The organism is Azospirillum isscasi, assembly GCF_030849505.1.
In the GTDB taxonomy this organism is placed as follows: domain Bacteria; phylum Pseudomonadota; class Alphaproteobacteria; order Azospirillales; family Azospirillaceae; genus Azospirillum; species Azospirillum isscasi.
Window position 1 is genome coordinate 1 of record NZ_JAUJFI010000016.1, and the last position, 53,208, is coordinate 53,208.

Annotated in this window: 39 protein-coding genes, 5 tRNA genes and 1 pseudogene; 29 read left to right on the forward strand and 16 right to left on the reverse strand. The window is 66.6% G+C overall.

What is annotated here, in order from left to right; translation table 11 throughout:
• The first annotated feature begins 339 nt into the window (after positions 1-339).
• The 7 genes from QSG27_RS05565 (at position 340) to QSG27_RS05595 (ending at position 3,803) form a co-directional block, all read left to right on the forward strand.
• Positions 340-414 (forward strand) — tRNA-Thr (locus QSG27_RS05565).
• 1 nt (position 415) lies between these two features.
• Positions 416-491 (forward strand) — tRNA-Ala (locus QSG27_RS05570).
• A gap of 100 nt (positions 492-591) precedes the next feature.
• A tRNA-Asp gene (locus QSG27_RS05575) sits at positions 592-668 on the forward strand.
• A gap of 31 nt (positions 669-699) precedes the next feature.
• A tRNA-Val gene (locus QSG27_RS05580) sits at positions 700-774 on the forward strand.
• Position 775: 1 nt separating this feature from the next.
• Positions 776-849 (forward strand) — tRNA-Gln (locus QSG27_RS05585).
• 121 nt (positions 850-970) lie between these two features.
• A complete protein-coding gene (locus QSG27_RS05590; RefSeq protein ID WP_306704144.1) occupies positions 971-3,331 on the forward strand; it encodes a site-specific integrase in 2,361 nt (786 codons plus the stop codon).
• 103 nt (positions 3,332-3,434) lie between these two features.
• Positions 3,435-3,803 carry a hypothetical protein gene (locus tag QSG27_RS05595; RefSeq protein WP_306704145.1) on the forward strand — a complete coding sequence of 123 codons (369 nt, stop codon included), beginning with the start codon at positions 3,435-3,437 and terminating at the stop codon, positions 3,801-3,803.
• A gap of 41 nt (positions 3,804-3,844) precedes the next feature.
• Here QSG27_RS05595 and QSG27_RS05600 read toward each other — a convergent pair whose 3' ends face one another.
• Positions 3,845-4,462, reverse strand: a complete 618-nt coding sequence (locus QSG27_RS05600) for a Wadjet anti-phage system protein JetD domain-containing protein (RefSeq protein WP_306704146.1) — start codon at positions 4,460-4,462, stop codon at positions 3,845-3,847.
• Positions 4,463-4,608: 146 nt separating this feature from the next.
• Entirely contained in the window at positions 4,609-5,061 is a 453-nt protein-coding gene (locus QSG27_RS05605) for a hypothetical protein (RefSeq protein WP_186464682.1), read from the reverse strand.
• 317 nt (positions 5,062-5,378) lie between these two features.
• On the opposite strand from QSG27_RS05605, the gene QSG27_RS05610 reads away from it, so the two are divergent.
• From QSG27_RS05610 to QSG27_RS05630, 5 genes are all read left to right on the forward strand, one after another.
• Entirely contained in the window at positions 5,379-7,550 is a 2,172-nt protein-coding gene (locus QSG27_RS05610; protein WP_306704147.1) for an McrB family protein, read from the forward strand.
• Between the two features lie 34 nt (positions 7,551-7,584).
• Positions 7,585-9,174, forward strand: coding sequence for a DUF2357 domain-containing protein (locus tag QSG27_RS05615; RefSeq protein WP_306704148.1), 1,590 nt, complete (start codon positions 7,585-7,587; stop codon positions 9,172-9,174).
• A 16-nt stretch (positions 9,175-9,190) separates the two neighbouring features.
• Positions 9,191-9,772, forward strand: coding sequence for a DUF4357 domain-containing protein (locus tag QSG27_RS05620; RefSeq protein WP_306704149.1), 582 nt, complete (start codon positions 9,191-9,193; stop codon positions 9,770-9,772).
• Between the two features lie 121 nt (positions 9,773-9,893).
• The gene (locus QSG27_RS05625; RefSeq protein ID WP_306704150.1) at positions 9,894-10,670 is read left to right on the forward strand and encodes a hypothetical protein; all 777 of its coding nucleotides are present in this window, start codon (positions 9,894-9,896) and stop codon (positions 10,668-10,670) included.
• 31 nt (positions 10,671-10,701) lie between these two features.
• Positions 10,702-11,355 carry a hypothetical protein gene (locus QSG27_RS05630; RefSeq protein ID WP_306704151.1) on the forward strand — a complete coding sequence of 218 codons (654 nt, stop codon included), beginning with the start codon at positions 10,702-10,704 and terminating at the stop codon, positions 11,353-11,355.
• Positions 11,356-11,563: 208 nt separating this feature from the next.
• On the opposite strand, the gene QSG27_RS05635 is transcribed toward QSG27_RS05630, so the two are convergent.
• Positions 11,564-11,863: a hypothetical protein gene (locus QSG27_RS05635; protein ID WP_145671697.1), complete on the reverse strand. Its 300-nt coding sequence runs from the start codon at positions 11,861-11,863 to the stop codon at positions 11,564-11,566.
• 562 nt (positions 11,864-12,425) lie between these two features.
• A complete protein-coding gene (locus QSG27_RS05640) occupies positions 12,426-12,851 on the reverse strand; it encodes a hypothetical protein (protein WP_306704152.1) in 426 nt (141 codons plus the stop codon).
• Positions 12,852-13,585: 734 nt separating this feature from the next.
• Here QSG27_RS05640 and QSG27_RS05645 point away from each other — a divergent pair.
• From QSG27_RS05645 to QSG27_RS05660, 4 genes are all read left to right on the forward strand, one after another.
• The gene (locus tag QSG27_RS05645; RefSeq protein WP_306704153.1) at positions 13,586-13,981 is read left to right on the forward strand and encodes a hypothetical protein; all 396 of its coding nucleotides are present in this window, start codon (positions 13,586-13,588) and stop codon (positions 13,979-13,981) included.
• 114 nt (positions 13,982-14,095) lie between these two features.
• Positions 14,096-14,386: a helix-turn-helix domain-containing protein gene (locus QSG27_RS05650; RefSeq protein WP_306704154.1), complete on the forward strand. Its 291-nt coding sequence runs from the start codon at positions 14,096-14,098 to the stop codon at positions 14,384-14,386.
• 217 nt (positions 14,387-14,603) lie between these two features.
• On the forward strand, positions 14,604-16,799 hold the full coding sequence (locus QSG27_RS05655) for a hypothetical protein (RefSeq protein WP_306704155.1): 2,196 nt from the start codon (positions 14,604-14,606) through the stop codon (positions 16,797-16,799).
• Positions 16,796-18,244 (forward strand): site-specific integrase, encoded by a 1,449-nt coding sequence (locus QSG27_RS05660; protein WP_306704156.1) that lies wholly within the window; start codon positions 16,796-16,798, stop codon positions 18,242-18,244. Before QSG27_RS05655 ends, QSG27_RS05660 begins: the two co-directional genes overlap by 4 nt.
• A 385-nt stretch (positions 18,245-18,629) precedes the next feature.
• Here the strand turns inward: QSG27_RS05660 and QSG27_RS05665 are convergent, their stop codons facing one another.
• The 3 genes and pseudogenes from QSG27_RS05665 to QSG27_RS05670 form a co-directional block, all read right to left on the reverse strand.
• On the reverse strand, positions 18,630-19,226 hold the full coding sequence (locus QSG27_RS05665; protein WP_306704157.1) for a hypothetical protein: 597 nt from the start codon (positions 19,224-19,226) through the stop codon (positions 18,630-18,632).
• A 150-nt stretch (positions 19,227-19,376) separates the two neighbouring features.
• The gene (locus QSG27_RS29235) at positions 19,377-19,856 is read right to left on the reverse strand and encodes a transposase (protein WP_407653179.1); all 480 of its coding nucleotides are present in this window, start codon (positions 19,854-19,856) and stop codon (positions 19,377-19,379) included.
• A pseudogene (locus QSG27_RS05670) lies at positions 19,780-20,916 on the reverse strand (IS3 family transposase). Before QSG27_RS05670 ends, QSG27_RS29235 begins: the two are co-directional and overlap by 77 nt.
• 102 nt (positions 20,917-21,018) lie before the next feature.
• Here QSG27_RS05670 and QSG27_RS05675 point away from each other — a divergent pair.
• The 7 genes from QSG27_RS05675 to QSG27_RS05705 all read left to right on the forward strand — a co-directional run bounded on the left by QSG27_RS05675 (position 21,019) and on the right by QSG27_RS05705 (position 27,466).
• Positions 21,019-21,981 carry a hypothetical protein gene (locus tag QSG27_RS05675; RefSeq protein ID WP_306704158.1) on the forward strand — a complete coding sequence of 321 codons (963 nt, stop codon included), beginning with the start codon at positions 21,019-21,021 and terminating at the stop codon, positions 21,979-21,981.
• The gene (dbpB, locus tag QSG27_RS05680; protein ID WP_306704159.1) at positions 21,978-23,099 is read left to right on the forward strand and encodes a DGQHR domain-containing protein DpdB; all 1,122 of its coding nucleotides are present in this window, start codon (positions 21,978-21,980) and stop codon (positions 23,097-23,099) included. Before QSG27_RS05675 ends, dbpB (QSG27_RS05680) begins: the two co-directional genes overlap by 4 nt.
• Entirely contained in the window at positions 23,096-24,427 is a 1,332-nt protein-coding gene (dpdA, locus tag QSG27_RS05685; RefSeq protein ID WP_306704160.1) for a tRNA-guanine transglycosylase DpdA, read from the forward strand. Before dbpB (QSG27_RS05680) ends, dpdA begins: the two co-directional genes overlap by 4 nt.
• A gap of 7 nt (positions 24,428-24,434) precedes the next feature.
• Positions 24,435-25,481, forward strand: coding sequence for a DGQHR domain-containing protein DpdB (gene dbpB / locus QSG27_RS05690; protein WP_306704161.1), 1,047 nt, complete (start codon positions 24,435-24,437; stop codon positions 25,479-25,481).
• Positions 25,482-25,485: 4 nt separating this feature from the next.
• Positions 25,486-26,118, forward strand: a complete 633-nt coding sequence (queE, locus tag QSG27_RS05695) for a 7-carboxy-7-deazaguanine synthase (protein WP_306704162.1) — start codon at positions 25,486-25,488, stop codon at positions 26,116-26,118.
• A gap of 100 nt (positions 26,119-26,218) precedes the next feature.
• On the forward strand, positions 26,219-26,926 hold the full coding sequence (gene queC / locus QSG27_RS05700) for a 7-cyano-7-deazaguanine synthase QueC (protein WP_306704163.1): 708 nt from the start codon (positions 26,219-26,221) through the stop codon (positions 26,924-26,926).
• Positions 26,927-27,466, forward strand: a complete 540-nt coding sequence (locus QSG27_RS05705) for a 6-pyruvoyl trahydropterin synthase family protein (protein WP_306704164.1) — start codon at positions 26,927-26,929, stop codon at positions 27,464-27,466.
• A 158-nt stretch (positions 27,467-27,624) separates the two neighbouring features.
• Here QSG27_RS05705 and dpdD read toward each other — a convergent pair whose 3' ends face one another.
• From dpdD to dpdE, 8 genes are read right to left on the reverse strand one after another with little or no spacing between them, the layout of a single operon-like run.
• On the reverse strand, positions 27,625-29,880 hold the full coding sequence (gene dpdD / locus QSG27_RS05710; protein WP_306704165.1) for a protein DpdD: 2,256 nt from the start codon (positions 29,878-29,880) through the stop codon (positions 27,625-27,627).
• Complete coding sequence (gene dpdK / locus QSG27_RS05715; RefSeq protein ID WP_306704166.1) at positions 29,877-30,416, reverse strand: phospholipase D-like domain-containing protein DpdK; 540 nt, start codon at positions 30,414-30,416, stop codon at positions 29,877-29,879. Before dpdK ends, dpdD begins: the two co-directional genes overlap by 4 nt.
• Complete coding sequence (gene dpdJ / locus QSG27_RS05720; protein ID WP_306704167.1) at positions 30,413-34,963, reverse strand: protein DpdJ; 4,551 nt, start codon at positions 34,961-34,963, stop codon at positions 30,413-30,415. Before dpdJ ends, dpdK begins: the two co-directional genes overlap by 4 nt.
• Entirely contained in the window at positions 34,960-35,688 is a 729-nt protein-coding gene (locus QSG27_RS05725; RefSeq protein ID WP_306704168.1) for a hypothetical protein, read from the reverse strand. Before QSG27_RS05725 ends, dpdJ begins: the two co-directional genes overlap by 4 nt.
• Positions 35,685-38,813 carry a protein DpdH gene (gene dpdH, locus QSG27_RS05730; protein ID WP_306704169.1) on the reverse strand — a complete coding sequence of 1,043 codons (3,129 nt, stop codon included), beginning with the start codon at positions 38,811-38,813 and terminating at the stop codon, positions 35,685-35,687. The genes QSG27_RS05725 and dpdH overlap by 4 nt, the downstream gene beginning before the upstream one ends.
• On the reverse strand, positions 38,810-39,712 hold the full coding sequence (gene dpdG / locus QSG27_RS05735; protein ID WP_306704170.1) for a protein DpdG: 903 nt from the start codon (positions 39,710-39,712) through the stop codon (positions 38,810-38,812). Before dpdG ends, dpdH begins: the two co-directional genes overlap by 4 nt.
• Positions 39,709-42,282 carry a protein DpdF gene (gene dpdF / locus QSG27_RS05740; protein WP_306704171.1) on the reverse strand — a complete coding sequence of 858 codons (2,574 nt, stop codon included), beginning with the start codon at positions 42,280-42,282 and terminating at the stop codon, positions 39,709-39,711. Before dpdF ends, dpdG begins: the two co-directional genes overlap by 4 nt.
• Positions 42,282-45,521, reverse strand: a complete 3,240-nt coding sequence (gene dpdE / locus QSG27_RS05745) for a protein DpdE (RefSeq protein WP_306704172.1) — start codon at positions 45,519-45,521, stop codon at positions 42,282-42,284. The genes dpdF and dpdE overlap by 1 nt, the downstream gene beginning before the upstream one ends.
• A 584-nt stretch (positions 45,522-46,105) precedes the next feature.
• Between dpdE and QSG27_RS05750 the strand changes: the two genes are divergently transcribed.
• From QSG27_RS05750 to QSG27_RS05770, 5 genes are all read left to right on the forward strand, one after another.
• Positions 46,106-46,618: a winged helix-turn-helix domain-containing protein gene (locus QSG27_RS05750; protein WP_306704173.1), complete on the forward strand. Its 513-nt coding sequence runs from the start codon at positions 46,106-46,108 to the stop codon at positions 46,616-46,618.
• A gap of 306 nt (positions 46,619-46,924) precedes the next feature.
• Positions 46,925-48,565, forward strand: a complete 1,641-nt coding sequence (locus tag QSG27_RS05755; RefSeq protein ID WP_306704174.1) for an ISL3 family transposase — start codon at positions 46,925-46,927, stop codon at positions 48,563-48,565.
• 40 nt (positions 48,566-48,605) lie between these two features.
• Complete coding sequence (locus tag QSG27_RS05760; RefSeq protein ID WP_306704175.1) at positions 48,606-48,809, forward strand: hypothetical protein; 204 nt, start codon at positions 48,606-48,608, stop codon at positions 48,807-48,809.
• Positions 48,810-49,532: 723 nt separating this feature from the next.
• Positions 49,533-51,605 (forward strand): NAD(+) synthase, encoded by a 2,073-nt coding sequence (locus QSG27_RS05765; RefSeq protein ID WP_456062062.1) that lies wholly within the window; start codon positions 49,533-49,535, stop codon positions 51,603-51,605.
• Positions 51,606-51,728: 123 nt separating this feature from the next.
• A complete protein-coding gene (locus QSG27_RS05770; RefSeq protein ID WP_306704176.1) occupies positions 51,729-51,962 on the forward strand; it encodes a hypothetical protein in 234 nt (77 codons plus the stop codon).
• A 10-nt stretch (positions 51,963-51,972) separates the two neighbouring features.
• Here the strand turns inward: QSG27_RS05770 and QSG27_RS05775 are convergent, their stop codons facing one another.
• The gene (locus tag QSG27_RS05775; RefSeq protein WP_306704177.1) at positions 51,973-52,731 is read right to left on the reverse strand and encodes a glycosyltransferase family 2 protein; all 759 of its coding nucleotides are present in this window, start codon (positions 52,729-52,731) and stop codon (positions 51,973-51,975) included.
• Positions 52,732-52,826: 95 nt separating this feature from the next.
• Between QSG27_RS05775 and QSG27_RS05780 the strand changes: the two genes are divergently transcribed.
• A partial coding sequence (locus tag QSG27_RS05780; protein WP_306704178.1) for a tetratricopeptide repeat protein occupies positions 52,827-53,208 on the forward strand: 382 nt, incomplete at its 3' end.

Consider the following 53,208-nt stretch of genomic DNA (forward strand, 5'->3'; position numbering starts at 1 on the left):
CGGCGGCGCCGGCGTCGCGCCGGCCCAGCGCGGCCATGCCGGTCAGCCGGTCGCGTTCCGCGGACCCTGCGGCCTTGGACGCCGTGTCCCGCAGCAGGCGAACCGCCTGCCGGTAATGCCGCGCCTCGATCAGGCGGCGCGCCTCGGTCAGAACCTCATCCACGGGGAAACCTGTCGGTCGGGCATGGTCACGATGGCGGACAGATGCCCCCCGGAGACGGCGGGATGCAAGCGCCGCCTGCGGCCTGTCCGGGGGTGAAAAGAAAGAAATGCCCCCTTCGATATTTTTCCCTTTGACAGGGGGCGGCCTGGATTGCTATTCACCCGCTCCCGCCGGACGCTGCCGTAGCTCAGTGGTAGAGCACTCCCTTGGTAAGGGAGAGGTCGAGAGTTCAATCCTCTCTGGCAGCACCATGGGGCCGTAGCTCAGATGGGAGAGCGCCTCGTTCGCAATGAGGAGGTCAGGGGTTCGATCCCCCTCGGCTCCACCAACTTCTTCGGCGGTTGGTTGGTTGACTTGAGTAAGTTGGTTGAGGTTGAATTTAGTGCTTGCTTCGGCGGTCTTTGTTCTTTAGAAGATCGCCTCACGACGCGGGTGTAGCTCAGTTGGTTAGAGCGCCGGCCTGTCACGCCGGAGGCCGCGGGTTCAAGTCCCGTCACTCGCGCCACTCTTCTTGTGGTTTAGGTATCTCGCGGTTTGGTCCTGTAGCTCAGCGGGAGAGCACTACGTTGACATCGTAGGGGTCACTGGTTCAATCCCAGTCGGGACCACCATTGGGGGATCGTCTAGCGGTAGGACAGCGGACTCTGACTCCGCCAGCCTAGGTTCGAATCCTAGTCCCCCAACCAACCTTTCCTAGAAATCCTTGCACATCAGGCACTTAGGGCGAAGCCAGCGGGCTGGTCCCCCAACTGTGCCATCGGCCTGTGCCAACGACGGTTCGGCGCCCTTTACGGGGGAGTGCCGGGGATGTCGCTTGGGGTCCATCTCTACCGCCGCGGATCCGTCTACTGGTGGCGCCGGATCCTGCCGGCATATGGTGGGGTTGCGGTCGGGGATGACGGCACCCCGGAAAATTCTTCGAAAAAAATCGCCGGTCGAGAGATACGCCTCTCCCTGCGGACAAATATGCCCGGCCTCGCACGGCAGCGAGGGCGGCGTCTCAGCGTCGTGGTCGATGCCGTGCTCGCACTCCTCGGCGAGGTCATGCAGGCCGGCACCATCGACACCAGCGCGCTCCGCGCCCTCCTCCAACCGATCCTGCTTGGCGAGCTGGAACGGGCGGAGGTGGCGCGTGCCCTGGGCGGAGAGCGGGGGCCGGAGGAAATCGCCCGACGGGTCCAGGCCGAACTCGAAGCCGTCGCCACCATAGAGGACGCTGTCCGGCACAACCGTCTCGACGCCGCCCGCGCGGTGCTGGAGCGCGCCGTCACCGTCGGCCTGCCGGTGCCGGCGGCGGAGACGGCCGAGCACAGCTACCTCGCGCGGCTGGTGCTGCGCGGGCTTCCCCGCGTCCACCTCATCAACGCCGAACGGGAGCAGAACCACTACGACGACGATCTCACTGACGTTCTGCCGCCCTTGCCGGCCAGCAGCATGGCGGTCGGCATGCCGGCTGGCGCGCCGTCGGGCAATGCAGTTTCCGGAGCCGAGGGGCGGCCCACCACCGTCGTGGCGCCGCCGCCCGCGCCGGCGCTGATGCCGTCCGTCATGCCCGTGCAGCAGGCGGTGCGGTCCTCCTCGGTCGCGGTCCCTGGGGCATCAATCGACACCGTTGAACCCAGCGCTCGCCCGGTGCCCGTCCAGACGGAGGTGGAAGCCCACCCGCACTCCGAGGCCACTCAGCCCGCTGTCGCTGCGGCGGCGTCCGTGCTCGTCACGACGTCCTCTGCCGCGGCTTCAGCGGGCCCGACCAGCCCCGCTGTCAGTGTTGTCGACCGGACGCCCGAAGCGACGGAGGCGGAAGCACGCCTCCAGCCGCAGAAGTCCAGCCCGGTAAAGGACTGGACGATCCAACAGGCCATGGCCGAATGGGTCCGCCGCCGTCAGCGGGATACGAACCCCTTCAAGACAGCGGCTCTGTGCAAGGAGGAGGAGAGGAACTACCGCGTTGCCGCAGAGCTCTTCACCAGCCTCATCGGCGACCGCCGTGCCGTCGAGGTGACGGAAGAAGACCTGTTGCGGTTCCGGGGGGAACTGCACCGGGTTCCGAACCTGTTCGGCCGCGGCGCCTATCGCAACATGACCGGCGCCGAGGCCGTCGCCAGGGCCGACGCGGTGACGGCGTCCCAGCAGGCTGCGGTGATGGCGCGTGCGGAGGACGGACAGCTCGACCGCGACAATCTGGCCCACGAGATGCGCGACGCGGAGGTGCCGCGCCTGTCGATGAAGACCGTCAACAAGCACCTCGACAAGATCAAGGGGCTGCTCCGCTGGCTCCGGACCACGATGAAGGTGGCGATCGACCGGGACCTGCTTGATCTCAAGATCCGCTACGATCAGAAGGATATCGGACGCGCGGCCAACGCCGATCGGGAAGCCTTCTTGAGCGCGGACCTCCGCAAGCTGTTCGCCAGCCCGTGCTGGACCGGCTGCGCCGGGATCGATTACCGGCATCGTCCAGGCTCCAGCACGGTCAAGGACGCCAAGTTCTGGATTCCGCTGCTGGCTGCCCTCGAGGGGGTGCGGCTCGGCGAAGCGGCGCAGTTGCTGACCACCGACATCCAACTGCGCTGCTTCGATCAGGAGGACTTCACCGACTGGGATGTGGATCTCGATAATCCGTCGGGTCCGTGGCCTCGCCTGCGGCGGTTCTCGCCCAAGGATGAGGATGGTGTTCCGACCGTCGGCATCTGGTGCATCGACGTCATTCCGGAGGACGGCAAGAGCGTGAAGACCCCCTCTTCGAAGCGGATCATTCCGATCCACCCGCTGCTGCTCGAACTCGGCTTCCTCGACTACGTCGACGCGCAGAAACGCGCCGGCAAACGGGACCTGTTCCCCGGCCTCCGGCCGGAAAAGGCGACGCGCGCCGGCGAAAACCTTGGGGAATGGTTCAGCCGCTACCTCGAGTACATTGGGATGAAGCGGGAACGGCTTTCGTTTCATTCGTTTCGCCACAGCTTCGACACGCACCTGTTCAACCGCGAGGTTCCGGATGTCCGAGTGAGCGAGCTGATGGGGCACGCGCAGCACGGGCAGACCCGGAATCGCTACTACAAGGGCGCGCGGCTGGCGAAGCTGACCGAGGCGATCGCGTCGATCAACTACCGCCTCCACACGGCCATGGTCGACGGCCAGCTGTGCCTGGTGCTGCCGCCGGGCGCGTGAGTGAGGAAGATTCCGCAGATTTGGGGGCCGTCCTCAACGAGCGAACCGATCTTCCCTTCCCGGCACCGCACGAACGTGGTGCCCTCGGTAAGGAACGGAAGGCATGACCGACACGATCGACACGGAGTGCATGATCCTCGTCGCCACGCTGAAGCGTGACGTGGAATCGCTGAAGAAGGTGGGTGAAGCCGTCGCTGATGCCATGCTGGCTGTCTATCGGACGGCGGTGCCGCTGGCAAAACAGGAAGAGTCGCTCGAAGCAATGCTCGAGGGGTTGAATCAGGCGATGGGCAAATCGCTCGAGTTGACCAAGGCGCTCCTCAGGCTGGCCCGTCGCGTGGAGAAGGATGAGATCAGCGGGCACGAGTTGGCGGAAATCCTCGCCCGCAAACACTATCTCGATCGCCGGGGCTACGCATCCTGGACTTTCGCTCTGCCGGTGGCGAAAAGCGATCCGGCGACGGACGAATAGCGATACTGGTCACCCTTCGCCTTCGTGGACGAATCCGGACGCTACCCGCCGCTCTGATGGGGGGCGCTCCCGGAAGCGTCGCCAACGGGCACTGGATCCACGGCCTCCTGCTCGAGCAAGAGGCCACTCTCCAGGATCGTCCGCGCGATGGTCCCGGCCGCTCCGGGGCGTCGGCTGAGCGCCGTCATGTCGGCCGTGCGGCCGGCGCGCCCGAAGCGGCGCACGGTCGATGCGTCCATCAGGTGCGGAACGACCGCGGTCCCGAGGCTGTCCTCCAGATGGCCGGCGATGCGCGCGCCGCCGGCGTCGACGTCGCCCCAATGGAACAGGCAGGGTGAAGTCGGGGCCGCGCGGAGCAGATGGCGCAACGCCCGGATCACGGTGAGGTTCGGGAATCCCCCGGTGTAGACCACGCACATGTCCGCCTGCCGCGCCTCGCGCACTTGGCGGTGGAAGGACGTGAGGTTCTCGACCGTCAGAATCAAAAGGGGCTTCCGCCATCCCAGGGTCGGACGACCGCTCGACGAGCGTGTCATGTCCCGGTAGCCCGGCGCCTCCTGGCGTGCGAAGCGGTACGCCAGACCGTGGAACGCGCGCTTGCGCAACTGCCGGTTAAGTTCCCCGAGTAGCCCGCCCATCACGTCGAACGCTCCGCGCATCTTGCTGACGAAATCCTCCTTGAAGGTCTGGGTCGCCTTCAGCGATCAGCACAGCCCTGCGCTCGGCCGCCTGCGACGCGACCATCACGCGATCAGCGTAGGCGAGCGACTCTTCCACTTTGTCCCTAAGGTCCGCGATGCTTCGCTCAACCGCGCCGATGCTCGCGCACGCCCTGCAGGGCGCCCTCGATGCGTCCTTTCTCCGCCGTGGCCTCGCGGATGGTCTCCTCGGTCGCGGGAAGATCCGCCCTGGCGGCGCGGATCACCTCGATCGGCGCTCGGTCTTGCGCGATCCGATCGAACTCCGCCAAGCTGGCCGCGAGGCCGGGCGCCGTGAGGCGCTCCAGTTCAGCCACCGCGTCCCGCAGGTCGCGCTCGGCGCCGCGCAGGCGCTCCAACGCGGTCTGCTGTTCGGTCAGGCTCACCTCCGCGTCCCGACGGCTCTCCTCCACCGAGTCCAGCATGCCCTGCGTGTCGACCTTGCCGAGCAGGAACGGGACCGGCGCCCGCAGCTTGCGCACCGTGCGGCCGCCCGCGGACATCAGGTCCTGGGTGATGGCGGCGTCCTCGCGGCGAAGCTCGGCCTCCGTATCGACCATCAGGATGAGGGGCTTCTTCGCCGATCCGCACGCGCCGTGGCAACGGGCGACCAACGGGAACACTGCTGGCGTCCGCTCGTCACTTTGCCGAGGCTGGCGATCCAGAGGGCTTGGCGTCGGGCGCGCACCGCAGCCCGCAAGTCGGCCGAACTCGATGCTGATCCGGGCGCTTCCGGTCCCTGTGCCCCACGGAACCGAGCCGGGCCGTAAGGCTGTCGATCAACTCCCTTGCGCGCCTGCCCGTCTCCCGCCATGATCGTTCAGGTTGATTCCTCCCATTTACTCACAATTGGGGCTGCAAGCGCCCCCGAGACGCCATGCAGGTCGACGCAGCCGAGTTGGAGAATCTGAAGCGCGAGTTTCTGCGGCAGATGCCGGGCTTCCGGTCGTTTGCTGAGGCCGGAGCCGCGTACGTGGAGACCGAGCGCCGTTCCAAGGACGAGCTCGTGGCGCTCGTGCGCGCGGCCCTGCTCCCCCGGTTGACGGCCCCTGCGGCGACCCCGGCGCAGGCGCGTGAGGTGTGCGCCGCGCTGTATCAGGTGATGCAAAGGGAGGCGCTGCCGTCGAGCGGGCGTCCGCAGAACCTCGTCGGCTGGCGCTCCTGGGAGCACCTGGCCAAGCTGACCGACGAGCAGTGCCTCGTCGCGGCCGGTGCCCTGCGGGACTTGCTGCTCGGCGAGGGCGACGCGGCGGAACGGCTCGAGCGCTTCGCGAACGCCTACCAAGCCGTGCTCCCGACGGGCGGCGGCAGGCCCGCGGTGCTTCGCAACGTCGGCACGCTGCTGCTGATGCTGGTCGATCCCGAGCGGGACATCTTCGTGCGCACCGACCTGTTCGACAAGGCCGGCGCGCGGCTGAGCGGGCGCAAGCTGGGCGGCTGGGGACGCCCGCCGAGCGCCGCCGACTACCGCGATGCGCGCACGTTTGCGGCCACCATCCGCCAGAAGCTGGCCGAGGAGGGCTGGGCGCCGCGCGACATGATCGACGTCCAGAGCTTCCTGTGGGTGGCCATGGTCGGCGACGACGCGCCGGCGGCGCTGGACGCCGGGCCGCCCGTGCCGGTGGGCGGCGGGCTCGCCGCCATCCTGGCCGCAACCGACGCCGCCTCCCGACGCTTGGTGGTGCGCGTCCGCCCGCCGGCCGAGGGGATCGGCGGCTGGCTGGCCGGCTCCGACCTCCGCCTCGACGTGGCCCCCGCCACGGACTTGGCGGCGTTCGCCAGCCAAAGGGACCTCGCCGCCGCCTTGGCCGACGCCAACCCGGACGAGGACGTTGCGCAGAGCACCGCCGCCGGCTTGTGGCTGGTGCGCGCGCTCCAGCCCGGCGACGTCGTCGTGGCGGGAGAGGCCTCCGGCGAGGTGCTTGCGGCCGGCGTCGTGACCGAGCCCTACCGGCGGCTGGCTGCCCCGGAGGGCGCTCACCGCGTCGGCGTCGCTTGGCACACCGACGGCTTTCCCCGCCGGGTCGAGCAACGCTCCTGGCGCTACAACGACGTCCACGAGGTGCCCCGCGAGCTGCTGGTCCAGCTCGTGATGGAGCAGCAGCGCCACCAAACGCTGCCGGAGCCGCCGTTTGCGGAGATCGTCGCCCGCGTCCAGGCTTCCGGCCTGCGGCTGTCCGAGCGCACCCTGCGCCGCTACCACGTCGCGCTGAAAGCCCGCGGTTTCGTCATCCTGGCCGGCGTGAGCGGCACGGGCAAGACGTGGCTGACGGACGTCTATGCAACGGCGGTCGGCGCGCGGTATCTGGTGGTTCCGGTAGCGCCGAATTGGACCACCAACGAGGATCTGCTCGGCTACTTCAACCCGCTTGACCGCACCTTCCACGCCACCGCGTTCACCCGCTTCCTCCAGGAGGCAGGCCAGGAGTACGCCGCCGCGCAGGCCGCCCGGCGCCCGGCGCGGCCGTTCCATCTCGTGCTCGACGAGATGAACTTGGCCCGCGTCGAGTACTACTTCGCCACCTTCCTGTCGGCCATGGAGCTGCGGGCCCGCAGCGGGCAGGCCGAGGTCGAGCTTGCCGGCGGGCGGCGGGTCGCGCTGCCGCCCAACCTGGCGTTCATCGGCACGGTCAACGTCGACGAGACCACGCACGCTTTCGCCGACAAGATCTATGACCGCGCGCAGATGCTCGAGCTGGACAGCCCGCGCGAGCTGCTGGCCGCGCAACTCGACGGCAAGCCCTTTGCCGCCGCGGTGCTGGACGTCTGGGACGTGGTCGCCGAGGTCGCCCCCTTCGCGTTCCGCGTCCTGTCGGAGATCGACCAGTACGTCGCGCACTCCCAGGTGTTGGGCGTCGCGTGGCCGGACGCGCTGGACGAGCAGGTCCTGCAGAAGGTGCTGCCGAAGATCAAGGGCAACGATGCCCGGGTCGGCGACGCGTTGCAGCGCCTCGTCGACCTGTGTGCCCCCACGATGCCGCTCAGCGCCGCCCGCGCCCGCCAGATGCACCACCGCTTCCTCGCACATGGCTTCACCTCTTTCTTCTGATCCCGCGCCGCCGGCCGGCGCCACGCCCTCCCTCGTGTTCCACGACGCCCGCGGGGTGCCGGTCGCCGTCCCGCGCGAGTGGGAGCCGGGAACCCTGATTCTGGCGGACGTTCCCGTGGAGCGGTGGGCCGACGTGCAGGTCACGCTGAACGGCCGGCCCCTCGCGGTCCAGGTGGAGCGGATCGCGGGCGTGCCGCGCGTTACCGTTCCCTGGGACCGGGCCGGTGCCGGGCGCTGGCGCTTGGCGGTCCGCGACGGCGCCGCGCTCGCCGAGGCGATGATCCACATCCGTTCGGCGAAATTCTCGGACGAGGCACTGGCGGCCATGGTCGAGGACCTCGAGACACGCCTGCCGGCTTCGGTGGCCATCGGGCTCGACCGGCTCGGCGCGTTCGCAGGCCTGTCCTTCCGTCCGCCCGGGCCGGCGACGCTGGCGCAAGAGTTCGAGGAAGTCCGCCAGGCGCTCGCGGGGGCAGCCGGGCGGCCCGGCCTGATCGAGACCTTGAACCGGCTCGGCCGCGACCCGCACGTCGTGCTGGCCGACCGGGAGATCTGGACGCCGGCCGAGCGCGTCCGCCGTCCGGTTCCGGGACGGCTCGCGGCGGCGCTGGGGCAGGCGGGCAATCTCACGGCCGAGAGGTTGCCGCTGCGGCTGGTCGATGTGCGCAACGAACCGACCTACGACACCTACGAAAACCGGCTCGTGCGTGAGTTCCGTGACCAGGTCGACGGGCGGCTGCGCCGCCTCGAAGCCTGCGCCGGTCTGTCGGCCGGCTTCGCGGCCGCGGCCGGCGACACCCTGGGTGGCCTGCGCGCCCGCTTTCGCGCGGCGTGCCGGGCCGCGGCGTTTCTCGACGGTGTCGGGCGACTGCGCTCCGCCCCGGACCGCCTGACGATGGTCCTGCTGCGCCGGCCGGCGTACCGCGCCGCCCTGGAAGGCTTCCTCGCGCTTCGGCGTTCCGCCCGCGCCCGCCTGCGGGATCCGGCGCTCGAGGCCCCGATGGAGAACGTGCCGGCGCTGTACGAGACCTGGGGCACGCTCACCCTGATCGACGCCCTTCTCGCCGTTGCGGCCGACCTGGGGTTCACCGTCGCCAGCCAGCGTCTGGTCACGCCCGGGCTGATGGGGGCGCTGTTGGACGTCCTTCCAGATGGTCGGCCCGCCGTCGTGCTCAGCCGCACCGACGGCTGCACGGTGACTCTGACGCCGCAGCGCGACTTTGCGCCTCCGCCCTTTGCCGACCTGGGCAGCGTCAGCTTCCGCCAAATTCCGGACGTGACCGTGGAGGTTCGCACGCCGCTGCGCCGCGAACTGCTGATCCTCGATCCGAAGTACAAGCTGTTCGGTGACGCTGACGGGGACGGCGGCACCATCGGACCGAAAAAAGAGGACATCGACAAGATGCACGCGTACCGCGACGCCATACGGGACGCGAACGGCAACGCCGTGGTGAGGATGGCGGCCATCCTCTATCCAGGACCGGAGCGGTGGTTCGGCGACGGCGTCGCGGCGCTGACCGCCATGCCCGGCACGGACGCGTTGCGGACGACGGCCGCCCGCCTGTTCGGCGCGGCCGTGCAGCCGGCGGTGCCGTTCGCCAGCACGCCGGTTGCGGCCGGCTAGGCGGTGTGAGGAAGACGTGAGCGACGATCAGCCGACCATTGCGCTGGGTGTCCTCGACGGCCAGCACGTGGCGTTTGCCATGCTCGACGGGGAGATCCTGTTCCAGTGCACGGGGGCGAGCGAAGAGGCCGCGAGAGCCGCCGTGCTTGCCCGCCTTCACCCCGCCGGGGTGGTGGACGTCCACAGCGAATCGCTGGCGCCGGCCACCGGTGCCAGCGGCGCGGCGGCGGACGGTGCCGATGCTCCGGTGTTCGAGCTGCGCGGCGGCGCCGCGGCGGCGCGCGGACGACCGGACGGGGATGGATTCGTCGTGCTCGCCGGTTCGACCGCCCGCGCCTACGGCACCGACGTCAGCCGCGACCGCCCGCTGCGCGACCAGCTCCTGGCGCGCGGCGTGTTGCGGCCAGCCGCCGATCCCAAGCTGCTGGTCTTTTCCCAAGCGTGGCGGTTCTCCAGCGCGAGTCAAGCCGGTGGCGTCGTGCTCGACCGCAACTGCAGCGGTCCGAACGCCTGGAGGATTCCCGGCACCGACCAGACGTTGCGCGATTGGCAGAAGACCAGCCCCGGCGCGCCGCCACGGCACGAGGAGCCGCGCTGATTCCGCCGTTGTGCCCATAGCTCCAGGACGAAGCTGGAGCCCTGGGTGGGCGCGTGGCCGGTGCAGGGGCTTGAGCGGGTGATCGACATGGATGTGGAGGAGGCGCATGACGGCACACAGGATGACCATCGAACTGGATGAGGTCACGATCAGCGCTGGGCTGGTCGACGGCAGTCCCATTGCCGTGGTCCTGTCGGGTGGGGAAACGCTGTTTCAGACGACGGGCGAGGATGTCGGCGATGCCGTCGACAAAGCGCGCGCACGGCTGGCCAATCGCCATGCCCCGCGAGCCTCGGCCACTGCCGTGCCGGCCCCGGCAGCCATGGTGGCCGACGGGCCGGGGCGGGTCGCGTCGGGACGCATCCAGGTCCAGCCGCGGACCCGGCGGATTCCCCTGCCGGCCGTCTTTTGTCTGGAGGCCGGCCGGGAACTCCGTCCCAGGCTCTCCGGCAACGCCGACGACGGCATTTCCCAGGGCTTCCACCAAGTCGACCCAACCCGCAAGAGCCCGATGACGCCGGTCATGCCCAACATCGCCCGGGCGCGGGCGTCCGGGAACGCCTATCCGGCCCGGCCCGACGAAACCGTCGTGAGCTCGGCTGCCTACCGCGATCTCGTCATGGTCAGCCACGCCGTTTACGCGCTGCTGAAGGAACGCGGAGCCGTGTGCGCCCAGGACATCGAAGGCGAGGTTGCCGAGCGGGTGTCGAGCCGCTTCGCCGGCACCGACGTGGCGAATAAGGTCAGGCCCTGCGTGCTCGACACGCTGCGCGACCTACGCCTCTTCGGGCTCGCCACGGCTCCGGTCCAGGGCGGGTTCCGGCGCACGACGCCGTTCCACTTCGTGGACCCGCACACGGTGCCGTTGGCCGACGCGACGGAGACGACGAAGGCATGATGTCAGAAAGCCGAACAGGGAGGATCGCGCCATGGGCGGGATGATCATCGTGGAAGAGGGTGCGTTGCGGATCGTCGGCGGGCTGGTCGACGGCCGCCCCGTCGCCATCGTCCAGGAGGCCGACGACGTGCTGTTTCGCGTGTCCGGCAACAGCATCGAGGACGCCGTTGCCGTGGCACGGGCGCGGTTGGGGGCTGGCGGCGGTGTTCCGAGCCAGCGCGCGCCGGTGGACGTGCCTGTCGATGCGGCGGCGCCCACGCCGTCCGTGCCGCCGCGCGACCTGCGCGCGTTGCTCCGCGCCGCCGTTGCCGCGTTCGACCCGCTTCGCAGCGAGGGCGTGACCGAAGGTCCCGGCAAGGACCGCTACCGCAAGATCTATGTGGCGGGCTGGCCGGCCTTGGTGCATTACGAGTTCCTGCCGTCCCACGCCCGCCGCCACATGGGTGTCGAGTTGCACGTCGAGACGGAGAAGGCCGCCGCGGTTACGGGCATCCTTCCCGCCCTTTGCGCCGTGGTGCGCGATGCCATGCCCGGGCAGGCGGTGGTGCACGATCCCAATTGGGTCGGCGGCTGCGGACGCCTGCAGGTCGTTTTTCCAGACACGGCGACCGCGGACACACTGGCGCGTGCCATGCAGCAGTTGATCGTACTCACCCGGCCGCGGGTCGAGGCTGCGCTTCACTAGCGCGTTTGCCACGAAGGCGGAGCCGCCCCGTCGCCGAGTGTGGCGAAGCGGGAGCGGCTCCTTGCCGACGCCCGGCCGCCGCCAGGTCCGGGTGGGCGCCGGGGACGGGCAGCCCACGGCAACGCTTCGAAACCGTTGTCGCGTCATCAACGCTGAAATCGTTGCGGCCACGTCGACGCCTCGTCATCAGGCGTGTTCCGTCATCGGCTTACCGGAGGTGCTCCCCTCTTGCTAGCCGCGCCAGATCATGCGCCGTCACCACGCCAAGCGCCAACAACGCCGCGAGGGCGTCGTTCATGGCCGGTTCGGCCGCCACGCAAGCCTGATCAACGGCCAAACCGTCCACCACCTCCCATCCCGCCTCTTCTGTCCGCTGCGCCAGGACCGACCAGACCCACTCGGTACGACCGTCGCCATTCCGAGGCAGCGGATCCACGTGAAGCCTGAGGCCCGGCCCGACATCCAGCCGCCAGCCCTGGCCAATCATTCGCCAGCCCAGTTCCGTCATGGGACGACGGACCGCGCCAGGGCGGCACGCTCATGGCCGCTCAGGCGTGCGAGTAGTGCCGCTTCCGCGTCGGCCATGGCGGCCGTCGCCGTTGCCGCGTCCCCGCTGAACGGCCGGTCCGGGCTAGGCGGCTTCGCGCCCCAGTTCCATGATGTGGCGGTCGGATGCGAATTAGGAGATGCCCAAAGAAACCAGCCGCGCCAGGCCGCCGCCATGTGGCCGAGTTCCGGCGGGTCGCAGGCCAACGGCCGCCAGTGCAGCAGAAGTTGCCCGTCCGACATCAGCCGCCTCCACCCGAAGGAGTTTCCTATTCCAACCCTCCGCAACGGGGCCAGCCGCCATGGCGGTGTGCGGCACGATCTCCGTCCAGGTCTGCGCCGTGAGGGACGGTCGCGATGTTCCTGGCCCCAAACTATGCGAGGTGGGTCCATCATACCGAACAGCCTGTCACCTGACATGCCGCCGCTGTCATGCACTCTTTCGCTTTGGGACGCCGGCGGTATCAGCGGGTATCCCGGTGTGCCGTTGTCCAGCGTCCGCCGGATGGTGAACGTCCTTTCGGTCAGACGTTCTGGCGACGACGCGCCGGTACCCTGATCCGCCCGCGCAGGCCGGCGGTCGCGGCGGCACTGACCAACTCGGTCAGGATCGCACCCAGGCCGTACAACGTCGCCGCCTTGATCACAACCGGGCGATCGCCAGGATCGGCCAGCGCCGCGCGGATCCTGTGGCCCTGCACCACCAGGGCGGCGACGCTCTCGAAAATGCGTCTCTCGCGCAGATCATGGCTGCGGGCGGCGAAGAAGGCCTCGGCGTTGCGCCGCTCGGTCGTCGTCAGTTCGGCGGCGACGCGTGACGGCAGGCCGTCGGCATCCAGGGGCAGCGTGGCGACGACCCGTTGCCGATTCCGGCCGATCGCGGGGTCGTAGCGGACGCTGATCACCTGAAGGCATCCAGATCCACGCTTGCCCCTGCGCTCGCGGATCATCGCAGTCCTCCGGTCGCCGGGCGTGAGGCGGGCGGTTCCCGTCCGCCGGCGGACGGGGCTGGACAGCCGGCGGACCGGCGTTGTCCGCCTTTTCCGGAAAGCGTCACCGCCGTGCTCCAGTCCGCCGCACTCGCCGCCATCGCCATCCTCCTCATCCGCTCATCGGTGCGCCGCGAATATGGGTTCGGCCCGCTTCCGGCATCCCTCGCCGTCTCTCCATTTCCTCACCCTAGAGCGGGCGGCGGGGATCGCGATGGCCCTCGCCGAGGGGCGTCGCCTTTCCTCCCTTGTTCTTCCAATTCGACGGATTCATTGATTCAGAGAGCGAAAAGCCACGTCCGATCAATCGATTGCCAACGCCATTCCGGCGTCTGTTCGGGGGATTCCCGGCATTCGTTCGGAGGGATCCCGGCATCTGTTCGGAAGGGTTCCGGCATTCGTTCGGGGCCATCCCGGCATCCATTCGGGGGCATCCCCGAGCGGGGCCGCCATCGGCGGACGAAATCCGGCAAAGGCGGACGAAAGCGGTCCGCAACCCCTTGATCCGGCTAAGACAGAGCAATCATCGAAGAGTCATCGATGATTCCGGCAAACGCGGTCAGCGGGAGTGGCGTCACTTTTTCGGAGACGCTGCGCCGGAACGGCCCCATATGGTCGGCGGCGACGCGACGCATTCCGCCAGCCAGTCCTCCTTGACCCGCCGTACCGCACGGCGGCCATCGTGGAGGAGCAACATGACGACCGCCCAATCGCTCGAAGCCCTCGCCCGGCTCATCACCCGCAGCGCCGTCCTGGGGCGCGCGATCCATCCGCTGCTCGACGGCCCGGCGCCGTCCGAGGCGCTCCGATGCCGGATCATGGAACTGGCAGGCCTCTGCGACCGGGTGCAGGACCGGAACGTCGACGACGAGGACGACGACCCTGACGATCGCTACGAAGCGGCCTTCGACGCCGCCCTGCGTCGACAGGCCGAGCAGCGCGCCGTCGAGGCCCAGGTTCTCGACCTTCTTCAGGCGATGACCGAGGACGCCGTCGTCAGTGGCCGCCTCGCCGCCCCCCACCAGCACCTCGAGATCACCATCACGGTGCATGACCGCCCGCGCACGGGACGGGTGGCGGTCCTTCGCTGACGCCGGACGTCCCCGTCGCGGCGCGACCGCAGGACGCCGAAGAAATCGGCGTCCTGCACCCGCCTCCTCTGTCCACGGCCCCATATGGCCGGCGCAACAGAGGAGGAGGACCCGATGTCTCTTGATCAGCTCTGGTACAGCCTCGACGAGGCTGCCGACCGGTATGGCGTGACGCGGCGGGCTGTCGAACGCTGGGCGCGGGACGGACGCATCGTCGTCACCACGCTGGCCGGCACCACCCGCCGCATCAGCGCTGCGTCGCTCCTGGCGTTCGAACAGGCGAACCGGGCGGTGACGCTGCCGCCCGCGCTCACACCCGACGATGCCGGCCCCTCCGGGAACACCGGCGGGGATACGAAAGGCAAGCGCGTCCGTCCCTCGACCAAGCCGCGCCGGCCGCGCTGACGCGCCGACGCGGATGGTCGTCGATTGTCGTGGATTGTCGCTGATTTTCCAATCACTTGGGCCGGCTCGGGACAAGGGGTGAAAAACAATGGGGCCTTTTCCCCCATCCCCTGTCCCGAATGTGCGTAGATGTCGCGGATTGTCGTGGATCGTCGCGCATTGTCGGCCCCCTTGCCGTCCCGAAGCCTTTCGCGTCGGGAGAAACCAGGAGGACCGTATGACGGAACCGCTCACGTTGCCCCGCCGCGATGCGCCGGGCGCCCTGTCGCCGGATTGGCGTCGCCTGTGCGACGCCCGCGCGGCGCTCGGCACGATTCCGGGACCGCTGTCCACCACCGCGCGCTGGTGCAGCGCCAATGGCGTCGAGCCCTCCTCCGTCGACGAGGGCGTGCTGAACGCGGTGGCCGACCATCTGACGACCGCCGGAACCTGGACCGACCGCAAGGAAGCCTACCGGCAGGTGCGGACCTATTGGAACGCTGCCGCGAAGAAGGTCCCCGGCTGGCCGCAGGCGATCGTGCAGGCCCCGCCGCAGCCGCCCAGGCCCCAGACCTCCGCTGTGGTTCGCCCGACGGCTCGGACGCTCGAGGATCTCCGGCAGGTCGTCGCCTCGTCCCCTCTGGTGGCTGACAGCGACCGGCCCGCGCTGGTCAGCGCGATCACCAGCGCCGCGCGCTGGCTGGGGCGTCCGCCCGGCGAGTTGCCGGCCAGCCTGCGGTCGCTCGATCCGCAGCTCAAGGCGCTCGCCAGTCAGCATGCCGCGCTCGGGGTGTCCCGAAAGACGGTGAAGAACGTCAAGTCGCTGCTGCGCAAGGCTCTGGACCTCGTCGCTCCGCGACCGGCCCTGCTTCCGGTGAGCGACCCGAGCGCCCTGACGCCGGAATGGCGGGCGCTGTGGACGGCGTGGCGGGCGACGGTGCCCCGCGCCTATGGCCCGCTGTCCTTCCTGATGCGCCACTGCTCCGACGTGGGGATCGCCCCGGACGCCGTCGACGACGCCGCCGCCGCCGCGGTGGCCGACCGCATGATGGCCTGCGGCTGCCGCAAGGATCTGACCGTGGCGATCCGCCACGTCCGGGGGTACTGGAACCAGGCGGTGGAGACCGTCCCCGGCTGGCCGAGCCGACGCCTGACGCTCGGGCTCGCCGACAAGGGGCCGGTCAGCCTGCCGCTGACCGCGTTCCCGCCGGCCTTCCAGCGCAGCATCTCGGATTTGCTCGTCGTGGCACGCACCGGGTACCAGCCCGGCGTGACGGGGCTGCGCGCAAAAGCCGAGGCGCTAAAACACCTCGTCAACAAGGTCGATGGCCGCCGTAAATCTGACGGCGGCGGACTTAAGCAGCTTCGCGATGCTTCTATCGAAGAACTGGGTGATTTCGTACGACGCTTCGCATCCTGGGCTGTCCACCACGGCCATAGGAAGCTGGAAGACCTGCGTGCCATCAGCGACGTCATCAACGGCGATGTGTTCTCGGCGTGGTACGATGCCTACTGCGACGAGCATGTCCCCGCTGGTGAGGTGAGATTGCCGCGCAAGGCGGCCAAGACGCTGCACAACGCCTGTGGTTTCGTCGCTATGGCCGCCATACGTCTGCCGCCGGAGGCCAACCCGGTGGTAGTCGACCTTCTTCCTCTGATCAAGTGCGCCCGCGCGCAACATAGAATTTCCTGCGACCTGACTCCGGAGAACCAGCGGAAGCTCGTCCAGTTCTCCACCCCTGAGAATCTGCGCGCGCTGCATGAGATGCCGATCCGTGTAATGGAGCGCCTGGAAAGCGAGCGGCGGTCCCAAACCGCTGCGGGGGAAACGCCGATCACGCCGCGCATGGCGCTGACCGCGGCGGTGGCGATGGGGGTGCTGCTGCTCAACAGCCTGCCGGTGCGGGTGTGGACCCTCAGCGGAACTCGCCTCGACAACGTCCAGTGGCCGTTGTCCCGCCACGCCAATGGCGCGGTCGCGTACGAGGCGCGGCAAACCAAGGGGAACGTTGCCGTGCGTGCAGTGCTGAAACCATGGAAGATGGCGTTGCTGGGAATCTACCGCACCCACTACCGCCCGCTGCTCGGCGATGCCGGCAGCCCCTTCCTCTTCCCCCGGCACGGGGAGGGCAGGCCGATGCGGGCGGCGGCGTTTTCCGGACTCATTTCGCGGGTGGTCGCGCGCGAAACCGGTCTGAAGATGAACCCGCACCTATGGCGTCACCTCGCCACCAAGCTGCTGCTGGATGAGGACCCGCGCTATCAGGACACGGTGAGCCGTCTTCTCGGCCATCATGGGGCGGGGCGCCGCGAATATGGCGGTGTGTCGCAGGATCAGGCTGCGGCCGCGCTGGAGACCGCGGTCGATCGGGTCAGGGAACGCACCCCCGGCCACACGCGTCGGACGGCGAAAGCCGGACGGAGGCCGTCGTGAAACGGGACGAGCGCATCCGCAATCGCCGGAATCGTCGCGGCTGGAACGCCTATCGCCGGTGGTGCGGCGAGGAGGAGCCGGGCATCAACCCCGGCCGGCTCGAGGCCTACATCGCCCATCTGGCGGTGACGCACGTCAGCCGGCCGAAGGACATGACCGAATTGCTCTACGGTCTGGCGGCCGCGCTGCGGGAGCGCGATCCGGCCGGTGACCATCTTTGGGTTGAGCGCGCCGTGCGGGCGGTCTGGCTGGCGTCGCCCGCGCGGACGACGTCTAACGGCCCGGGACGGGGTGCTGCCAGTCAGCGCCGGCGCTGCCGCCTGTTGGTCGAGGAGTGGCCGACGCCGATCCGCGCCGCCTGGGCCGCCGCGCGGGGAACGGGCGGACGGAGGCTGTCGCTGCGCGACCTCGCGGTGACGAACAATCCTGCGCGGGAGTGGTCGGCGAAGACGGCCGACCTGCGTGAAAAGGACATGGGTCTGTACCTCGCCTTCTGCTGGTCGGCATCACTCCCGTTGGCCGTGACGCCGGAGCAGGTGGAGGCGTATCTCGCTGTGAAGGCCGGCAAGGGGTGTTCGGCCGCCACGTTGGCGAGCGTGGCGATCAATCTCGCCACGATGGCTCGTGCCCTATGGCCCGATGAGGATTGGGGCTGGCTGTTTGCGCATACCCTGGAACTCCAGAGAGAGGCCAGGAATGCACCGAAGGCCCGTCGGAAGGCTGAACGGATGAGAAGCGTGACCGAGTTGCGCGACCTTGCCCGAAGGCTGATGGCCCGGGCGGAGAACACCGGGCGGACCCGGCGGGCAGCGGCGCTCTACCAGAAGGGGCTGATCATCCTGATGCTGACTCATCACCCGGTTCGCCGCCGCAATCTTCATGAACTTCGCCTGGGTGAGGCGCCGGACGACGCCATCACCGGCGGCTTCATCGACCGCCTGCCGCGCGGAGGGTTCAGCCTATTGTGGCTCAACACCAAGAACGACGACAGCCGGGTGGAGCTGTTGGCGGCCGGCGTGATCGAGCCGATGGAACGCTGGCTGGGCTTCTGGCGACCGACGCTCGTCAGCGAAGAGTCCGGTGACGCTCTGTGGCTGTCGGCCTGTCCGGGCTACATCGGCTCCCCGCTGACGCCCAACGGCCTGACGGACTGTGTGAAGGGCATCACCGAGGAGGAATTCGGGCTGGGACTGAGCCCGCATTTGTTCCGGGATGTCGCCGCCACCGCGATCGTCGACCATGCCCCGGAACTGGCCGACCTCATCCCAAGGCTCCTCGGGCACCGGGACCCGCGCTCCTGCGAGCCCTACATCCAGCAGGCCTCCACCGTCGCCGCCGCGCGTTCGCTCGAGGAGGTGATCGGGCGGCGGGTCGAGGACGGCCTGACGGCCCATGAGAGGAATGGGCGCGCGGCGTTGTTCGGCCGTCTCGAGAGGCGACGGTGACGTGGCGGGGAGGCGTTGTCGACCATGCTGGGGCGGCTATTAATGGATCGCTCTGGCATGTTCTGAGGTTTCCGCTCGCTCGAGAAGCGGAAACCTCCATGCATCCAATGTTGTGGTGGTGAAGTCCAGTAAGCGGAACCTGCCCTTACCCGGACTACGCGTGACCCACCCGGATTCTACACTGTTAGTCTACGTGCTGGGACGGGGATGGAGCAGCAAGCTCCATCCCTTCCTGTTGACTATCATCCCTCTGGTCCGGGGCCAGGTATCGTGCGGTGCGGGAACTGATGGAAATAACCTGAATTCCTGCATGTTTGGTTGCTTGTACTGGCTCTGCACCGGGAAGACGGCTGTGAGACATCGTTAAGAAGGCCAATCTTCACAATTATTGCGAGATATTGGGATGCATTGCCTGCCACTCCCTTTCAAGTGCCGTAACTACCGTATCATCATGTGCTTTCGACACATTATTGATGGCATGAACGGCCCTTCTAGGATTTCCAATCCATTGTTCGTACTCGACGCTCCAAACCGGCATATAGTTTTCATAGCTGGCGATGAGGGGCAGGCATTCCCGCTTCTGGAGCACAATCTGGCTGGGAATTTGAGCTCCACGCGGCTGGAGTTGCCCCAGGGTGGGATCGAATACAATCTGATCAATCGACACGATCATATGGCCCTGGAAACCTGACTTCGAGTTGCCGCCCTTGCCATAGACTGCAGCTTTCCCGCGCAGTTCCGAACCTCCCGTGCCCGCAACCATAGCTTTGACATAGGCGTTCACCGGCAGCGGCTCGGCAGCAAACCCGTGCATCCTGAGAAATCTGCTGACGCTGACGGCGGCAGGCACACAGGCACTGAGAATTTGGCTTGCCGGGCGGTTCAGAGCCGCGGCCGCGATAAATGGGAAGGCCTCGAGGAAGACCAAGAGCTGCAGCAGCCGGGGGTTGAGATCAGGCAGAATCATCCTGAATTGGGACATCATGCATCTCCGTCATAGCTTTTACGGCGCGAACTTCTGCAGCGCGCTAGATGCGCAGCCGCAGTTCGTTTAAAAAGCTATTCGTATTCGGAGAGTGCCGTTCCCACAGTTCACTTAAGATCCCTCAGAGTCGATCTGGTCACCCGACGTCTATGAGACAAGATTCTTCCCAAAACTGTCAACTGTCGATTCGTGGTTCGATAGTCGACTGACCTGCACCATGTTTCCCGCCAACGGTAGTCCGACTGCTTCCGGCGGTTGGTAATCGGTGCTCGTCGCGATCATAACGTTTAAGGTGACGAGGAGCTTCCGAGACGTAAGTGATAAGGGGCCGCTTTGACCGGCTTTCCGGCGGTCTGAAGCCGCGCCCAAAAATCCTTGAATGCCGGGCACCCACCGAGAGGTGTGCAAGGCGGCGATGTAGAGCGCGGTCCGGACGATGGGCCGGCCGCCGACGATCGCCTGCGGAGCCGAGCGTTTGCCGCTGTCGCGGGCGACGGGGGCAAGGCCGACCTGGAGTTGCCCCGGCTCGGTGGACGGGATGGGGCTTGTTTCACTCCACAGCGCTGGATCTCCTTTCGTAGTCGATCGGTGACAGATAGCCGAGGGCGGAGCGCCGTCGGCAGGGATTGTACCAGCCTTCGATGAAGGTGAAGACGGCGATGCGCGCTTCGGCATGGAAACGGAACCGCCGCCGGTCGAGCAGTTCGCATTCGAGAGTCGCGAAGAAGCTCTCGCACATGGCGTTGTCGTAGGCATCCCCGACCGCGTCCATGGACGGGCGAACGCCAGCTTCGCGGCAGCGCGCCCCGAAGGCCAGAGAGGTGTATTGGCTGACCTAGTCGGAATGGTGAATAACGCCGGTCGGGCGCCGCTGGCCAAGCGCCGTGTTCAAAGCGTCAAGCACGAGTTGGCTTTTCAGATTATCAGCCATCGCCCAACCGACAATGCGTCGGCTATGGGCGTCGAGCACTACGGCCAAGTACAGGAATCCGGCCCAAGTGGGCAAGTAGGTAATATCCGCGACCCAGAGGTGATTGGTCTGATCAGCGGTGAAGTTTCGCTCCACCGGATTCGGTGCCGGCCGGGAGCTGGCATCCCGCCGGGTTGCCACGTGCCCTTGCGGCGGCGCGCATCAGCCGAGCCACTCGCTTGCGGCTGACCGCGATAGCCTCAGCCTGCAGTTCGGCCCGGATCCGTGGGGCGCCATACGTGCCATAGGACGCGGTGTGCGCCGTGTGGATCCGGCGCAGCAGGTTGGCATCGACCTGAGCGCGCCAGGACGATTGACGCCAACGCCAAGCATATTAACCAACTGGCAACACGCCGAGTACCCGAGCCATGGTGCGGATCGGAAAGGAGGCTTGGTTCGCGCTCATGAATTGGAAGGCCCGGACGGAATTGTGGCGGTCTCCCGCGCGAATCAGGCCGCCGCCTTTGCCAGGATGTCGCGCTCCTAGCGCAGTTGCCAGTTCTCGCGACTCAGGCGAGCCATTTCCTCTTTCTCGGAACGGCTCAGGCCGTCGCTGCGGTGGCCGTCATCGCGGGCGGCTTGAACCACCCAGTTGCGGATCGCCTGCGAAGACGGTTCAAACTCGCGGGCAAGGTCGGCTGGATCGCGTCCAGAGCGGACCAACTCGACCATATGTTGCCGGAATTCCGGCGGATAGGGGGGACGGGTTTTCGGCATCGGTCAGCACCTCCTGCGCAAGTCAGATGGTGTCCACCGAGCCGGGGCAACTCCAGTTGTTTTTGTCTAGCTCAGCTCAGCTCATGTAGTTAGAATACATAGATGACATCGCCATCACCAAATAACTGTATCACGCTCGCGGCCCATGGAAGCGGCAAGCGGGTACTCGTCCTCACAAACTGCACGAACCGCAAGCGCCAGAGCCCTGCGCCCGAGGCACGTCTCGGCGGACTGGGCGAGTCTTGCGATGACCCCGTGCGGCAATGGACGATGCGGTTGACGACGCTAACCCCTGGTCTTCCGGCGCGCGCAATGTACTGCGGCCGCGCCTTCCAGGAGGCCGCCCTTGCTGCGCAGGCATTGAACGGGGACCTCTGGGTGGCATCTGCCGGCTTGGGGTTGATTCACGCTGACACCCCGATTCCGGCTTACAGCGCCACCGTCTCACCTGGGCAAGCGGACTCGGTGCCGCTCGCTCCCTCTCGGTGGTTTGCGGAACTGCAGGCACGGAGCCCCTATGCGGGATGGCCAGCGCTCGGCGAACGCGTCCTGGTGCTGGCAGCTCTGTCCGCCCCCTATCTGGCCATGCTCGGGCCGTGGTTGGTAAGCTTCGCCCAGAATCAGCCCGGCAGCCTACGCCTGTTCACCCGCGCCGGTGCGGCCGCCATTCCTATCGAACTCCGCCCTTATCGCATGCCCTACGACACGCGCCTGGAAGACGACACCCTCGGGCGGGCCGGCACCGTGGGGGATTTTGCCCAGCGTGCATTGCGGGACTTTGCGCAGTCGGTTCTGCCCGAAAATCCAGAAGCCGGCGCGCCACAGCATGCAGCGGCCGTAATTGCCCGGCTTCGGGGTCGGATGGCACCGTCCCGCCCGATGAGGCGCAGCGCGACGGATGATGAGGTGCGGGCGCTGATCCGCGCCCATTGGACACACGTGCTGGGCCGCTCGACCCGGATGCTGCGGGTGTTGCGCGATGATCTTGGAGTGGCCTGTGAGCAGGGCCGGTTCCGCGATCTGTTCCTTGAAGTCGCCGCGGAGCGGAAAGGCGTTCGTCTATGAGCGGCATCGACATTGTGGTGCGGGCGGTTCGCACGATCCAGGGAGACGGGGTTCCGGTTTTCGCGTTCTTTCTACCGGGTGCCGACATCACGCGGATTGCCGATATCTCTCGCGTGAGCCGTGACGAGGCCGACGCACTCAGGGGATTTCAGCGGCGCGAGGTTCGCGAGCATGTCAACAGCATCGTGGAGTTTCTCGACAGCGGCCCCGTCCTCTTTCCCAATGCGATCATTCTGGCTTTAGGCCCTGAGGTGGAGTTCCGGCAATCGCGCGGCCCGACCCCGGCCGGGATGGAGGAGGACAGTGCCCAGGCCGGCACGCTCACTCTTCCGATGCGGCCAGAAGGCCGCCGGGTGGCCTGGGTCGTCGACGGCCAGCAGCGCTCGCTAGCCCTGGCCCGAGCCCACAACGCACGGCTACCCGTGCCCGTGGTGGGCTTCGTATCGTCCGACCTTAAGACCCAGCGGGAGCAGTTCATCCTGGTGAACAAGGTAAGGCCCCTGCCCCGGGGGCTCTTGAACGAACTGCTGCCCGAGGTGGGCGCACTTCTGCCCCGGGATCTCGCCGCCCGCAAGCTCCCCAGCGAACTCTGTTACGCACTCAACCGGGATCCTGGAAGCCCCTTCTACGGTCTAGTCCGTCGGGAGTCCGAGCCCGAAAACCTGACCGCCGTAGTAACAGACACTGCCCTAACCGACGCAATCCGTGACAATCTGAAGCCGCCCATGGGCGCGCTCAGCCAGTACCGCAACGACCAGGGCAGCGACGCGGAAGCCATGTACAGAACGCTCGTTCTCTATTGGGACGCCGTACGGGCGGCCTTCCCCGACGCTTGGGGCCGCCCCCCGCAGGAGAGCCGGCTCATGCACTCGGCTGGCATCAAGGCGTTGGCGCGCCTTATGGACCAGGTGATGCTGCGCGCCGACAGCGTTGGTAACCCGCAGGCTGAGGCACATGCCTCGCTGCGGCGTCTCGCGCCGCACTGCCGGTGGACCGAGGGCGTATGGGAGGGCCTCGGCTGGGCCTGGGATGAGGTGCAGAACACCTCTCGCCATATTTCTCGGCTGACCGAGCACTTGGTGCGCCTCGATCGGGAACTCTCGAGGCCGCAGCGATGAGATTCATCTTCGCCGACAGCTTGGACATGGTGGACCCGGGGTACGACTTCCTGGCCGACCGCAACGCGCCCGGCCGTAAGCCTTACTGGGACGACGTCTACCCCCACGAGATCATGGGCGCGCCTCCCTACAACGGCATCCTGGTGTCGCGCGGGATCGTGGGTGACCACCGGGTCAAGGGCAAGTACACCGAGAGCCAAGCCATGCGTTTCCGCAGGGTCGGGGCGCGGGCCTTCCTGCGCCTCGACCGGCCAAGCTTCGAGGGTATGGACCTGTTTGGGGACTGTGGCGCCTTCACCTACGCGGACGCCGACATACCGCCCTACGAGCCATCAGAAACGGCCGCCTTCTACGAGGAGTGCGGCTTCACGCACGGCTGCTCGGTCGACCACATCATTTTCGACTTCGACCCGGCGGCGCGCGGAATGGAGGGCGGCAGCGCCAAGGCGAGAGAGAGATTCGACATTACCCTCGAGAACGCCCGTGCGTTCCTGGCTGAGCATCGGGCTCTCGGCGCACACTTCACCCCGCTAGGCGTGGTGCAGGGCTGGTCGGCCGACAGCATGGCCGAAGCGGCGCGAAGGCTCGTGCTCATGGGATACGACTATCTCGCGATCGGCGGCATGGTGCCCCTAAAGGCACCGGAAATCCGTGCCGTTCTGGGGCGCATCCGCGAGGCGGTGCCGGCCTCCACAAGGCTGCACGTGCTCGGCTTCGCGAAGGCCGACGAGATCGACAGCTTCCGGCCCTACCGGATGACCAGTTTCGACACCACGTCGCCGCTCCTGCGGGCCTTCAAGGACGGCGAGCAGAACTATTACCTGCCGGGCGAGGGCGGGCGGCTGCGCTACTACACGGCGCTGCGCGTGCCCCAGTCCATCGAGAACCCCCGGCTCCAGCGCCTAGTGAAGACGGGCGCCTTCCTGGCCGAGGACCTCACGGCGATGGAGGTGGCCGCCCTGGGGGCCCTGCGCGCCTTTGACCGCGACGGCGCCGGGGTCGAGGATGTGCTCAGGCCCCTGCTGGAGTACAGCGCACCGCTGGTCATAGGCAAGCCCCACGCCGATGTCCTGCACGACCCCAAGCTGGCGCGACTGGCTGCCCAGTACCGCCGCACGCTGGAGGACAGGCCTTGGAAGGACTGCGCCTGCACAATCTGCCGCGACGCTTCCGTAGAAGTAGTGATATTCCGCGCGAGCAACCGTAACAAGCGGCGGGGCATCCACAACCTCGCCGTCTATAAGAGCCACATCGAGAGACTGGAACCGTCCCTTGTCGCCAACGACCAAGATGATCTTTTCAGCCGTCCGCGCCCGGCAGAGCGCTGAGCACAGCGTGCTGACCTTCGCGGCTAGCGCAACGGACGTGCTTGGCTTCGCCAGCATTGACCGCATCGCGCGGGACGCCGACGGCCGCCTAAGCGGCTTCCAACGGCCACAGGTGGCGGGGCACATCCGGGAGATCCGAGATTACCTGGAGAAGCCTGGCGCCGTGCTGCCAAACCCCATCGTGGTGGCCTTCACGCGCGGCGTCGACGTACAGGAAACGGGCCGGGGCATCTGCCGCGTGACCATTGACACCACAGCGGGGCCGCCGGGCCTAGTGGTGGATGGGCAGCAGCGGCTCTCGGCGCTGCGCCAGCTACCCAATAAGGACTTCCAGGTGTTCGTCTCCGCGCTGGTTTGCCGGGACGAGGCAGAGCTCCGCCGGCAGTTTGTGCTGATCAACAACACCCGCCCCTTGCCGAAGTCATTGATCTACGAACTCCTGCCCACGGTGGACGAACTGCCCGAGCGGCTCGGTGGGCGGTCGGCCGCCGCGGCAATGACCGCCCGCCTCAACCACGACAAGCGCTCGCCCTTCCAAGGACGCATCCACCAGCACACCAACCCTGCTGGGACGATCACGGACACTGCCGTGCAGAAGGTAGTGCTGAACTCGCTGAACGACGGCGTGATGCGGGAGTTTATGCGTCAGCCGGACGGCGAGGAGAAGTGCTTCCGCTTGGTCTGCGAGTTCTACCACGCGGTCAAGTCGGTGTTCCCTGAGTCTTGGTGGGACCACAAGCCAACTACGTCGCGACTCGTGCATGGCGCGGGCATCCAGGCCATGGGCTACGTCATGGAGGTGCTCGCTCTCCTGGATGGGGCGCGGTCCTGGGACGAGTTCGCCCGTGGCATGGAGTGCCTGAAGGGCCGCACCGCCTGGACCGAGGGGCACTGGGACTTCGGCAACGGCGATGTGCGACACTGGAAGGCTGTGCAGAACGTGAACCGCGATGTCGTCACGCTTGCGCAGTACCTGATCGGGATCGTGCGAGCCGACATTAAGGCACGTAAGGCTGCGCCGGCGGGCCCGCTCTTCGCTGGTACGGGGGGCTGAGCCCATGGCCTACAGCGTGAAGGAGATGTTCAAGACGCTCCAGGGCGAGGGTGCGCAGACCGGCAGAGCGGCCGTGTTCTGCCGCTTCGCCGGCTGCAACCTGTGGAGCGGCCGGGAGCAGGACCGGACCTCGGCCGCCTGCCGGTTCTGCGACACGGACTTCGTCGGCACCGACGGCGAGGGCGGCGGCAGGTTCGCCAATGCCGCGGCCCTGGCCGCGGCAATCGCCCAAGCCTGGGGCGTAGGGCGGGCCCACCGCTACGTGGTCTTCACCGGCGGAGAGCCCCTGCTCCAGCTAGACGCGGCTCTGGTGGAGGCTATGCACGGCGAGGGCTTCGAGGTAGCGGTGGAGACCAACGGCACGCTGGAGCCGCCCTCGGGCGTGGACTGGGTCTGCGTGAGCCCGAAGGCGGGCACGGAGTGGGTGCTGCGGGCTGGGCACGAGCTGAAGCTGGTCTACCCGCAGCCTGCGCTCCTGCCGGACGGCCTGGAGGGGCTCGGCTTCCGCCACTTCTGGCTCCAGCCCATGGACGGGCCCGACCGAGCCCGCAACACTGACGCTGCGGTCACCTACTGCCGCGAACACCCGCGCTGGCGCCTCAGCTTGCAGACCCACAAGTTCATCGGGATCCCGTGATGTTTGGGCTCGCCAAGCAGTTCCGCTTTGACGCGTTCCACACGGTGATCTACCGCGACAGCAGCAGCGGCACCTACTTCGGACAACAGGAAGATCCGCGATGACAAACAAGGCGCTGGTCCTTTTCTCCGGCGGCCAGGACTCGGCCACCTGCCTCGCCTGGGCGCTGGAGCGCTTCGACCACGTGGAGACGGTGGGCTTCGACTACGGGCAGCGCCACCGTGTGGAACTGGAGTGCCGCACGCGGTTCCGCGAGGCGCTGACAACAGCCTTTCCAAGGTGGGGGGCAAAGCTCGGAGCCGACCACATGCTCGACCTCGCGGTGCTGGGCCAGGTGAGCGAAACCGCGCTGACCAGCGACGCCGAGATCCGCATGCAGGCGGACGGCCTGCCCAACACCTTCGTGCCCGGGCGCAACCTCCTGTTCTTCACCTTCGCGGCCACCCTCGCCTACCGCCGCGGGCTGAGGCATCTGGTCGGCGGCATGTGCGAGACAGACTACTCGGGCTATCCGGACTGTCGGGACGATACATTGAAGGCGCTGCAGGTCGCCTTGAATCTCGGCATGGACAGCCGCTTGGTGTTGCACACGCCTTTGATGTGGGTGGACAAGGCCGGCACCTGGAGGATGGCGGAGGATCTCGGTGGCGGAGCGCTGGTGCGCCTCGTCGCCGAGGAGACGCACACTTGCTACAAGGGTGACCGCGCCACTCGCCACCCCTGGGGCTACGGCTGCGGCGACTGCCCGGCCTGCCACCTGCGGTCAGGCGGCTGGGAGCGGTACGAGATCGGCGAAGGGTTGGCATAAGTGAGCGAAGGTTTCACCATAACCCGGCAGATCGGGATCGACGCTGGGCATCGCATCCCCGATCACGGGTCCAAGTGCCGGCACCTCCACGGCCACCGCTACGTGGTGGAGGCCACTTGCCGCCCAGTCGACGGCACACTGCAGGCCGCTGGCGAGGAGAACGGCATGGTGCTCGATTTTGGGTTCCTAAAGGAGGAGATGATGGCACACGTCGACGCGCCTTGCGACCACGGCCTGATCCTCTCGTTCCATGATGAGGAGGTGCTGGCGATGCTGGCACCGCCGGGCATCGACACCGGGGCTTGGCTGGAAGAGCTACGGGGCACGGTCTGTGCCCAGGGCTACGCCGCAACCGAGGAGACGCGTCTCGGCCAGAAGCTCTACGTCATCCCCTTCCCGCCCACGGCCGAGTGCCTCGCGCGGCATTGGTACGAGCGGCTGGACCCGGCTGTCTCAGCCCGCAGCCGCGGCAAGGCCGAACTGGTCAAGGTCACGGTCTGGGAGACGCCGAACTGCCGGGCGGACTATGGCGTAGGTTGAAACCACCGTCCCAGTATGGAGCGCGTGGCGATCCGGTCCTCGACCGCGCGGTCCACAAACGTTGTTTCGCCCCTCCCCATTGATGGTAATCCTGGACGAGGCAGTTCTCGATGCGGGGCACCCCCGATTTCGGATCGCACCACAACGTCGGCCCTCAGTTACGTCAGGTTGTCCAGTACCGCGCGAAGGATGCTGGCGGTTCCCTTGCCTGCCGCCATGACGGGTGCCCGGCCAGCCATCGCGTCCTTAATGCAGTAGAACGCTTGGTGGCTGCTGCTCCTCCAAGCGAAGACGAAGATATCGGCAGCCTTGGCGAGGCTGGTCAGCCGCGCGGTCGCCACAGTGTCAGAGTTCATCTGGACACTGGCGCCAGGGAACATCTTTTCCAAGGCCTGCTTGGCGCGCGTGCCGGCAGCCTCCGCCAGCGTGTAGATCACGATCGTTTTGCCCGCCAAGTCTTGGGCCGGCCTTTCCGCCTCTCTGTCGCCGACGAGCCTCATGGTTTCCAGGGAACCGGGGTCAACCCCGAAGTCGCGGCAGAGGAACTCGAGCGGAAGGGTGTCCTGCAGCTTCAGGCGGTGCGCGAAGCTCTTTGCTTGGCCGACCAATCCGAGGAAGAACCGAAGGCGCGCCTCACGGGCGTCAGCTGACGGCGCCGGAGCGATGACCAGCATCTCGCAGACGTCCAGACCCCATGCGAGATGGGCGTAGGAGCTGACCCGCTCCTGCACGTCCTCCAAGTCCCGCAGAAGAGACTGGTACTCTTTCGAAGAGATGCCGATTGCCAGAAGGTGGCCGAGAAGCATCGAGAGCAGTTCGAGGTCAATGCCCGACAAGGCCTCGTCCAACACGACGAGGTCGAACAGGAGGGACAGGACGGCCTTGTTGTGGTCGCTGCCCCCCTGTCCCTGCGGGAAGAACGCGTTGTAGATCGCGGGCACCGCCCGGCGCGCCGCCAAGGCAGCTTCACCGGAGAGGTTTCCGAGGAGGGTGGCGAAGTGGCGGGACAGCACTTCGTCTCGCCCAAACGCCGTCACGTCCCAAGTCGCGGCTTCCTCCAACACGGAGGTCAACGCGTGGGTGTCTTGTCCGTCCCGCAGGGCCTCCGCCCACGCGACCCACCCGGTCACCCTGGTGTGGCCCGACGTGCTGCCCCCGTTCCCCTTGGTCGCACGGAGCGTCTGAAGCTTCTCGCGGACCGGTTCTGCCAATCCTTGGAGCAGTGTGGGGGCGGCGGAATCAATCTTGCCGAGGAGCCGGGTGCGGGCCTCGTCCGTCCCGATCAGGAGCGCGCAGGAGACGAGGCGCTGGACAGAGCGCCTGTCCATGGGCAGGCTCAGGAAGAGGGCGAAGGCGCGGTCGAAGTTGCCGTCGTCGAAGGCTTCTTCGGCAGCGGTTGCGTCGGCCTCCGCGTCGACCGGGGTGCCGGCCCCAGTGGCCAGCCCGCTGAACAGGGGGAAAGCCGGGTCGTCCTGCGGCAGCAGTTCCAGCAGTTCGGCCAGAACCCCCGCGCTCGGCCGTGGCTGGCAGCGTTCGAACAGCAGGAAGGCCTTGACGACCTGCGGCGTCTTTATGCCGCGGCGAGAGGCGAGGAGGCGCGGGTACGCCTTAGCAATCCGCTGCTCAAAGGCCGGGAGCAGGGAAGCGGCATCTCCAGCCAGCTCGATGTCCTCAAGATAGGTCCGGTAGAGTGCCTCGATGATGTCCGAAAGCGTCTGCGGGGGTACCGGGAGGTCGGCAAGCGTCCTGACGAGCCAATGGTCGCGCGCGATCTGCGGCCAGAAGCCGAGGCCAGCCTTGAGCCGGACGTCGAGGTACCTGAGGTTCTCTTCATTGAGCCGTCCCGTGTCGCGCATCTCCGCGACCAACGCTTCGGCACGCGGGCCGTCCTTCACCAGCAACGCGCGCTCGAAGTCCGCGCGGATGGCGCCGACCGGCCGGAGGGCGCTCCTGGTCGTGACGGGACGTCGTCCGGTCAATGCGGCATAAGCGGCGATGCGTTTCGCGATCCTAGCGTTGGCGGCTTGGTCAGTGCCGGAGAAGCGGTAAACGGTGCTGCCAAAGCGCCGGCGCATGGCCGCCGCCGCGGGATCGTTGGCGTCATCTGCCATGGCCGGCGGGTAGGCTAGGTAGCTTGGGCCGAGCCAAGCCGTGAGGTCCGCCTCGAGATCCGGGCCGCCCCCCGGTTTGCATGCAGTCGCATACCAAGCGACCGTCGATCCATTCTGGACGAAGGGAAGGATGACGGCCGTTTGTGCACGCTCTTCGCGGAGCGATCGCAGCCAAGGGAGCACTTGATCAAGCATCGCCTGTGGCGCTGTCCGGTCCACTAAACTGTCCCAGTCGAGCTCATTGGGTGGCGAGAAGAAGGCGCGGAGCCAAATGGCGTTCACGGGGTCAAGGTCGCTGATCATCGTTCCGTCTCGGCATAGGACTCAAAGTTGAGACGCGCTTCCGCCAACGTCTTGGCCGTCGTGTCGTACACCACCATTTCGTCGTTCAACTCGAGGCCGTTGTTGGTCAGGTTCATGGAGCCCGTGAGCAGGCCTCGCTTGAGCAGCACTCCCTTGGTATGCAAGTGCTGGCGTTGGACGACCAGCAGCCGGTCCGAGACACCAGCCTCATCCGCGGCTTCCTCGAGCATGACGATGAAAGCCTCATTGTGCTCGTCCAGGCTGGTCGCGATTCCGAGCGGCGTGCCGCGAGCCATAAGGCTGGTCGCGACCTCGACCAAGCGGACTTGGCGACTCCCCCATTCCGGGTTGACCGAGCCAAACCCGCCCGCCCTGTTGTCGAGCAGTATGAAGTTGCTGATCCAGGGGCTGACCAGCCAAGCCCGTTCACCGCCGGGGGCCAGAAGCTCGCCAAGGAGCATGAGTTGGAGGAGTTCCCGGATCAGGTTCTGGCTTGTCACCGCACTCTTAAAAATACGACGCGTCTCGAAGGTCATTGGAGCGCCTCCGCGATGTCGACGTCAACGTGGTAGGTATCGCCTGACCGGCGCACGGCCTGCACCCGCGCGAAGACGGAGAGGTAGCCGACCTGGACGGGGTTGGTTGCCAGGAAGTTGAGCGCATCGGCGATCCGTCCGGACAATGCCATCGGACAGGCAAGCGTCACTGAGCCCGCCTCGGCAAGACGTGCGAGGCATTGGGCCGGCCACTCCTCATCCTCAAGGGTGACCGTAACCTGCTCCTCCGCTAGGTGTCGGGCGAGCAGCAGCGGTTCGGGGAGCGGTAGATCGGTGTAGGGCGAGTAGAGATGGAGGCCTGCTTGCCGGATCTGCGCGCCGCGCGGCCAGAGCAGGCCATAAATGACCCCGAAACGCCACTGGTCGGGATTGATGGTCGGCGTGTCGATACCGGCGAAGGCCAGCGCGGCGTCGATGTCGGCCCGTCGCGAGGTCCGGTACGCGACCACACGCGCGTCGAGTTCCACACCGAGGCGTTGCTCCTCGGCTGACCAGTGGCGCATGACATTAAGGAAGAAGGCGTCGCTTTCCCGGCTTGAACCCGGCCTCAGCACGCGGTTGAGGAGGGCGACCATAAACGCGTGATAGGTGGCGAACCCCTCGGCAGCCAGCGTATCGCGAAGCATCGCGAGGGCGCGGTGGCTTTCCGCCGCGCCGCAGGCAGAGCGGAAGGCCTCGGCAGCTGTCGCGAGGTCGCCGGCAGGGTTCTCGTGGACGACCTCTTGGAGGAACCGTTGCAGCTGGTGATCGCTGAGGGCGAAATCGTTGTCACGCAGCGCTGCGGTCATCAGGCTGAAGAAGCGGCGTGGGTCCTCGACGTATTGCCGCAGCACCTCTTCGATTTGGCCGTTTCCGCCAGGCGCGTTCTCGCTAATCCAGATCTCTGCGGGGGCTTGGCCTGCGAGGACGTCGTCCAGTTCGCGGGGGCCGGCGTCCAGGTCGACAACCAAGCCTGCGGCATCGATCTCGGGGCAGAGGCTGAGGATGGCGTTGAGGGCGGCCGCGGCAATCGTCGCCGCAAAACGCTCCCGCAACCATGGCTCCCAATCCGCTCCTATGGGCGACCACAGAATTCTTGCGAGGTCGAACAGTCCGGCGCGGACCACCGGGTCGGCGATATGTGCGGCGAGGTCCTGCCGGAGCCTGTCCTGCGTGTTGCCCTGGCCTGTGGGGTCATCGACGACCGGCGACTGGAAGAGGATGTCCAGCGTCTCGCCAAGCCCGATTTCAGCGAGACCGTTCTCGAGCCGGGCTGCCGCTTCGTCCATGCCGACGGTGCTTGCCATGGCCTCGTTGCTGATCGCGGCCAGCAGCAGGTGGGCGAGCCATTCGCGGGCGAAGCGGTTGTCGACGGCCGCGAGAAAGGGGCCGATCACCGCTTGGTCCTGGAAACGCGCGGTGCGAACGGCCCGCTTGAGAAGGTCGCCTTCCAGACTGGGATCCGACCAGAGGGCATCAGGAAACCGGAGGCGCAGACAGAGGGCGTCAACACCGAGGCTGAACCCCAATGCCGCGTCCCCCTGACGCATTTCGAAGCTGAACTCCTTCCTGCAGGACGTCCCGTCCAGGCGGCGGATCTCTGCGTCGCTGCCGACCGCCATGCGCCGCGCCTCGACGGGGCTGGAGTTCTGGTGCGTGTGGAACCGGACCTCCGCGACGTGGCGCGCCCAGGGGCAGCCACTTGGCGGCGACAAGATGAGCCCCTCCTGGCGCGCGACCACCTGGGACCGCCACAGGAGACGGGCGTTCGAGGTGTCGGTGACCGTGGAGGGCGGTTGCTGGACCGAGAGCGCGCGCGGCCGGTAGACAGGAAGGCGCACGGCTTGGCTCCCCGCACGGACCTGCCAGTCACCGAGGTGGTCCGCCTGCACGTAAGGCTCGAGCGCGAACCGCTGTGCACGGTCTGGTCCGAGTTGCGGACAGATCCAGTGCCTTTCGAGTGCATGGCTAATCCCGTACCGGCGCGAGACGCGCCCCGGCGCGTATTCCCGCATCGCCTGGGCGATTGGCATAGCGACGCGCTCGGGCGTCGCTATGCCCGACTGCCCTAGCACGATCTCGACCTCTGGTAGGTTCAACTCGCTGAAGAGGTTGGCAGGCGCAAATTCGGGCAAGGGCGAGTTGCGCACTTGGTAGTCCGCGCCTGTGTCCCCGAAAGCGTGCCACTCCGTTTCCAGGCGGCGCAAGGCGGTTGGCAGGACTTCGGTCAGGAGGGGTCTCGGGCGGTCCCAGAGCAGCACCTCGACCTCGTCGCGGTCGAGGTGGAGCGACTTGCAAAGATAGTCGGCGTAACGCTCCAAGTGAGCTTCGTCCGTGAGGATCCCGCGCAACAGTTCGGCCAGCTTTGCCTGGCGGCCCCGCTGCCTCGCGTGGGTCGCTGGACCACAGAGGTTTGTCCAGACGCTGCCGAGTTCGGTCCTGCCCATAAACAGGCTCAAATAGTCAAGGGTCGCGTAGACAGCCTGGATCCGTTTGACGTATCGGTTTCCGATTGGGAGCGTGCGCGCCGGCACCTCTGGGTCGAACAGCAGGTCGTAGCCCTGATATGCGACACGGTCGCGGCCGTAATCGGAAAGGACCACCACCGTCCAGGGGCGCATCCCGCGCGACCGGCCGGCGCGTCCTTTGCGCTGTAGGAACTGTGCGACGTCATTGGGCGCCTTGTGCTGGATCACGCCGCCGACGAGGGGGTCGTTGAAACCGACCTCGAGCGACGCGGTGGCGACGATGATGTCCAGGTTGCTGCCGACGCCGGGATCCATAGACATGACGCGCCCGACCGCCTTCCGGTCGTTAGGCTGGAGAGAGTGCCCAATGTCTACGGCCGCCTGCCAATCCTGCCCATGAAGCTTTCGATGTTCGCTCGCCATGGGGGAACGCAGGATGGCCAAGCCCCCGTTCGGGTGTCGCCTCTGGTCGACGCGCCCATTGCTCTGCCGGCCCTCTGCGTCGAGCATGGCGAAGTACATGCGGTTGATGACGTCGAGGTTGTCCGCGAACAGAAAGAGGCGTTCGCCGTATATGCCGCCGCTCTTGCGGGCGCCGGGCGCGTCCAGCATGCGGGACAGGAGCATCGACGCCTGGATGGTGGTCGAGAGCAGGGCGGTCCGTGAGACCGGGTCGCCGCGCAACGCGAGCAGGTACTCAGCTCCCTCGGCGACCATGTCCCGGGAACGCGGCGCGATCTCCTTGGCTGCCTGCCAGCCCAGCCCCGTGAGGCGTGCGAAGAACCTCTCGCCGTCGGCCAGCGTTGCCGACAGCCCCACGAAGGCGACCGGGCTGCGCAGCATCCTGCGCCAACGCCGGAGGAGGAAGGCGACCTGCGCTCCGGGTGCCCCTGAATAGGTATGCACCTCGTCGAGCAGCATCATCTCGACCGCGCGACTGCGCCGTTCTCCCAACCCGAAGAGGTGCCGCATGCGGTTGTCGCCCATGCGCTGGTTCAGCATCTCGGTGGTGGTGAAGAGAATGTCTGGGCACTCGCGTTCGAGGCGCTGCCGCGTGAGAATAACTTCGTCACTCTCGATTGCGGCGCCGCATGCCAGGCACACAAGCCGTTCCGTTTCGGCCGAGCGGTCTTGGCTGCGCCACAGCATTTCGCCGTCGCAGTCACCGTCGGGACAGCGGAGATAGTCGCAGATCAGCCCTCCCGCGTGGCGACGCCAACCGGCACGCTCCTCGGCGTCGGCGGCATTGTAAGGGGTCGGGCCGAAGAGGGTGCCGATCAGAATCTTCCGGCAGTTCTTGATGGCAAGTTCCGCGTCAAGACGACGGGCTTGGCCGTACACCTCTGCGAACTGGTCCTTGAGCAGTTCGTTGCGCGGGTAGACGGCTAGAACCTTGACCCAGTGGCTACCAGGGGGGTCGCGGCGGATGTGCGAAGCGATACGGGAGAGGGCCGGAAGGTAGAAGGCCAGAGTTTTGCCGCTGCCGGTCCCAGCACTGACCAGGGTGCCGATCGAGCGAGGCTGCTCGAAACCGGAAAGGATGCGGGTGGCGGCATCTACCTGGAACTTGGCGAGCTTAAACTTGTGTCCGTAGCTGTCGATCAGCGCCGATAACGCCTCGCGCGCAAAGGTGTCGGGCGTCGCCATCTGGATACGGCTGCGGGCGTCGTCGGCCGACACCTCGCGACGGGGATAGCGCCGGCGCCGCCAACTGAAGCGGAAGTCAGCGACGAGCGTCGGCGCGACCTGCCAGCCGATGGCGCCGCTATGCTTCGGGAAAAGTTGGCGAAGCCTGAAGAACAGGCGCACAGCCTCCGCCATCCTAGATCGGTACCGGGGCTCCCCGATCCGGCCGACGTCGAACAGGAGAGCCCGCTCCCTCAGGGCGCCAACAACCTCGGCAACGCTGACGAAACTTAGACCGTTGGCATAGGTCGGGTCGTCGAGCAGAGGGTCGACGAGATCGCTCACCTCGCCCGCCGTCAGGAACCCGTCCACCAATCCCCAGGCGAGAAGGCGCGCCTCGCGCTGTTCGATTCCCTCGAGGGCTGCGAGGAGGAGTTTTTCATCCGCGTTCATATGCGGTCCGCCGATCTGATGCGGTAGCCGTCCGTGCCGCCATTCTCGTGGAGCCACTCCAGCACCGCGGGCGTCAGCAGGCCGAGCGGTGCCCCGCTCACAGATTGCACGGCTTCGAGAAATGACTTCACCTCGGCTGGCACGTTGAAATCGAAGACCCGGGCGGCGACCTCGAGTTCTCCGCCGAGCCTGCGGGCGCGCTCGATCGCCGCCCTGTCTGCGGGCAAGGAATCAAACGCGATCTTGAACTGACGATAAAGGGCTTCGTAAACCCTGAGTGCCTCGGTGTTGGCTTTTGTCTTGGCAAGCTTCGTTTCGATGGCCCCAGGGGTCTCACCGGCGAAGACTACCGACCGATGTCCCTTCCACGCAGCCATAACGGTGTTGGCGAGGTCTCGGCCGGCAGTGTCGATCTGCTCGAGCATTGTCCGCCACGCCTGCCCCTTCTTGAGCGTGGCCGCACGGGGGACGGCAGAGAACTTGGCCTGGATGTCCAAGGCTTTTTTGCGTACTTCCGTAAGGCTGGCGGGTTCCGGGACTACGATGGCGGCCTCCCCCAGAAGCTTCCCTTTTTCCAGCTGAGGGACAAGCCGCGCGGCGCGTACCGCGAGATCGGCCCGAAGGCCCTCGAGCTCGGACGCCTCGGCGACGTCGGCGCCCGTCTGGTGCAGTCGGTTAAGCCGTTCGCGGAGAGCCGCGACCCGTGCCGGCAGTGCCGTGTTCATTGTGCCGCCCCTTCATAGGCTGCTTCGCCCGCGACGGTCACGAGTAAGCCCCTGATCTCTGCGGCAAGGCCAAGGGGGTCGACCTGCCCCCGGTTGGCCTCCTCCCGGGCGACCGCCGCCTCGGTGGCCGCCACCAAATCGGTGGCAAGCTGCAGGAACGTCATGGTGCGGCCGATCAGTCCGACGTCGAGTGCACCCAAGGCATTGAGAACCTTCGGGAGTTGCTCGCGGTCGGCCTCGACGATGATCTTGGCCTTGCCGACGAGATCCTTGATCGCACTGCTCTGGAATTCAACCAGTTGCCGCTCGAAGTCACGGATCGGCGTTTTCAAGGCGACCGGCGTACCCGTCGCGCCGATCAGGCGGACGACCTCCTGGAGGTCGGCAACAAAGGTCGTCTTGTCGAAGCCCTCGTCAACATAGGCGCCGATCTCGGCAGTGAACCCCTTCAGCTTGGCCACGACGCCCGTGATCTGGCCCCAGAGCCGTGCCTCGGAGATCGGGCGCACGAAAATCTTGACCTCGTCGGGCAACTGCTCGCTGCCCATCTTCGCCGCTTCCTCGTCGCCAAGCACGTCGAGGAGGCGCACAATGTCGACCGCGAACGGGGTCTTGCCAGTTCCTTGGAAACAGGCCACACGCTCGAGCACCTCCGCTTGGAGCCTCTCGCGTCCAGGCTTCCCCTCAATGGTGGCGCTGGCGTTCGTTCGCAATCGGTCCCAATTATCATCGAAGCCCTGTCCCGCCATGGTCCCGGATGTCGAGAAGAGTGCCTTCAGCACGCTCTCGGGGCTGGATAGGCGTATAGCGGGCTCCAGCCCCATGATCCGTGCCTGCGTGACGAGGGCGCGCCCGAGACCGGCAACCAGCGCTTCCGTGGCCTTGACGAGCAGGGGCACGAGTTGGGCGACGAGGCGGTCGACGATCATGGCGCTCGCGACGTAGTCGTCGTCAGCCTCGGGGTAGGACCAACGCCGATTGTTCAGCACGTAGCGGAACGCCCCGAGCAGGCCTGCCCGGACCGACCCGTCTTCGTCCTTGGCATCCTTGCACACGGCGATGCGGCTGTTCACGTTGCCGCGCGCCTGGGGTATCTCAATCCAGCCCGGAGGCAAGTCGATGGGGCGGATGCGAAGGCTTGGCCAGTCCACGGCGTCCCGGACCATGTCCATGAGTGCCTTGCGGAGTTCGTTCGCGTCCTTCTGCTCGAGCTGGCTCCCCCCAGACCACTTCTCAAGCTTGTAGCGCATGTCTGCGACCTTGGGGTCCTCGGATTGGACCTGTGGCACGTGCGTCAGGACAGGCGTCAGGTAAGTCAGGGACGATAGGTTGTCGGTGGTGCCGGCTCCCCCTTCCCGCGGGCTGAGATCATCGGGACTTTTTTCGGGAACGAAATCGATGTTGGCGATCTCGGCCGGTGTCGGCAGGTGGAATGCCGTGAAGACCTGCGGGTGGATGTAGGCGATCATTGCGGGATCGGCCGGGTTGCCGCCCCAAACCGCGAGGAGGCTCGAAAGCCGGCGGGCGATGGGTTCCGGCTGGTGCGCTTGCTTAATCCAGCCGGCGAGGCTCGCGTTCGGCCGGAAACTCTGGAACTCACCGGGCGGGAACCCGTGCGCCTCGAAGCTGTCGCGCATGAGGAGCGTAGTCCGCAGGATCTCGTTGATGACGCGGCGCGGGTTGAGCTCCAACCGCCCGCCCTTTTCCAGGTGGCGGGCGGTAAGGAGGTGTATTGCATCGCGATTAAACGGAAAGAGTGCGTCGCCCCTATTGCTGTACCCGAACGCGGCAACGGCCGCACTCCCGGCCTCGTCGAGGGCCTCGTCGCGCCATGACGGCAGCCACCCGGTGAGCGATCTCTCGTCTCCGTGGCGCTGGAAGTGCCGGCGAAGGTCGTCGGTGCCCCACCGCGCCGCGTTGAGGTAGGCGCCCACCATCTCGACCACAGCCGCCTTGATCTCCTCGTCGCTTTGCTGCCGGCCGCCGACCACCCACTCGCGGCGCGCGCGCGTCAGGATCGTGTCCCGGAAACTAAGGTAACCATCGGTGAGCGCCAGCGCAGTGCGCATGGTCGCCCGTACCTTCCTTCCTTCGTACTCCCCTTCCTGGATGCAGACCTTGAGCAGCACCTCCTGGATGCCCGCAAGGGCCGCAAAGTCTTCGACGAGCAGTACGAGGTCCTTTCCGTCTTTGAGCAGCGTCTCCCGGACCGCAAGGATGATGTCCTGAAGCGTGATGCCGCCCGTACTCTGCTCGAGTTGGAAGACGTTGCCGATCGCGGGGTCGATCGCACTGTTCAGCAACTCGATCACCGGCTGCAGACGCTCCGGTCCCACCGAGGAGATGTTCCGCACGTAGTACTGTCTGACCCTCTCGGCCGCCTGGTCAAGGGGGGCTCCATCAGGGAGGCGGAGGTCGGCTGTTGTGAAACGCGAGAGGCTATCCTCCTCGTCCGCATCGCCGTCACGGCCGTTCAGCGCCCGCGCGACGACCCGGGAAAGGACGTTGTCCATGAAATGCTTCTCGAGCGCGGCATCGGTGAAGAGCCGGGGGAGGTCGCCGGCATGGGCGATCAGCGCCTTGAGATGCGCCCGATCGGGATGCTCCCGGAACTCGGCCAGCATCTGTTCGCGCCGTGCTCTCAACGCATTCTCAAGGTGGGCCCTGAAGGTAACGACGGCATCCGTGACGTTGACCTCGGCGACCGCGCGCGAAAGGTCTTGCCGCGGCTTCGCGTAGCGCGGGTCGTCCTTGAGCGGATCAAGGATGAGCTCGACCACCTTGCGCAGGCTGGCGCTCTTCGGAATGCGGATGATGTGGAACCGGTCGCGCATCGCCGAACGCTGCAACTGCGCGTCGAGCCAACGGATAACGTGCGACTTGCCAGCGCCCGACACGCCTGTGACGGGGACGAGGAGGTAGCCGCCGGGCACGTCTTCGGAGGTGAACGCGTCGAGCAGGTCCTGCTCGGTCGCTGGCGTCTCGGCCCCGTTACCCTCGGCGCGCTTCACTAGGGGCGTAGGCTGGTGGACCGCGAGCAGGACCGAGACGTCGGCGGTTTCGGCCTCGTTCTTGATGCAGGCGTTGACCGCATCGGCCTTGGGCCAGTAGCTCGCGGGCATCATTCCCCCTTATCGTCGAGAATACGGCGGACATGCGTCATGCGCCGCCACCGCCGCTGGTTCGCGCCAACCAGGGACACACCGTCCTCGGTGTCGCTTCGCTGTTCAGCCGCGACCAGGCCTTCATGGTCAAGGCGTTTGATCGCTCGCGAGAAGGAGGTCGAGAGCATCCCGTCGGGCGGCGGCGTCCAGCTTGGCCCCGTCAGGGTGCCCTCTACCTGACGTCGGTACGCGCCGCTATCGAAGACCGGCAGCGCCTGAGCCACGCGGTCCACGAAAACCCGCGCAGGAAGCACGCGCTCGTCGCCGAAGATGTCCGGCAGCGCCTCCCGCAATGCGTGGGTCGGGTCCACTGTCACCTGTGGCCCGCCCCGCGCAAATCCAAGATAGATCATCCAGGTTCGCAGGCCGTTCCACCGCGTGTCGTTCTGAAGCATGCATCTGGATTTGTCGGCCACTTGTTTGGCTTCAAGGGCCTGGATTTTGCTGTGTGATCCCGTGTCGAGTGTGTAGACGTCCTGGGCCAGGATCCAGGACAAGCCGCGGCTCAGGTCCGCGCTCTTGTTTTCTTCGGCCTCCCAGAACCGAAGGTTGTTCTCAGGTGCGAGCGCGATCATGCGCATGACCTTCGGGAGGCGCCGTTCCGCGATGTCGGGTGCCTTCCCCAGTTCTGCGCGGTAGGGCTCGCGCAAAGTAACCATTGCGCCTTCGGCGGCGAAGAGGCCCAGTTCCGTCCAACGGTTGAGGGTTCGGGTGAGTTGCGCGGGATCAATCGCGTCGACGCCGAACCCACATGAGAGAAGAAGTTCATCACGCGGCCTGGGACCGAAACGGACGAGCGCGCGGACCAAGACCACAGCGACATTGAATAGCCCGTCGCTCGGCATGTTGAGGATGCTCATCGGCGTGCCCCGGCTTTGAACTGGTCGAATGAGAGGACGTTGGTCCCAGTCTCGGCCAGTCGCCGGCCCGGGTGATGGGGATCGGGTACCGCTGGGGGCACCAGGATGACGTGCAGTGGCCTCTCCAGCAGGAGGAGGTGCTCGGGCACCGGACCTGAGGCAAGGAGCGAGGCGCGGGCGACGCGGTATGCGGTGAGGCCCGTGGCCACCTCCTCGTCGGTCGATTGCACGAAGAGGATGCCATCGCGGGCGTTCCGGTGGAGGAGTGTCAATCCCTCGAGGCCGCGCATGGCGTCGGGGACCGCGATCTCCCGAATGCCAAAGGTCGACACGAGGTCCGCGAGGATTGCGACGACCTCCGCCGCTTCCAATGTACCCGGCAGCGGCAGCAAAACCGGGGCGGCGGCGTCAAGGTGGGGGAACCGTTCCTGGAACAGGCGGGTGTCACAGGGTTCCACGCCCTCGATGCCGAACGAGGCCGGCTCGGCGTAGCGGACGTTGGGCCCGTCCCTCCTGCGGTCGACCGAGCAGCCGCCACAGGCGCGCGACACCACAACGGTACGGCGTGGTGCGTGGCTCGTATAGAGTTCATGGAGCAGGTCGGAGACCTCGGCCGCGCCACTGAGCAGCCTGTCCAAAAGGCCGCGGCCGGCCTCGGCGGCCTTGAACGAGCGTTCGCGCTCGGCGCTGATACGCACGTCAAACGCGTCCCGGTTACGATGGGTAACCTCGGAGACTTGGACGACCGCACGCGTGAAATATCGGGCCCAGTACAGATCGGCACGCAGTCCATAGGCCGCCTCGGCCTCACCCTCCTGCCGCGCAAGCGTTTCAGGTGGGAGCGACCGCAGTTCGAGCATGTTTGCACGAGCCATCATGATCAGCGTGCGCATGTTCCAAGCGGCATTGTAGTCGGTCTCGCGGTTGAGCCGGGGCGGAACAACGCTGAGGTTGACCTCGAGCAGGGTGCCCATCAGGTCGAGCGCCCTAGCACTGCCCGACATTGCCGACCATCGCTCAAACCCGAGTTCCTCGCTGATGAGAGAAGGAGCGGCCAGATTATCGGCGATCTCCCGGTCCACGGCGGAGTAGATCAGCAAGGAGGCGGACGCGCGACCGTCACGGCCACCGCGCCCAACCTCCTGGTAGAAACGGTCGAGCGTCTCTGGGACCGTCGCGTGGATCACGGTACGGACATCGCGCTTGTCGATGCCGACGCCGAAGGCCGATGTCGCCACGATGATGTCGAGACTGTTCCGCGCCCATTGGTCGACGATTCGCCGACGGTCAGCGTCGTTGGTTTCGCCATGGAAGCACTCGGACCGCGCAAAGCCGGCACGACGCAAGCGGGTCAGCCAATCACGGGCGTCGTCCCGCTTCGTCACATAGAGGATGCAGGGGCGTGGCGCGTGCCGAACGGCCTCCAGGATCTTCGCTGCCTTCGCGTCCTCGTCGTCCTCCCTGTGCGTCCAATACTGCGGTTCCGGACGCAGGTGGATCGAGGAGACCATTTGGACGGTCTCGGCTGGGCCGAACAGTGTGTCGAACGTAGCGACGGTGTCAGGCGCCAGGGTGGCAGACATCAACACGGTCTTGAACGGTACCGCCCCGCATGCGCCCAGCAAGCCCCGCCGAACGCCTGCGAGCATCTGGAATGCGGGCCGGAAGCCATCACCCCACTGGCTGACGAGGTGCGCCTCGTCGATGACGAGATAGGCGAGCAATCCGTCCCGCGCCGCGTCGTAGAGCGCCGGGAGCAACGCTCCGGTCACACCCTCCGGGGAGGAATAGAGGATGCCTTGCGTCCCTTGACGGATCGCCGACTTCACGGCGGATCGCTCGTCGTCGGTCAACCCCGCATGCCAAGCAAGCGTTGGAATCTCAAGGCGCGGATGTCGGTCCTTCAGTAGGCTTTCCATCTGCCGCGCTTGATCGAGCGCGAGTGCGGTCGTCGGCACGACGCAGATGGTGAGCGGGCCTTCCAGGCCCCGCGTCAGCACGGGTGCCTGAACCACGAAGCTCTTGCCCGACCCTGTAGGGAGGGAGACGACAAGTGTCTCGCCGGGCGGCAAGAGGAAAGCGCTACGCACCGCCTCGCGCTGGCCCGCGGACATGTAGGTGGTGAAACCGCTTGCCTCTGCGAGGAAGGGGTCGATCGCACGGCGCCGGTCGATGCGGACGTCGCGTTCCGCGAAAGCGTCCTCGAAAAGGGGTGTGTCCTCGGCGTCCATCCACGCAGGCGCCCAGGCAACCGCTTCGATCAGGTATCGTGCGACGGCGACTGACTGCGCGCGGACGCCGAAACGGGCCCAGTCGTCGCGGGAGGGCCAGTCCCCATCCGCCGGGACCCGCAGGCGGGCCGTCGCGCCTGTTTGGAGGGTACGGCGGCGAAGGGCATGCCGGAGGAGCGACATCAAGTCGGAGAAACGCGCGGGCCTCCCCAATGCCTGCGCTTGGAACAGGATTTGCCGGATCCTATCGAATACGCCGTCGGCGCCGCGCGCCGGCACCGGCGTGAGCGGCCAACCCTCAAGGACGTCGTGCAGCGTCTCGAAGTCGAGCGACGCCATCAGTCCCGCCCGTCCACCGTGGCGGTTGCTGCCGCGTCACCGCACACAAAACTTGCGACAACCGCGTCCACCATGATTGACGGCGAGGCGATCCCCTGGCTGAGCGCTGCCGAGAGATCGCGCTCGAGTGCCCAATCCGCTTGGTCGGTGGGTAGTCCTCGCCGATCTGCGCGAGCGTGCAAATGTCCAAGGCGCTCCTGGTCAACACGATTGGACCGCAACAGTGCCCCCTTGATAAGATCGCGGAACGTGGGTAGGTCGCCCAGCACCTCTTCGGCGCGCCTGCGCGCCGCTTGGCAGGTGGCCGGCCAATCCGTCAGTTGCGGCAGGCCCAGCTGCGCGATGTTCCGCCAACGACTGGGGTTGAGGTTGTAATCCCGACCGCCCTGGGGCTGCGCTTCGGGGCGATAGGGAAGTACCAGCCTCGCCAAATCAGCTTCGTCCGTGACTGGCTCGAGTTCCTGGTCAAGCCATATTGTCTGGAAAGTTGGCGGAAGGGCCATGTCTCCTCTCCGCTTGATTGCAGCCTGCGCCGAATCGCTCAACTTCCCGGCGCCCGCCAAGACGGCACGCGCGCAAGTGAGGTCTGGCTCGACGATGAAGTCGAAGCGGAAGTACAAGTGTGCGGTTCCCTCGGTCCGGAGGCCGGGAAAGAAGCGCCAGAATGCCGTCGACCGCCCACGGTCGTCGTCCTGTGTAAGGTTCCACATACCGGTGATGAAAGGGTCGCCGTACCGCAGGAGGCGGGCATGGGCGGCTCTGCCCTCCCGGCTGAGTGCGGTCTTGCGCCGATAGGTCAGCGGGACAGTCTTCAACACGCGCCCGCGCTTGCCCATCGCCGCCTTGTCGATCGACGTCGCGCAGCGTTCATAGAAGGTTTCAAGCGGCACCAGCGTATGTGGCTGGTGCGTTATGTACCTATAGGAGAACGGATCAGCCTCGGCTCCAGAACGGCCCATGTCCGCTTGGCCGTCGACACGGCTGAACTGGAGGTTGAACTCGATCCACGCGGAGGCGGCGTGGTCGAGCTCACGCCAATCGTCATCCACTTCTGCAAGCGCGTCCAGCGTGTCAACCGGCGGGGCGCCCAGCGCATCCAAGGCATCCTGCTGGTCGAGGTTGCGGATCTCACGCTCGATAGTGCCGTCCTCACCCGCGCTCGACTGGGTAAGGTCGGTGACCGCTTCGGCGCCCTCGCGGAACAACGCTCCGCAGAGGCCGCGGGTTGTCTCCTCAATGAGGTATTGGAGGCTGGCGACCGAACGGTCGAACACCCGCAGGGCACGATCGAGATAGTCCACCCAAGCGGTCTCGAACGGGTTGTCGCGGCAGACTAGGACAAGCGAGCGGACGGCGTCTCCAGAGCCGTAGCGGTCGGCGCGCCCAAGTCGCTGCTCCACGCGATTCGGATTGAGGGGCAGATCGTAATGGACGACCGTCTTACGGCCGCCCTGCAAATTTAGCCCCTCCTCGGCCCGGCGGTCGCAGACGAGGAGGGGGCGTCCGGTGTCGCTGTTGAAGGCGAGCCAGTCTTCCTTGTCAGGATCATGACGGTCCACGGGGACGCCGAGCCGTTTATGGAGCAGCGCAGCCAGGGCATTCGCGGTTTCGCTTTCCGAGCAGAAGACCACGAATTGCTGCTTCGGCCTGAGATTTTTCTTCAGCGCCTCGACTAGGGCATCCGCGCGAGCATCGAATGCCTCACGCCCGGACAGCCGGCGATTGATCGTCGCAAACCTCTCGATGTCGCCGACCAAGTCCGCACGCCGCGCCAAACCGCCGACCGTCCCGCCCCCTGAGCAGGCATACTCCGCGATACGGTCCAGGACCTGGAGGAAAGCCGTCCCCCGCTCCACGTGCGCGCCACTGTCGTCGGCCGCCGTCGACTCGTCGAACCGCCATGCCTCCGCCGCTTCACAGGCCCTTGCAGTCGCGGGACATCCATATTCAATGCGGGTCGCGCCCGATCGGCCGGGCGTCAAGCCGACGATGGTACGACGCCGGTGTCTTAAGATGCGGCGGTGGAGGCGATAGATCTCGCCCACATGCGCGCGGACCCGCCCGATTGCCGCGACGAGGTCCGGGTCGTCCTCTGAGGGCAGGCGGTTCGCGATCTCCCGTAGGGCGGTGACATGCTCCTGGAGCAATCGGTCGTCCGCAAACAAGGCTGTGAGTTCGTCCAGCGTGGGGTCAAGGTAGAGAACATTCTCGGGGGCCAACCCAGCGACGATGCCCGCGAGCACTTGCCGGTTCTCGATGCGGCGGCGGAGTCCAGCCTCGTCGCCCAATGGGTAAGTGTCGGGGTCCAGGAGGTGGAGTATCTCAAGAAAACCGCGCTCGTTATGGATCGCGGGCGTCGCCGAGAGCAATAACACGCGTTCGATGTCCGGCGCCGCGGCGGCGACGTCCGCATATAGCGCCCCCTCAGGCCCCGCGGGCTTGCCTGTCAGGTGGTGCGCTTCGTCGATGACCAGCATAGACGCGCCGCGGAGCAGGGACTTGATGCGTTCATGGCCGCTGAGTGGCAGCACGTGGATGAGCTTGTCCAAGCAATGGCCAAGGAAAAACTTGGATACGAGTTCAGTACGCCACTGGGCTTCCAGCGCGTCTGGTACTATCACCACGATCATCCCGTGGCCGCCGAAGTCGAGGACGCATTGCCGGATTAAGACGCCGGCTTCGACCGTCTTGCCGAGCCCCACCTCATCCGCTAGCAGGTATCGCTGCACAGGATCCTGTAGGACACGGCGGACTACCTCGATCTGATGTGCCTCGAGTTCCACGGCAGAGGAAGCGAGCGCGGACATACCCATCGTCACGGCGCGCTGGGCCATGATCGAGCGGACGAACCCGCTACGCCCATCGGCGAAATGCGGCGTTTCGTTGATCCGGCTAGCAAGGAAGGGCGTTGGATCAGTGATTGGGCGCGCCCAGCGGACGAACACCTCACTGGCAGGCAGCAGACGGTCTGAGCCGTTCGGAAATCTAACGTGCAGGCGATCTTCCAAATCCTCTAGAAGTCGTCCGATCTCCCAAGCTCCAGTTCTTGGATTGAAATAGTAAAGGCGCGTCTGCCCGGGAAGCGTAAACGGCTCAATCTCGCTAGTATGGTAGGTGTGTAATATTCCGTCTGCAAACGGCGCGTCAAAATACTCGACTGTGCAGGATTGCCCATGCTGATGGATGAGCTTCCCAATGCCGAGCGAAGCATTTTCACCGATGCGGGCTTTTACAAACACAGACTTCTCCCACGCCGTCGTTTTGCACGAAATGGCTGCCTCAGAACATTGCGAGATTACCCAATCCGCTGTGGTATTCATATACGTGCAGGTTGGGCAAGAACTGCGCCGGTAGCCCGGTTCCTGCATCGGAGCGCATCCAAACCGATTGAGTAATCACATTTCTCATCATCGCTCGGCAAAATTGCCACTTTATATCCGCTCTAGTAGCATGTCTCAATGCAACTTGCAATCGGCGCGGTGAGTGCCTGACGTGGTGTAGCGTCGATCGGAACTGGCTCGGTTCAATAAATATCGATTGACGTGAGTACAAGGTGCTGAGTGATGCCAAAAACATTCTCCCTCCGTGGTCTTCCTGGTCTGCGAGCAAGCCTGCGTCTGCCACCGACTTTCCTGTGCTGCCCACTCAACCTCTGCTTGGCTGCGCATGATTTGAAAGAACCGCTGATCCAATGCCACCCCTTCACAGCGGGATTGCGGCCTTGTGTGTGTCATACCGGCCAGCGGAGGCGCTGACTCAATGAAGGGGACTCCCAAGTCGAGCGAACGATGATTCGATTCCTCATTTCGATGGGAAAGAGCGGATGGCAGCGGCGTTGCCGTTCCGGGAAGACCTGAACACCAGCGAGTCGCGCGCCTCGGCGCGGCGGGAGCGAAAAAGGCGGGTGGCGGCACGGATGTTCGCCATCGCCCATGCTCTTGATGGAATGAGCCGAGGTGAGGCAGCGCGTCCGGCCGGCATGGACCGCCAAGCCCTGCGCGATGCGGTGGTGCGCTACAACGCTGAGGGTGTGGCCGTACTGAGTGGTCGTCCGCCACCCGGTCGGCCGGAATGGCTGAGCGAGGGTGAATTGGCGAGGCTCAAGGCGATGGTCCTCGTCGGCCGCGATCCCAAGCGGCAAGGCTGCGAGGAGCGGACCCTGCCGATCTTGTGCGAGGTGATCGCCGAACGCTTCGCCAAGATGCTGCATCCAGCCAGCCTGTCGCGCATTGTGCGGCGGTCGGGGCTGTTGACGCAGAAGACACGGCCCCGTCACCCGCAGTCCGACGCCAAGGCGCAAGCCGCGTTCCAAAAAAGGGGCTGCGCGAAGCCCTGAAGGCCGCGGCGTCCGCACACCCTGACCGCCGCCTCCAGTTCTGGTGCCAGACAAAGCCTGCATTGGTCAGAAGGGCCGCACCACGCATTGCTGGTGGGAGCGCGGGAGCGTCCGGCCGGGCTGTGCGACAAGCGCTTCACCTCCGCCTACCTCTACGCCGCCGTCTCCCCGGCCAGCGGCGCCGACTTCGCGCTGGTAATGCCGTGTAAAGGCCGAATGAAGTTTGGTCCATCCGCATTCTCGGTGCATCCCCGATGCGGATCGGAGGCGAAATGAGCACATAAAGAGAACGATTTTCCTTTCAGAGTGCCCGCACCCTTGTCCAAATTCCTGCTTTCGTTGCTCCCGGCCGGCCTTGCCGTCGATCAGGTTTCCACCGAGGCGGATCGTGTCGCCGTGACCGCTCACATGCGGGCTGCAAAGGCGAGCTGTCCGCTGTGCCGTCGCCCCTCCGTGCGCGTCCACAGCCGGTACATGCGACATCTGGGCGACCTGCCCTGGCAGGGCCGGATCGGCGAACTCCGTCTGCTGGTCCGCCGCTTCCGCTGTGCGACGGCGGACTGTTCCCGCCGTATCTTCGCCGAACGCCTGCCCACCGTGGCGGCGCCTCGGGTCAGGCGCACCCGGCGGCTTGCCGAGGCGCAACGCACCATCGCGTTGAGCGCGGGCGGGGATTCCGGCGCCCGGCTGTCCACCCGGCTCGCCATGCCGGTCAGCGGCGACACGCTGCTGCGTTTGATCCGGGCGGAGCCGGTGCCGCCGGTCTGCGAAGCCCGCATCACCGGAATCGATGACTGGGCTTGGCGCCGGGGCAAGCGCTACGGCACCATCGTCGTCGATCTCGAGCGAAACCGTCCCATCGACCTTCTGCCGGACCGCCAAGCCGACACCGTTGCCACATGGCTGAAAGCCCGTCCTGGCGTCGAGATCGTCGCCCGTGACCGTGCCGGTGCTTACGCCGATGGCGTCCGCCAGGGTGCTCCCGCCGCCGTCCAGGTCGCCGACCGCTGGCATCTCCTGCACAATCTCACCGATGCGCTGCGCGAGGTCCTCACCGGCCATCACCGCGACCTTCGGGCCGCCGCCAGGCTGGCTGTCTCTCCCGTGGGAGAAGCCGGGCCAGTAGGAGAAACCGGGCAGGAGCCGCGGTCGCCGCGGTCGGATGAGGAGTCCAGTCCACCAACCCGGCGGGAGCAGCGGAGCGCTGCCATTCATGCCGCTCGCCATGCCCGCTACGAAGAAGTCGTCGCGCTGAAAGCCCGCGGGTGGTCGCAAACGCGCATCGCTGAAACGCTCCACCTCGACCGCAAGACGGTGCGGGTGTGGCTGCGATCCGGGCAGCCGCCGGCATGGCGCCAGCCGGCCAAGGGGAGCCGGCTTGATCCGTTCCTCGATCACCTGCGGCAACGCTGGGACGGCGGCTGCCACAACGCCGCTCAACTCTGGCGGGAGATCAGGTCCCGCGGCTTCACCGGTCAGCGCAGCATAGTCCGGGACTGGGCACGGCTTCTGCGACAGACCGTACGAAGCGCCGCGTCCATGGCATCGACATCATGGCCGGTGCCGTCGCGCCGCCGGGCAGCATGGTTGGTAATCGCCGACGAGCAGGAGATCGATCCGACCGAACAGGCCTTCGTCTCGGCCCTGATCGCCCGATCACCAGAACTGGGACGAACCATCACCGTGACCCGTGCCTTTCGGGCGATGGTCCGAGGACAACGAGCCGGAGAACTGGACAACTGGCTGCTGACGGCGGAGGGCACCCCCTTGGCGGGCTTTGCCAATGGCTTGAAGCGCGATCTTGCTGCGGTCCGGGCGGCTCTGTCCCTGCCGTGGAGCACTGGGCCAGTGGAGGGGCAGATCAGCCGGCTGAAGACGATCAAGCGCATGATGAACGGCCGCGGCGGTTTCGACTTGCTGCGCCATCGCGTGCTCGAGGCCGCCTGAATGCCCACGCCCAGGCTGCTGCCCTGCACCGAAAATGCGGATGGGCCAGTATCCAATCGGCACTGACATGCCGACCGTCTCCACCGCCGCCATGAGCCTGTTCCTGGACGGCTTCTCCGGGAGCCTGGAACCGGACGTCCACGCAGTGCTCGTGCTCGACCAGGCCGGCTGGCATGGAGCGCGGGCGCTGGTCGTGCCGGACAACGTTGCGTTTGTGCCGCTGCCGCTTACAGTCCCGAGTTAAACCCGGTCGAGTGCGTCTGGCTGCACCTGCGCGAGCGCTTCCTCTCCCATCGGTTCCTGGACGACTACGACGCCGTCGTCCAGGCCTGCTGCGACGCCTGGAACACCCTCACCGCCACACCCAGGGCGTCTAAGCTCCATAACCAGCTACCCATGGCTCCCATTTGTCAATGTTTAGGCTTGGCGGTATCAGTCTGCATGCCGGGGAAGTACATTTTTCCGTTAGGCCCAAGGTGTTTGGTTTCGGGTGGGTGTGTGATCGGGGTGCCAAGGGGCAGGAGGGAGCCGCATTTCTTGGACTTCGGCGACCTCGATGTTGTGGACCACGTACAGGCAGTCCAACGAACCGTTCTTCCGGGCCACCTGCCTCTCTGTACTGCCCGATTGGCCGGCTTGAATGTGCCGTCCGACTGTGCCATCTCTGTGCCATCGGTCGGCGTCGAAACCGTTGCGGGCCAAGGCTGGCAAGGGTTTCAGGAGATGTCAGTTGGGGGTCCTAGTCCCCCAACCAACTCCTCTGAAAATCCTCAAAAAAAGCCGTTGTCTCCGCGCCTCCGCATCGAGGCTTGCGGGCGAACGCGAATGCCTTCCAAAATCGAACATGCGGTTGAGTGCCGCGCCGGCAACGGCCAGAATGCGGCGGTGCGGCGCGCGGGACGACCGGTCGTCTCCGGTGGTTTCCTCTTGCGCGCCATATCGCATGGCGGGTTGGGAGAGGAACAGGATGACGGTCGACGGCTCGGCTCGGACCATGAGCTTCGGATCACTCTATCGCCATGGCATGGCCCGGGTCGCGGCCTGCACGACCCCCTGCACGCTGGCCGACCCCATGGCGAACGCCGCGGCTGTCCTGGACAGCGTGAGGGACTGCCATGATCAGGCGGTCGCCGTCGCGCTGTTTCCCGAACTGGCGCTGTCCGGCTATGCCATCGACGACCTGTTCCTTCAGGACTGCCTGCTCGACCAGGTGGAAAGCGCCGTTCTCCATCTCGTGGAGCGCTCACGCGATCTGATGCCGCTGATCCTCGTCGGCGCGCCGCTGCGGCACGCCGGGCGCCTCTACAACACGGCGGTCGCCGTGCATCGCGGCCGGCTGCTGGGCGTGGTGCCGAAGGTCCATCTCCCCAACTACCGGGAATTCTACGAACGGCGCCATTTCGCGTCCGGCGCCGGCACGGAAGGAGGCGCGATCCGCATCGGCGGGCACAGCGCCCCCTTCGGTCCCGACCTGCTGTTCGAGGCGGAGGATCTGGACGGGCTGGTGGTCCATGCCGAGGTCTGCGAGGATCTTTGGGTCGCCGTCCCGCCCAGTTCCGAAGCCTCGCTGGCGGGGGCGACGGTGCTGGCCAACCTGTCGGCCAGCAACATCACCATCGGCAAGGCGGACACCCGCCGCCTGCTCTGCCAGTCGCAATCGGCGCGCTGCATCGCCGCCTATCTTTATTCCTCCGCCGGGGCGGGCGAATCCACCACCGATCTGGCCTGGGACGGGCAGGCGTCGATTTTTGAGAACGGCGAAACCCTGGTCGAGACCGAGCGCTTTCCCAAGGGCGCCCAGATGGCGGTCGCGGATATCGACCTCGACCTGCTGCGCCAGGAACGGCTGCGCATGGGCACCTTCGACGACAACCGCCGCCTGCACGGAACGGCCACGGGCCGTTTCCGCCGGGTCGCCTTCCGCGCCGACCCGCCCGGCGGGGACGTCGGGCTGCGCCGCAACGTCCCCCGCTTCCCCTTCGTTCCCGCGGTGCGGGAGCGTCTGGAACTCGACTGTTACGAGGCCTACAACATCCAGGTCGCCGGGCTGGTCCAGCGGCTGCGGACGACGGGCATGCCGCGCGTGGTGATCGGCGTGTCGGGCGGGCTGGATTCCACCCACGCCCTGATCGTCGCCGCCCGCGCCATGGATCTGCTCGACCGCCCGCGCACCGACATCCTCGCCTTCACGATGCCGGGCTTCGGCACCAGCGACAAGACCAAGGGCAACGCCCTGCGCCTGATGCGGTCGCTGGGCGTGTCGCACCATGAACTCGACATCCGCCCCGCGGCCAACCAGATGCTGAAGGACATGGAGCATCCCTACGCCCGCGGCGAGGCGGTGTACGACGTCACCTTCGAGAACGTCCAGGCGGGGCTGCGCACCGATTACCTGTTCCGCCTCGCCAACCAGCGGGGCGGGATCGTGCTGGGAACCGGCGACCTGTCCGAACTGGCGCTGGGCTGGTGCACCTACGGCGTCGGCGACCAGATGGCGCACTACAACGTCAACGCGGGCGTTCCGAAATCGCTGATCCAGCATCTGATCCGCTGGGTCATCGGGTCGCGCCAGTTCCCGGACGAGGTTCTGGACACGCTGGGCGACATCCTGGCGACCGAGATTTCGCCGGAACTCGTTCCGGCGGACAGCGACCGCGCCTTGCAGAGTTCGGAGGCCGTCGTCGGCCCCTACGAGCTTCAGGACTTCACGCTGTTCTACACGCTCCGCTACGGCCTGCGCCCGTCGAAGATCGCCTTCCTCGCCCTGCACGCCTGGTCCGATGCGGAGCGTGGCGATTGGCCGGCGGGCTATCCGCAGGAGAAGCGCCGTTCCTACACGCTGGCGGACATCCGTTCCTGGATGCGCGTCTTCATCCAGCGCTTCTTCGGCTTCAGCCAGTTCAAGCGCTCCGCCATGCCCAACGGGCCGAAGGTGACGGCGGGCGGGTCCCTGTCGCCGCGCGGCGACTGGCGCGCCCCGTCCGACGGCAACGCCCGCATCTGGCTGGAGGAACTGGAGCGCGAGGTGCCCAAGGAGTAGCGGCTCCGCCGCCGGTTTCCCCTCTCCCTCCGGGGGCGGGGCGGCAACGGGCGCATGCGACAGTCCTGTGACCGATCCGGCTTCGCCTTGCCGGTGGGGCGGCTTTTGCGGTAAACATCCGGCATGGTCGAAACGCGCCGCACCGGTGACCGCTCCAACGAACCGATCCGCTCCGAGGTCGGCGGCGGGCGAGTCGCGCCGCCGGGCTCGGTCGGCATCCGCAACCGGGCGGAGCAGGTCGGCGGCGGGCGCCAGCGCATACCCACCGTCCGCGAATTGGCGAGCCTCGTCGTCAACGGCATTCTGACGCTGCCGCGCAACTACCGCCGCGGCATGTACCTGGACGTTCAAGTCTAGGCGGCCAGGTTTAAGCCGTTCCCCCACCCACATAGGGCGCGACCTCCGGCCCGAACAGGCTCTCCAGCAGCAGCGGCGGCAATTCGTACTGCGGCAGGCACAGGCTGGTGCTGCGGGCGTGCAGGGTGTGCAGGCACAGCCCCTCGGCGTCCGGAAAGGCGGCGAAGCGGAAACGCTCCCGCGCGGCTTTCATGAAGGGGGCGTCCTCGCAGGCGTTGACCGGCGGAAAGCGCACCGCCTCCCACACCGACCGGCGGTAGGCGTAGGAAAAGCCGTAGCCCAGCAGATTGTCGTCGGACGGCGGCGTGTCGGGCGCCTCCACATAGGCGCGGGCCGTCCGCCCCCAGCGGTGGTGGGAGCCGCCGCGCGCCGTGTCCCAATAGCCGAAGGCGCCGTGCACCGCGCTGTGCAGGAACCATCCGGACAGGGTCACCGCGTCGTGGCCACGCTCCAGCCAGCCGACCATCCGTTCCACATAGGCCGGCGCGTAGAAGTCGTCGTCGTCGAAATGGACGATGACGTCGCCGCGCGCGTGCTCCGCCAGGATGTTGCGCTTTTCCCCGATGGCGTAGCGGCGGGGGGAGTAGAAATACTTCAGTCGCGGCCCGGCCAGCGGCTGGAGATAGGCGGACGGGCGCGGGCTGTCGTCGAACACCAGCCATTCGATGTCGGGAACCGTCTGGGACAGGATGCGGGCGTGGCACAGCGGCAGGAAATCCTCCCGTCCCCAGCTTGGCGTGATGACGCTGACGAGCGGCCGGTCGGCCATGGTCTCTCCTTCGCAACGGGTGGCGACAACGGGTGGTGGCGCCCGGCCGCTGCGCCGCATGGACTCGAGGCCGGCGGCGCGTGTAGACAGGCGGCATGGTGACATTACGGGACGCCCTGGCCGCCGCGGTCGGCCATCATCAGGCGGGCCGGCTGATCGAGGCCCGGCCCCTCTATCATAGCATCCTGCGCAGCCAGCCGGGCCACCCCGACGCGCTTCACCTGCTGGGCGTTCTGGAAAGCCAGTGCGGGCGCCCGACTATGGCGCTGCCGCTGCTGCGCCGCGCCGTGGCTCTGCTGCCCGGCGACGCCGATTTCCTCGGCAACCTGGCGCGGACCCTGCGCGCGGCGGGACAGACCGGCGCGGCGGAGCGCGCCTTCGCCCGCACGGCGGCGCTCGACCCCGCCGGCGCTGTTCGCCAAGCAGCGCGGCGGCGAGGACATCACCGACGACAGCCTGCTGATCGGCTGAGCCGCA

Excerpts from the sequence above, each read along its gene's own strand:
- dpdA (WP_306704160.1), top strand. The coding sequence starts at position 23,096 with ATGAGATTCATCTTCGCCGACAGCTTGGACATGGTGGACCCGGGGTAC.
- dpdD (WP_306704165.1), bottom strand. The coding sequence starts at position 29,880 with ATGATCAGCGACCTTGACCCCGTGAACGCCATTTGGCTCCGCGCCTTC.
- QSG27_RS05605 (WP_186464682.1), bottom strand. The coding sequence starts at position 5,061 with ATGGTCGATACGGAGGCCGAGCTTCGCCGCGAGGACGCCGCCATCACC.
- QSG27_RS05775 (WP_306704177.1), bottom strand. The coding sequence starts at position 52,731 with ATGGCCGACCGGCCGCTCGTCAGCGTCATCACGCCAAGCTGGGGACGG.
- dbpB (WP_306704159.1), top strand. The coding sequence starts at position 21,978 with ATGAGCGGCATCGACATTGTGGTGCGGGCGGTTCGCACGATCCAGGGA.
- QSG27_RS05725 (WP_306704168.1), bottom strand. The coding sequence starts at position 35,688 with ATGAACACGGCACTGCCGGCACGGGTCGCGGCTCTCCGCGAACGGCTT.
- dpdF (WP_306704171.1), bottom strand. The coding sequence starts at position 42,282 with ATGGCGTCGCTCGACTTCGAGACGCTGCACGACGTCCTTGAGGGTTGG.
- dpdJ (WP_306704167.1), bottom strand. The coding sequence starts at position 34,963 with ATGAACGCGGATGAAAAACTCCTCCTCGCAGCCCTCGAGGGAATCGAA.
- QSG27_RS05665 (WP_306704157.1), bottom strand. The coding sequence starts at position 19,226 with ATGTCCCAATTCAGGATGATTCTGCCTGATCTCAACCCCCGGCTGCTG.
- QSG27_RS05630 (WP_306704151.1), top strand. The coding sequence starts at position 10,702 with ATGGGCGGGATGATCATCGTGGAAGAGGGTGCGTTGCGGATCGTCGGC.
- queC (WP_306704163.1), top strand. The coding sequence starts at position 26,219 with ATGACAAACAAGGCGCTGGTCCTTTTCTCCGGCGGCCAGGACTCGGCC.
- QSG27_RS05760 (WP_306704175.1), top strand. The coding sequence starts at position 48,606 with ATGGGCCAGTATCCAATCGGCACTGACATGCCGACCGTCTCCACCGCC.
- dpdG (WP_306704170.1), bottom strand. The coding sequence starts at position 39,712 with ATGAGCATCCTCAACATGCCGAGCGACGGGCTATTCAATGTCGCTGTG.
- QSG27_RS05610 (WP_306704147.1), top strand. The coding sequence starts at position 5,379 with ATGCAGGTCGACGCAGCCGAGTTGGAGAATCTGAAGCGCGAGTTTCTG.
- QSG27_RS05650 (WP_306704154.1), top strand. The coding sequence starts at position 14,096 with ATGTCTCTTGATCAGCTCTGGTACAGCCTCGACGAGGCTGCCGACCGG.
- dpdH (WP_306704169.1), bottom strand. The coding sequence starts at position 38,813 with ATGATGCCCGCGAGCTACTGGCCCAAGGCCGATGCGGTCAACGCCTGC.
- queE (WP_306704162.1), top strand. The coding sequence starts at position 25,486 with ATGGCCTACAGCGTGAAGGAGATGTTCAAGACGCTCCAGGGCGAGGGT.
- QSG27_RS05655 (WP_306704155.1), top strand. The coding sequence starts at position 14,604 with ATGACGGAACCGCTCACGTTGCCCCGCCGCGATGCGCCGGGCGCCCTG.
- dpdK (WP_306704166.1), bottom strand. The coding sequence starts at position 30,416 with ATGACCTTCGAGACGCGTCGTATTTTTAAGAGTGCGGTGACAAGCCAG.
- QSG27_RS05770 (WP_306704176.1), top strand. The coding sequence starts at position 51,729 with ATGGTCGAAACGCGCCGCACCGGTGACCGCTCCAACGAACCGATCCGC.
- QSG27_RS05600 (WP_306704146.1), bottom strand. The coding sequence starts at position 4,462 with ATGCGCGGAGCGTTCGACGTGATGGGCGGGCTACTCGGGGAACTTAAC.
- QSG27_RS05765 (WP_456062062.1), top strand. The coding sequence starts at position 49,533 with ATGACGGTCGACGGCTCGGCTCGGACCATGAGCTTCGGATCACTCTAT.
- QSG27_RS05750 (WP_306704173.1), top strand. The coding sequence starts at position 46,106 with ATGGCAGCGGCGTTGCCGTTCCGGGAAGACCTGAACACCAGCGAGTCG.
- QSG27_RS05645 (WP_306704153.1), top strand. The coding sequence starts at position 13,586 with ATGACGACCGCCCAATCGCTCGAAGCCCTCGCCCGGCTCATCACCCGC.
- QSG27_RS05590 (WP_306704144.1), top strand. The coding sequence starts at position 971 with ATGTCGCTTGGGGTCCATCTCTACCGCCGCGGATCCGTCTACTGGTGG.
- QSG27_RS05635 (WP_145671697.1), bottom strand. The coding sequence starts at position 11,863 with ATGACGGAACTGGGCTGGCGAATGATTGGCCAGGGCTGGCGGCTGGAT.
- QSG27_RS05595 (WP_306704145.1), top strand. The coding sequence starts at position 3,435 with ATGACCGACACGATCGACACGGAGTGCATGATCCTCGTCGCCACGCTG.
- QSG27_RS05640 (WP_306704152.1), bottom strand. The coding sequence starts at position 12,851 with ATGATCCGCGAGCGCAGGGGCAAGCGTGGATCTGGATGCCTTCAGGTG.
- QSG27_RS05625 (WP_306704150.1), top strand. The coding sequence starts at position 9,894 with ATGACCATCGAACTGGATGAGGTCACGATCAGCGCTGGGCTGGTCGAC.
- QSG27_RS05675 (WP_306704158.1), top strand. The coding sequence starts at position 21,019 with ATGACATCGCCATCACCAAATAACTGTATCACGCTCGCGGCCCATGGA.